Genomic DNA, 55,260 nt, shown 5'->3' with positions numbered 1-55,260 from the left:
CGACGGCGATCAGTCCGGTGCGTCCGACACTCGCCACCTGCCCGGCCAGCAGTGCGAAGCCGGTGCCGACGCGGCCGTAGAGGCTCAGGAACAGCACGCCGAGACCGAGGCCGAAGGCCATGACGGCACCGATCACCGAGTCCCGTTCCCTCGCGCGGCGACCCAGGAGCCCGAACACCGCGGCCGCGAACACCGCGCCGATCACGCCGCCGATGTTCACCCCCACGCCGGCGAGCAGCGCGGCGGCCGCACCGGTGAACGAGAGCTCTGCGGCACCGTGAACGGCGAAACTCATCTGCCGTGCGACGATCATCGGACCCAGCAGGCCGCCGAGCAGCGCGAGCAACGCGATGGCGAGCACCGACTGCTGAACGAAGCCGCGGGAGAGCAGGTCTGCCGTCTGCGAGAAGTTCCAGAAGTTGCCGATGTCGGCGGCGAGCACGGTCGTCGTCGGCGCGATCACAGATCCTCCCCGGCGACCGCGAATCCGGCGTCGGTCCCGAGTACGTCGCCCGGATACTGATGAGCGACGCAGTGGTGATCGTCCTCGCCTCCGATCACCACGAGCCGCCCGCCGATCCGGAGCACCTCCACCGGGCTGCCGTACAGCTCGGTCAGGGTGCGCGTGTTCATCACCTCTTCGACGGCGCCGATGCGGAACGATCCGCCGGCCAGGTAGAGCACGCGGTCGACGAACGGCAGCACCGGATTGAGTTCGTGAGTGACGAACAGGACCGCGGTGTCATCACGCCGCCTCCGGGCGTCGAGCAGATCGACCACCACCCGCTGGCTCGCGAGATCGAGACTGGCGAGCGGCTCGTCGCACAGGAGGATGGCCGGGTCGCGGGTGAGCGCCTGCGCTATCCGGAGCCGTTGCTGCTCACCGCCCGACAGCAGCCCCAGCGGCCGGTTCGCGAAGCCGGTGGCGCCGACCTGTCGGAGTGCCGAGTCGACGGCGGTGCGCCGGCGGGACATACCGCGCAGCCCGATGCCCCAAGCGGAGCCGTCGACGCCGAAACCGACCAGGTCGCGGCCGCGCAGCATCATCGTGTCGGAGTCCTCGGCGTGTTGCTGCGGCACGTATCCGAGACTGCCGTGTGCGGAGATGGTCCCGGTGGTGGGTTCGGTCTGGCCGAGGATCGCGCGCAGCAGTGAGGTCTTGCCCGAACCGTTGGGGCCGAGGACGGCGATGAACTCGCCGGGCGCGATGTCGAGATCGAGGCCGCGCCAGAGGACGCGGTCGCCGAACTGCAGTCCGACGTCGCGAAAGCTGAGTACCGCGTCGGTCATCCGTTCAACGCCTTCGCCAGCGCGTCGATCTGACCGCGCTGCCACGCGATGTAGTCGGTCACGCCCTCGGGCAGGCTCTCGGTGAACTCGACCACCGGGATTCGCGCCTTGCGGGCGGTGTCGAGCACGGCCTGAGTGCTCGGGTCGACGGCCTGGCGGTTGTAGATCAGGACCTTGGCGCGGTGCTGGGTCAACAGGTCGTCGAACTTCGCGCGGTCGGCGGCCGACGGCGACTGTCCCTGCTCGACGGCGTCGACGAAGCCCGGGGGAGCGATGTCGACCAGTCCGGCGTCGGTGAGGACGGCCGCGGCGAGCGGTTCGGTGGACGCCACCTCGGTGCCGTCGTGGTGCGCCTTGATGTCGGCCAGAGCGGCCCGCAGTCCGTTGATCTGGCTGTTGAAGACGCCGGCGCGTTCGCGGTAGTAGGCGGCGTTGGCCGGGGCGATCTCGGCGAGCTCGTTCGCGATCGCGTTCGCGGTGTCGGCGACGGCGGCGAGGTCGTAGAAGACGTGTTCGTTGCCGCGCGTCTTGTCCGATCGCACGTCCGCGGCCACCACCTCGGCACCCTTCGCGTCGGCGGCCGCCTCCTCCATGAAGTGGTCGTAGTGGTCGCCGTTCATGACGATGAGGTTGGCGTCCTGGACGCGAGCGGTATCCGCACTCGACGGCTCGAACTCGTGGGGATCGCCGTCGGGCGAGCTGTACAGGGCGCTGACGTCGGCGTGTTCGCCGCCCACCGCGCTCGCGACGGAGGCCCACACGTCGGTGGACGCGACGACGACGGGTTTGTCGGTGGGCGCGGGACCGTCGTTGCCGCCGCATGCGGCGGTGGCGACGGCGATGAGGAGGGCGAGGGGCGCCAGGAGGGCGCGGCGCGCGGACCCGGTCTTCGTCATCGGGAGGTTCCTTTGGAAGATAATGAAAATCGTTACCGGGAAAGTGTATTACCGGGGTGCCGTTGATGTCGAAGCGATGCTCAAGTGCGCATGAGTCGCCGCCTGCGCATGTGTCGAGCGCGGCCGGCCGCATTAGGCTGGGGTCATGACCGCTGGCTCCGCCCCGAGACGCATCGCTCTGATCTCGGTGCACACCTCCCCGTTGGCGCAGCCGGGCACCGGTGACGCCGGAGGAATGAACGTCTACGTCTGGCAGACGGCCACCAGGCTGGCGCGCCGCGGTGTGGAGGTCGAGATCTTCACGCGTGCCACGTCGTCGGCGGACGCGCCGGTGGTCGCGGCCGCCCCCGGGGTCACCGTGCGCAATGTGGTCGCGGGTCCCTTCGACGGCCTCGACAAGCGTGACCTGCCGAGCCAGTTGTGCGCGTTCTCGGCGAACGTACTGCGGGCGGAGGCCGCCCAGGAGCCCGGCTACTACGACCTGATCCACTCCCACTACTGGCTCTCGGGCCAGGTCGGCTGGCTCGCGCGCGACCGCTGGGGAGTGCCGCTCGTGCACACCGCGCACACGCTCGCCGCGGTCAAGAACGCCTCGCTGGCGGCGGGGGACGCCGCCGAGCCGATGCTGCGTGTGGTCGGTGAGCAGCAGGTGGTCGACGAAGCGGACCGTCTCGTCGCGAACACCGCCACCGAGGTCGGCGAACTGGTCCAGATGTACGGCGCCGATCCCTCCCGCATCGACGTGGTGGTGCCCGGCGCCGATCTGGACCGCTACTCCCCGGGCGACCGAGCGGCCTCCCGCGCCGCGCTCGGGCTGGATCAGAACGATGTGCTCGTCACCTTCGTCGGCCGGATCCAGCCCTTGAAGGCGCCGGACGTCCTGGTCTCGGCGATGGCGCCGCTGATCGCGGGCGACTCCTCCGGGCGTCTGCGCGTGCTGGTGGTGGGCGGACCGTCGGGCAGCGGACTGGCCCAGCCGTCGGCACTCATGGACCTCACTCGGCAACTGGGAATCGCCGACCGCGTCGACTTCCTGCCGCCGCAGCCGCCGGAGCGGCTGGTGCACGTCTACCGGGCGTCCGATCTGGTGGCGGTGCCGAGCTACTCGGAGAGCTTCGGGCTGGTCGCGATCGAGGCGCAGGCGTGCGGAGTGCCGGTGATCGCCGCGCGCGTGGGCGGACTCGGCGTGGCGGTGGACGACTGCCGCACCGGTGTGCTGGTGGACGGTCACGACATCGGCGTCTGGACCGACCGCCTCGCCGAACTCGTCGCCGACCCGGATCGCCGCGCGGGAATGGGGCGGGCGGCAGCTCTGCATGCGCGGCAGTTCTCGTGGGAGCACACCACCGACGCGCTGCTGGAGAGTTACGACCGAGCGATCGCGGCGTTCGGCGGCGACGTTCGACGCGATGCCGGGCGATTCGGCATCCGACGCTGGAGGAACCGATCGAGGGTGATGGTGTGAACGCAGACGAGACGGCCGCGGCCCTGAGCGCAGCTCTGGACGAGACCGGCATCGAGTACGTCCGGAAGTCGTCGGGCGGTGCGAAGTCTGAGCACTTCGTTCTCGAGCTTCCCGGAGAACGGAAGCTCAAGACCACGGTGCTGCTCACCGCCGGCGCGCACGGGGTCCGAGTGGAGGCCTTCGTCTGCCGCCGCGCGGACGAGAACCTCGAGGCCGTCTACCGGTATCTCCTCAAACGCAATCGCCGGCTCTACGGGGTGGCGTACACCCTCGACAACGTCGGCGACATCTACCTGGTGGGGCGGATCTCCGCGGAGGCGCTCTCGCGCACCGAGGTGGACCGGGTGCTCGGCCAGGTCCTCGAGGCCGCCGACGGCGACTTCAATCAGATCCTCGAGATCGGTTTCCTCACCTCGATCCGTCGCGAATGGGCCTGGCGCAAGGCCCGGGGCGAGTCGATGCGGAACCTCGCGGCCTTCGAGCATCTGATCGACGAGGACGACCTGCCGCAGATCGCGCCCCTCGACGATCCCGACGCGGAACCGGTGTGGTCGGTCGGCGACGCCGGAACAGCCCCGTCGTAGTGTCTCGAATGTCGGGTAGCGTGGGGACCTGATCAACACGACAATGCCCATTGTCGAATATCCCGTCATCTCCAGAAGGGTCACCATGAGCTTCGCATCGCCGTATCCCGACGTCGAGATCCCGAACGTCAGCGTCTACGACTACCTGTTCGGTGGACTCGAGGAGAACGACCTCGACCGGGTCGCGCTCATCGACTCGAAGTCGGGTGCGCAGACCACGTACCGGCAGTTGGTCGGACAGATCGACGCCGCGGCGGGTGCGATCGCGGCGCGCGGGCTCGGCGTCGGCGACGTGGTCGCGATCCTGTCGCCCAACATCCCGGCGTTCGCCACGGTGTTCCACGGCGTGCTCCGCTCCGGCGCGACCGCCACCACGCTCAACGCACTGTTCACCGCACCCGAGATCAAGAAGCAGCTCCTCGACTCCGAGGCGAAACTGCTCATCACCATCTCGCTGCTCGCGCCGGCCGCGATCGAGGCGGCCCGCGAGGTGGGACTGGCGGACGACGCCGTGATCGTGCTCGACGGCGAGGGCCAGGCGGCCACCGGGCATCCGAGCGCCGCCGAACTCCTGGGCGGAGGGCATCGCGCACCGGAGGTGAGCTTCGACCCGGCCACCCACATCGCGGTGCTGCCGTACAGCTCGGGCACCACCGGCAACCCCAAGGGCGTGATGCTCAGTCACCGCAACCTGGTCGCCAACGTCGCGCAGATCGAGCCGCTGCAGGGGATGAAGTCCGACGACGTGATCCTCGCCGTCCTCCCGTTCTTCCACATCTACGGCATGACGGTGCTCCTGAACGCCGCACTCAAGGCCCGGGCGAGCCTGTTCGTGATGCCGCGCTTCGACCTCGTCGAGTTCCTCGAGGGCATCCAGAAGCACAAGGTCACCTATGCCTTCATCGCGCCGCCCGTGGCCGTCGCGCTCGCCAAGCATCCGATCGTCGATCAGTACGATCTGTCGTCGCTGCACACCATGCTCTCCGGCGCGGCGCCGCTGGACGAGGAACTGGGTCGAGCTGTGGCCAAGCGTCTCGGCCTGCACATGCTGCAGGGCTTCGGCATGAGCGAGCTCTCGCCGGTGAGCCACCTGATCCCGTTCGACGGCGGTACGGGCACGCGCGGTGTCGAGGCACCGCTGTCGTCGGTCGGCTGGGCCGTACCGAACTCGGAGAACCGGATCGTCGATCCGGCCACCGGGGAGGACATCGACATCCCCGCCGACGGCGTGTCCGAGCCCGGTGAGCTGTGGGTCCGCGGACCCAACGTGATGGTCGGCTACCTCAACAACGAGGCGGCGACCGCCGAGACCATCGTCGAGGGCGGCTGGCTGCGCACCGGCGACATGGCGACGGTCGACTCGACCGGCTGCGTCACGATCGTCGACCGGCTCAAGGAGCTCATCAAGTACAAGGGTTATCAGGTTCCGCCGGCCGAGCTGGAGGCGCTGCTGCTGACGCATCCGAAGATCGCCGACGTCGCGGTGGTCGGCGCGCTCGACGCCGACGGCGAGGAGATCCCGAAGGCCTTCGTCGTGGTCGCCGAGGGCGCGGAGCTGACCGCGGACGAGGTCATGGCGTTCACCGCCGAACGCGTCGCGCCGTACAAGAAGGTCCGGGCCGTCGAGTTCATCTCGGCCGTCCCCAAGTCGGCCTCCGGCAAGATCCTCCGCAAGGATCTGCGGAAGTAGGCGGTCGGGGCGCGTCACTCGGTCGCTCGACCGCCGCGGCCGTATGGGAAACTATGCGGCATGAGCAACGGCACCCTGATCCTGATGCGACACGGCGAGAGCGAATGGAACGCGTCCAACCAGTTCACCGGCTGGGTCGACGTCGCCCTGACCGAAAAGGGACGGGCGGAAGCCGTCCGTGCGGGAGAACTGCTGGTGGAGCACGATCTGCTGCCCGACGTCCTGTACACGTCGCTGCTGCGCCGTGCCATCACCACCGCGCAGATCGCGCTCGACACCGCCGACCGTCACTGGATCCCGGTGGTCCGCGACTGGCGGCTCAACGAGCGTCACTACGGCGCGCTGCAGGGGCTCAACAAGGCGGAGACGAAGGCGAAGTACGGCGACGAGCAGTTCATGCTGTGGCGCCGCAGCTACGACACCCCGCCGCCCGCGATCGCGCCCGACAGCGAGTACAGCCAGGTCGGCGATCCACGATACGCCGGCATCGAGGTGCCCCTCACCGAGTGCCTTCAGGACGTGGTCGAGCGGCTGATCCCGTACTACACCGAGGCCATCGAGGCGGACCTGCGCGCCGGTAAGAACGTTCTGGTCGCCGCCCACGGCAACTCTCTGCGGGCACTGGTGAAGCACCTGGACGGCATCTCGGACGCCGACATCGCCGGGCTGAACATCCCGACCGGCAACCCGCTGCGCTACGACCTCGGCGACGACCTCCGCCCGACCACCGCGGGCGGGGTGTACCTGGATCCCGAGGCCGCGGCCGCGGGTGCGGCAGCCGTTGCGGCGCAGGGCAATAAGTAGCCCGAATCCGCATGGCGCCGCCGGTGTGGCCTGCGCTACATTGGTACGTATGACTGACGGTACTCTAGAGGTCACCCATCTCTCGGTGCAGGAGCGCTACCGCGCCCATCTGACCGACGGAGACGGTGAACCGGTCGAGGTCGGGTACATCGACTACACGCAGGACGGTGATCGGCTCGCGCTGACCCACACCGTCGTCTACGAGCGCTTCGGCGGGCGCGGCTTCGCGGCCCAGTTGGTCAAACACGTTCTCGAGGACGTTCGCGCCAACGGGCAGCGGGTCGTGCCCGTCTGTTCGTATGTTCAGAAGTACGTCGAGAAGCACCCCGAGTACTCGGACATCGTCGTCTCCTGATCGTTAATCTCCCCGCAACCCAGGAGAACCCGGCGTGAACGAGCGCCGAAAACTGTTCGCCCAGGCTGCGAACACCCGTCGATCCGACGTAAGCTTCGGGATGTGTCCGGCGATCGGACACATTCTGTTCGAATGTCGTTGAGGCGAAGCAGGGAGTCGTGCGGCGGAAGACGCGATCACGGTGAGTACCCGATCTGACGAATCCGGTTCGGAGGACACACCACTGGAAGATCTGGTGATCGTCGACGACGGCCGGTCGAGGCCCGACCTCCTCGGACTGATCGTCGCGCACACCACCACCGGGATGGTCGCCGTCGACGAGTTCCACAACGTGGTCCTCTACAACAAGCGCGCCGTCGAACTCGGCATGGTTCGCGACACGATCGCGGACGGAGTGGCCGAGGCCGTCACCGAGGTCTTCGTCACCGGCATCGATCGGCATTTCGATTTCGTTCCGCCGCATTCGTCGCTGGGCTTCCTGTCGACGGGCCGCACCATGCCGCGGCAGGTGGAGAACGTCCGCTGCATCGCACGGCTCGCGTCCCGAGACGGCGAGCGGTACGCCCTGGTGTTCGGCGACGACGACTCCACCAATCAACGGGTGGAGGCCACGCGACGCGACTTCGCCGCCAACGTCTCACACGAGTTGAAGACGCCGCTCGGCGCCATCAGCCTGATGGCCGAGGCGATGCTCGAGTCGCGCGACGACCCCCAGGCGGTGGAGCACTTCGGCCGCCGGGTGCTTAAGGAAGCGACCCGGATGGGCACGCTGGTCAACGAGCTGATCGGGCTGTCGCGCCTGCAGGAAGGCCGGATCCCCGAGTTCCAGGCGGTCGACGTCGACTCGCTGGTGGAGGATGCGGTGGCCGCCGCTGGCGTCTCCGCGGAGGTCGCCGAGATCGAACTCGTCGCTGATGCGGCCAGCGGACTGCAGATCCAGGGCGACCGCACCCTGCTGCTGACCGCACTGTCGAATCTCCTGGTGAACGCCATCAATCACTCGCCCGCGGGCGAGGTGGTCTCGGTGAGCCGCAAGGTGGTGAACCTCGACGACGAGGAGATGGTCGTGATCGCGGTCACCGACCGCGGTATCGGGATCGCACCCGCCGACCAGCAGCGGGTCTTCGAGAGGTTCTTCCGCGTCGACAAGGCGCGGTCGCGCGCGACCGGCGGCACCGGGCTCGGGCTGGCGATCGTCAAGCACGTGGCGGCCAGTCATGGCGGTCACATCGGACTGTGGAGTCGGCCCGGAACCGGATCGACCTTCAGCCTGTACATCCCCATCGACCCGGCTTCACCGAGCGACGACGGGTCGACGAACGCAGAGGAACTCACGAGTTGACGCACGTACTGATTGTCGAAGACGAGGAATCGCTGGCCGATCCGCTGGCCTTCCTGCTCCGTAAGGAGGGGTTCGAGGCCAGCATCGTCAACGACGGTTCGGAGGCGGTCTCGACCTTCGAGCGAGTCAATCCCGACATCGTCCTGCTCGACCTGATGCTGCCGGGTGTCTCCGGCACCGAGATCTGCAAGTCGATCCGGGCCAAGTCGGCGGTGCCGGTCATCATGGTGACCGCGCGTGACAGTGAGATCGACAAGGTCGTCGGACTGGAGCTGGGGGCCGACGACTACGTCACCAAGCCGTACTCGGCACGCGAGCTCATCGCCCGCATCCGCGCGGTCCTGCGGCGCGGGGGAGTGGTGGCCGACGACGAGGACGCCGCCATCGGCGTCGTCGAGGTGGGACCGGTGCGGATGGACGTCCAGCGGCACACGGTGACGGTCTCGGGCGAGGAGGTCACGCTGCCGCTCAAGGAGTTCGACCTCCTGGAGTATCTGCTACGGAACTCCGGCCGGGTGCTCACCCGCAGCCAGCTGATCGACCGGGTGTGGGGCGCCGATTACGTCGGCGACACCAAGACGCTCGACGTGCACGTGAAGCGTCTGCGTTCGAAGGTCGAGCCCGATCCGTCGCAGCCGCGCCATCTCATCACCGTCCGCGGCCTCGGATACAAGTTCGAGCCCTGACAGAGCAGCGGGCCCCGACAGCGCAGCGGGCAGGTGCGGTCACAGCTGTTCGTACTTGATGTCGGTGCTGCGGCGGGAGGTGGCTGCGGCGGTCGCCGGATGCACCGCGACGAGTCCGAGGTCGTTGCGCCGGCGGCAGGCCGCCGCGAGAACCTCGTAGGCCGCCTCGCCGATGAGCTCGATCAATTCGGGCCGGTACGACTCGAAGACCTGCTTGGCGCCCGTGTGCGCCTCGGGTGAGCCGGAGCAGTACCAGTCGAGGTCGTGCCCGCCCTCGCCCCAGCCCCGGCGGTCGAACTCCGTGAGCGTGGTCTTGAGGATCTCACTGCCGTCCGGCCTGGTCACCCAGTCCTGCTCGCGGCGCATCGGCAACTGCCAGCAGACCTCGGGTTTCACCGTCAGCGGCTCGATGCCGCGGCGCAGCGCCATCGAATGCAGCGCACAGCCCTGACCGGCGGGGAATCCCGGGCGGTTGAGGAAGATGCACGCTCCGTCGTGCAGACGGGTCTTGAGCGACGGTTCGCCCTCCAGATCCTCGGCCTCCTCGAGGTAGCCGTCGTCGCCGAGCGGGTCGGGCCCCGAACCGCGGTCGAAGAGCTCCCAGTCGTCGCGCGTCAGGAGCGCCACTCCTGCGGCGAGCTTCTCGCGATCGTCGTCGTCGGTCAGGTAGGCGCCGTGTGTGCAGCAGCCGTCCGACTGCCGGCCGGCGACGATTCCGTGACACGCCGGGGTGCCGAAGACGCAGTTCCACCGCGACAGCAGCCACGTCAGGTCGGCGCTGATCAGGTGCTCGTCGTCGTCGGGGTCGACGAACTCGTACCACTCGCGCGGGAAGTCGAGGGGCACTTCGGGGACGCGGTCATTCCGCCGCTTCTTCCCGGGCTTCTTACTAGAGCCAGACACGGGGTTCCTCCATCGGTACAACGCTCCACGGTAGACCTTCGGCTCGCATCGCCGTCCGCCGCGCAGTAATTTTGGTCAGGTGCGATTAGGAGTGCTCGACGTGGGCAGCAACACCGTTCATCTGCTGGTGGTCGACGCGCATCGGGGCGGTCATCCGACGCCGATGAGTTCGACGAAGGCGGTGCTGCGGCTGGCGGAGGAGATCGACGGCACCGGAAAGATGACCAAGGCCGGTGCGGATTCGCTGACCGCGACAGTCAAGGACTTCACCCGGATCGCCAAGGCCTCGGGCTGCGAGCAGGTGATGGCCTTCGCGACCTCCGCGGTACGCGACGCCACCAACACCGGAGAGGTCCTCGACCAGGTCAAGAAGGCCTCCGGGCTCACCGTCGACGTACTGGAAGGCGTCGACGAGGCGCGGCTGACCTCCCTCGCGGTACGCCGCTGGTACGGCTGGAGCGCGGGCCGGATCCTCACCTTCGACATCGGCGGCGGCAGCCTGGAGATGACCAACGGGGTCGACGAGGAGCCGGATGTCGCGCTGTCGCTGCCGCTCGGCGCCGGGCGGCTGACGCGCGAATGGCTGCCCGGCGACCCGCCGAGCAAACGTCACGTCTCGGTGCTGCGGGACTGGCTCGACGCCGAGCTGAAGCAGCCCGCCAAGGAACTCCGTGCCGCGGGGAAGCCGGATCTGTCGGTGGGTTCGTCGAAGACCTTCCGGTCGCTGGCGCGTCTGACCGGTGCCGCGCCCTCCGGTGCCGGGCCGCGGGTGCGACGGACGCTCACCGTGAGCGGCCTGCGTCAACTGATCGCGTTCATCTCGCGCATGAGGGCCGCCGATCGCGCCGATCTGGAGGGGGTCAGCGCCGATCGCGCGGCGCAGATCGTGGGCGGCGCACTGGTGGCGGAGGCGGCGATGAGGGCCACCGGTGTGGATACACTTGAGATCTGTCCGTGGGCTCTGCGGGAGGGCGTCATTCTCCGTCGTCTGGATGCGGAGCCGGCCGGGGCGATGGTGAGCACCGGCTAGTCGATCGACTTTTTACGGGGGTACCCCAGGTATGGCGAAGGATTCCGAACCACGCGCGAAGCCGATCACGGTCTCGGAACTGATCGCTCGATCCGAGTCGAGCGGTTCCGCGTTTCCCAAGTCCGACGAGGACGACCGCCCGACGCGACCGGTCATCGGGGCATCCGGAATGCCGTCGCACGTTCCCGCCGCACCGAAGCTCCCCGACCCCGTAGACGACGCCGATCCGAATGTGGTGACCGGAATCATCCCCATCGTCGACGACGATGACGAGTCGCCGCTGGCGCCGGTGCCCGGCGACGATCTGGTCGGCGTCGACCTGCCGCCGCTGGAGTACCGGTCGGCCGTCACCGATCCGGGCCTGGAGCCGGACCCCGATCTGGTCGGTACCGCGCAGTTGAGCCCGATCACCGACTCGGCGGCCGAGCCGGTGGCCGGCGACGACGTCGCCGACGATCATCGCCGTGTCGCGTCGGCCGCCGATCTGGAGGCCGCGGAGGCCGAAGAGGCCCAGGCCGAGATGGAAGCCCAGCAGCGTGCCGAACACCTCGCCGAAGAGGAGTCGGAGAAGCGCAGGAAGTCGCACAGTCCCTCCGCACTGATGGGCTGGCTGAGTCTGATCGCCGAGGTGGTGATCGGTCTGGCTGCCGGTGCCGGTCTGTTCTGGGGCTTCACCGAACTGTGGAAGCGCTACATCTACCTGGCGCTGATCCTGGCCGTCGTGGTGATCTTCGCGATCGTCACCTTCGCCCACGTCCTGCGGAAACGAGATCTGCCGACCACATTGTTGGCGCTCGGCGTCGGAATGCTGGTGACCATCGGGCCACTGGTCCTTCTGGCGGCCTGAGTCGGTCCCGGTGTCGCAACTGCGTTTCCCGATCCCGATCGGGCTGTCCACCGCGTCGGTCTACCCGCAGAGCACCGAAGCAGCGTTCGGCTACGCCGCCGATCTGGGCTACGACGGGGTCGAGTTGATGGTGTGGGGAGAGGGCGTGAGCCAAGACATCGCCCACGTCGCCCATCTGTCCGCTCGGTACCAGGTGCCGGTGCTCTCGGTCCACGCGCCGTGCCTGCTGATCTCGCAGCGCGTGTGGGGACGTGACCCGAAGGCCAAGCTGCGGCGATCGGTGCAGGCGGCCGAAGACCTGGGGGCGACGACGGTCGTCGTCCACCCGCCCTTCCGCTGGCAGCGCGACTACGTGCGCGGCTTCGACGATCTCGTCAAAGAACTGGAGGCCTCCTCCGATGTGGCGGTGGCCGTGGAGAACATGTTCCCGATGCGGGCCGACAGGTTGTTCGGCGCCGGTCACAAGGCGGCCAGGCGGATGGCCGAGCGGGGCGGGTCTCCGGGACCGAGCGCGTCGGCCTTCGGTAAGTCCATCGATCCCACGGTGGACGGATACGAGCACTACACCCTCGACCTCTCCCACGCCGCGACGGCAGGCGCCGACGCCCTCGCTCTGCAGACGCGGATGGGAGACGGACTCGAGCATCTGCACCTCACCGACGGCACCGGCGCCGCCCACGACGAGCACCTGATCCCCGGGGACGGCTCGCAGCCGTGCATCGAAGTGTGCAGAAGGCTCGCCGACAGCGACTTCTCCGGCGCCGTGATCCTCGAAGTGCACACCGGATCGGCGCGGACCCGGAGCGAGCGCGCCGCGATGCTCGCGCGGTCTCTGGACTTCGCCCGCACCCATCTTCACCGCGACCCGAAGGACACTCGGCATGACGACTGATCTGGCCTCCCTGACCGACCTGGAACCGATCGGGGTGAGCTCGGACGGCCGTGCGACCTATCGAGCCCGGATCGATCCGGTCTTCACGATCGGGCCCAAGGTGCACGGCGGGAGCGTTCAGATGGTGGTCGCGGCCGCCGCCGAGCGTGCCTACCGCGATCTGGGCGGGCCGGACCCGCAGGCGGCGGTCCTGGCCGTCTCGAGTGATTTCCTCCGGGCTCCGGATCCGGCGGAGGTCGACGTGACGGTGTCGTTGGTGAAGACCGGCGCGACCGTGTCGCTGGTGCGAGTCGATGTGCGCCAGGACGAGCGCGTCTGCGTGACGTCCACGGTGACGCTCGGGCGCCCGGATCACGGAGACGCGCGCTACCGGGGCCACTCGAGCGTCGGTGACCTGCCGGCCGCCCCGCCGGCGGGCTCGGCCGACCTCTACTCCACGCCGGTCGGCGAGGTGGTGCATCTCGGGGCGGCACTCGACGTGGTTCTGGACATGGACCGTTTCCCGGCGCTTCGCGGCGAGACCGGCGACCCGGTGGTCCGCGGCTGGACTCGACCCAAATGCGCCGACCGCCTGCCCGTCGCCGTGAGCGCGGGGTTCCCGATCCTGGTGTGCGACCTGTCTCCTCCGGTGGTGATGAACCTCGGTATGTTCGGCTGGGCTCCCACGGTGCAGCTGACCACCTACCTGACCAGAGTCCCCGCTCCCGGATGGCTGCGATTCGCGGCCGAGAGCCAGGAGGTGGGGCAGCGGATGTTCGCCGAGGACCACATCGTGGTGGACTCGACCGGTGCGACGGTGGCTCGCTCGCGGCAGCTGGCACTGACTCCCGCCGGGCGATGACTCTCCCCGGCGCTGATACGCAAGACTTCGACAAACTGTGAAAGGTAGTGATCGCACATGACCGAGCGGGTCGCGATTATCGGTGGCGGCAAGATCGGCGAGGCACTCCTCGCCGGACTGATCAGTGCGGGGAAACCCGTCAAAGACCTGGTGGTCGCCGAGCGCTCGCCGGAGCGGTCGGCCGAGTTGGTCGCCGACTACGGCGTCCGGGTCTCCGACGACATCCCCGATGCCGTCGAGGGGGCGCGCGTGGTCTTCATCGCGGTGAAGCCGGACGCCGTCGACATGGTGCTGCAGAAGCTGTCCGTCGCCGAGGACAACGGCGAACTGGAGCGGATCACGGTCACCCTCGTCGCAGGTATTCCGACGCCGCGGTACGAGGCGGCGCTGCCCGCCGGCTCTCCTGTCATCCGCGTGATGCCGAATACGCCGATGCTGGTGAACGAGGCCATGTCGGCGGTCAGCCCCGGCCGGTACGCGGAAGACGACCAGGTGGCGCTCACCGTCCGCCTCCTCGAATCGGTGGGCAAGGTGATGGTGGTGCCCGAGAAGTTGATGGACGCCGTCACCGCCATCTCCGGCTCCGGTCCGGCGTACTTCTTCCTGATGGTGGAGGCGATGATCGACGCCGGTGTGGCGCTCGGACTGACCCGTCCGCAGGCGAGCGAACTGGCCGTGCAGACGATCAAGGGAGCCGGGTTGCTCCTGAGCGAGTCGGGACTGTCGCCGGTGGAACTGCGCGCGGCGGTCACCTCGCCCGCCGGTACCACCGCGGCGGCGTTGCGCGCGTTCGAGCGCGAGGGCCTGCGACATGCGGTGAACGAGGCCACGCTGGCTTGCGCGGAGACGAGCGCCAAAACTGCACGTCGAGTGGAAGTTGAGGGTTCGGGCGGAGGCGTCCAGCTGGGCGCCGAGACCGCAAGCGAGCAACAGTAGCGCCTCAGCCTGCGCTTATCCGGGATCTGCCGTCGGCGCGGCGAGTTGCACCCCTGGGATTCCGCCACTCACGTCGCACTTTTCACATTGGTCACGCTAGGCTGCTAGCAGCACGTACGTGTCTGATGTCCGCCGGAGGGGAAGCCGGTGGCCGCGATGCGTGCACTGAAGGTTGGTATTTTCATGGCTGCTGCAGAAAAGCCCGGCGAACGGAATGAATTCACTGATCGCGGAGTCGGCAACTCCTCCGCCACGCAGTTCCTCACCGTCGCCGAAGTCGCATCGCTGATGCGAGTGTCGAAGATGACCGTGTACCGACTCGTCCACAACGGTGAACTGCCGGCTGTGCGCGTCGGCCGGTCGTTCCGCGTTCACGCCAAGGCCGTGCACGAATACTTGGAGACCTCGTACTTCGACGCCGGCTGACCGGTCGAGATCGCCTGCGATCCCCCTCGCGCCCCGCGCCGAGGGGGTTTCGGCGTCTCTCCGGAGGATCCGCCCGAACGGTGGCGTGGGGCTGATTAGCCTCACGTTCGTCCGATCGGTAAGATTATCCGTCAGGTCGCTGTCGCCTGGTTGCAACCCCTGTCGGCGACGGCCCGGCATGAGTCCTCGGGCCAGGCCACATGAGTTCATCAGTACCGATCGTGAGGGAGACCCCATGGGTTCCGTAATCAAGAAGCGCCGCAAGCGCATGTCGAAGAAGAAGCACCGCAAGCTTCTGCGCCGCACGCGAGTCCAGCGCCGCAAGCTCGGCAAGTGAGCCACTCAGAACCCGCCCTCGTGGCGGGTTCTGTGCTTTGCGGGGTCGGCGATAAAGTGGGCCCATGACCGAGGACCGGAGTGGCGAGCAGTCGCCGCGCTCAGTGCTGGTGACCGGGGCGTCCACCTTCCTGGGCGGGTACCTGGTCACCCGATTGGCGGCGAACCCCGACATCGAACGGGTCGTCGCCGTCGACTCCCGAGTGCCGACCAAGGTGCTGATGCGCCGGATGGGACGCGCCGACTTCCTGCGTCTGGACATCCGGCGTCCGGCGATCGCGAAGGCCATCGCGAGCTACGACGTGGACACCGTGGTGCACGCGGCGCCGTCGATCCTCGACAGCGTGGAGCACACCGCCGCGATCAAGGAGCTCAACGTGGTCGGCACCATGCAGGTCTGCGCGGCGTGTCAGCGGAGCCCGTCGGTGCGGCGGCTGGTGCTGCGTTCGAGTGCGATGGTCTACGGTGCGGGGCCCAGCGACCCGGGCTTCTTCTCGGAGGGCACGCCGGCGCGCAAGGAGCCGCGGCGGGGCTACGGTCGCGACCTGATCGACATGGAGGGCTATGCGCGCGGACTCGCGCGGCGCCGACAGGACATCGACGTCTCGATCCTGCGGTTCCAGTCGATCCTCGGCCCGCGGATCCGGACCCGCATGAGCGCGTATCTGTCGCTGCCGGTGGTGCCGACGGCCTTCGGGCGTCAGCCCCGGTTCCAGTTCCTTCACGAGGAGGACGCGCTCGCCGCCCTCGAGCACGCCACCCTGAACCGGCGTCCGGGGACCTTCAACATCGCAGGCGACGGTGTGGTGACGCTGTCGCAGTCGGTGTACCGCGCAGGACATCTGAAACTTCCGGTGCCGGCAGGGTTGATCTCGCCGCTGACGGGCGTGCTGCAGGGCGGCGGCCTGCCGGGCATACGGTCGGAGAACACCTCGTACCTGTCCTACGGGCGGGTTCTCGACACCACGCGGATGCGGACCGAGCTCGGCTTCGTTCCGCGGTATTCGTCGCTGGAGACGCTCGACGATTTCATCGAGCGGGGCGGAAGCGAGCCGGTGATCTCGTCGGAGACGTGGCGGGCGTTGGAGCATCAGGCCGTTGCGGCGGCGACGCGGCTTCAGTAGACCGGTGTCGCGCGCATACGATATGAGCAGGGTTTTCCAGAGCGGGGGTATCGAAGATGGCAGCGGCCGAACGGCCCGGTGATTCGCGTACGGCGAAGGTCATCGCGCTCTACACGGATCCGAACGCGCAACGACGTTCAGCGGGAACCGGGCATCCGAACACCGACGGTTTCGGCCGCCCCGCGGCCGGCGTGACGCCGATCCACGAGGGCATCGAACTCCACGACGAACCATCCGCCCCGGTCGAACCGGTGCGGCATTCGCCGCTGTTCAGTCTCGGTGGGCTGCGCGGGGCGATCGCGGACTCGCTGATCGCCACCAGCGGGTTCATCAGGGAACGGCTCACCGGCGACTACGAGGTGGACGAGTTCGGTTTCGACCCGCACTTCACCGAATCGGTCTTCTTCCCGGCAGTGCGCCAGGTGTACGAGAAGTGGTTCCGCGTCGAGGTGACCGGAGTCGAGAACCTGCCGACCGCAGGAGCCGGCCTGCTGGTGGCGAACCATGCGGGATCGATCCCGATCGACGCGGTGATCACCTCGCTCGCCGTGCGCGACAACCATCCCGAGGGCAGGTACCTCCGACTGCTGGCCGCCGACATGGCGTTCGAGACGCCGGTGGTCGGAGACCTGGCCCGGCGGGTGGGCGCGACCCTGGCGTGCAACGACGACGCCGACGCGCTGCTGCGTCGCGGGGAGCTCACGGCGGTGTGGCCCGAGGGGTACAAGGGCATCGGCAAGCTCTACAAGGACCGCTACAAGCTGCAGCGCTTCGGCCGCGGCGGATTCGTGACCACCGCATTGCGCACCGGTGCGCCGATCATCCCGGTCTCGATCGTCGGATCGGAGGAGATCTACCCGATGATCGCCGACCTGAAACCGCTGGCGCGGGCACTCGGGCTGCCGTACTTCCCGATCACGCCGCTGTTCCCGTGGCTGGGGCCGCTCGGCGTGATCCCCCTTCCGTCCAAGTGGCACATCCACTTCGGCAAGCCCATCCGGACCGACGGTTACGACGAATCGGCCGCCGACGACCCGATGACCGTCTTCGACCTCACCGATCACGTCCGCGAGGAGATTCAGCAGACCCTCTTCCGGATGCTGAGCCGCAGGGGCTCGGTCTACCTCGGCTAGCGGCACCGCCAGCCGGCCACCGCGCACTGGTGATCGGCGTCGCTGCCCGCCGCCAGGACCGTTCCGTCGGCTCGCAGGCCCAGGCTGTGCTCCGCGCCCGCCGCGACGGCGACCACATCCCGCCACGACGACACGGCGCACTGTCCGCGACTGTCGTCGCCCGCGGCCAGCACACGTCCGCGCTCGTCGACTCCCAGCACGTGGTGGCTGCCCGCGGCGATGTCGACGATCCCTCGCCATCGGCCCGTCTCGGCCAGGCCGTCGCCGGTGGTCAGCACCCGGCCGTCGCGGGTGACCGCCACCGTGTGCAGAGAGCCTGCGGCGACAGCGCGGACCCGTCGCCAGTCCGCGACCTCGCACTGGCCGCGACGATCGTTGCCCGTCGCGACCACGGTGCCGTCATGGCGGAGGCCCACTGAGTGCCAGTCTCCGGCCGCAACAGCCACCACGTCTCTCCAGCAGCCCACCGCGCACGCACCTTCCGCGGTGCGTCCGGCGGCCGCCACCGTCCCGTCGGCCAGGACCCCGAGGGTCCGGCGCCAGCCGGCGGCGATGGCGACGACCCCGGTCCAGTCGGAGACCTCGCACTGGCGGTCGCCGTTCCACCCGGTCGCCGTCACCGTCCCGTCGGCGCGCAACCCGACGGTGTGCGAGCGGCCGGTGTTGGCAGCGGCGTGGACGTTGCCCGCCGCCACGGCGACCACCTCACGCCAGTGACTCACGGCGCACTCGGGAGAATTCGGCCTGCCTGCGGCGACCACGCGGCCGTCCCGCCGCACTCCGACGGAGTGGCGGCGCCCGGCCGCGATGACGGGATGCGGATTCACCGCCGGGTCACCTGCGGCGCAGCACCTTCGATGCGACCGCGGCCGCGCCGCCCGCGGCACCGACCACCATGGCGGTCTGCACGCCGTACTTCGCCGCTTTGCGTGCGGTGCGGAAGTCGTACTGCTCCCAGCCCCGCACGCGGGCGATATCGCGCAGGTCGGGGTCCGGGTTGATCGCGACGGCGGTGCCGACCAACGAGAGCATCGGAACGTCGTTGTGCGAGTCGGAGTACGCGGTGCAGCGTTTGAGGTTGAGGCCCTCGCGGACGGCGATCGTGCGGACCGCGTGAGCCTTGCCCGGACCGTGCAGGATGTCGCCGACGAGCCTGCCGGTGAAGACGCCGTCGACGCTCTCGGCCACGGTTCCGAGCGCGCCGGTGAGCCCGAGCCGCTTGGCGATGGTCTGTGCGAGTTCGACCGGAGTGGCGGTGACGAGCCAGACCTGCTGTCCCGCATCCAGATGCCGTTGGGCGAGCGCCGCGGTGCCCGGCCAGATCTTGTCGGCGATGTACTCGTCGTAGATCTCCTCGCCGAGTCGGACGAGTTCGGCGGTCTCACGCCCGGCGATGAACGACAGCGCCTTGTCTCGGCCCTCGGCGACGTCGCCGGCGTTCTCCTTGCCGGTGATCCGGAACTTGGCCTGCTGCCACGCGAATTCCATGATGTCGGTGTAGGAGAAGTAGTTCCGTGCGGCCAGGCCGCGGGCGAACAGCACGATCGACGCACCGTGCACCAGCGTGTTGTCGACGTCGAAGAAGGCGGCTCCGGTCAGGTCGGTGACCTGGCCGCCGTCCGTGTCGGGGGTCCGCGCGCGCAGTGATTCGATCGCGGCCTTCGCGGCGGCCTCGCCGGCGAGCACCTGGCGGAGTTCGCCGGCCGTCTGGCGGAACCGGCCGGCGCGCTGGGAGATCCATTCGCCGACCCGTCGAGCGTCCTCATCCTCCGAGCGCTCCTCCGCGCGGCCGGCCTCGCTCTCGTCCGGACCGTCGAGCAGGCCGCCGTCCCGGTCCTCGCGCGGTTCGTCGTCGTGCGCCACGTCGTACTGCTCCGCCTCCAACTCGGCGGCCTCGTGCCGGTCCGCCTCGAGCTCGGCCGCCTCCTCGGCGGTGAGGTCCTCCGAATCGGGACGGTCCATCGAGTCGCGGCTCACGGGCCACCCTCCTTCTCCTGGGCGGAATCGGTCGGCGTCCAGCCTATCGCGGGACGGGGCCGGTCGCGCCGGGCCCGTGCGGGGTGGACGGCGGTGATCTTTCGTACACTCGCGGTGTGGAAGCAGTCGTCGAATTGATGTCGCGCACCGGATGTTCGGCGTGTGCCCGCGCCGAAGAGGAACTGCGGGGGATCCTGGCCGACTACGGGCTGGCGATGCAGGTGATCGACGTCGATCGACGTGCACGGGAGGGCGACCCGCTGCCGCGCGCCGAGTACGGCGACCGGCTCCCGGTGGTCGTCCTGAACGGCGTCGAGCACAGTTACTGGGAAGTCGACGAGGGCCGTCTGCGTGCCGACCTGGAGGCCCTGCGGTAGCGGCCGCGGTGTGCGTGCGAGCGTGCATTTGCCTGTGCGCTTGATCTAGCCTGAAAACTGTATGTCCACTCGGCCGACCGGGCCGGGGCTGGAAAGAGGAGCGAGCACCGGCGGGTGGTCGGCGGGCATCGAGGTGTCTCCGGCGACGGCGGGTGGGAGGCGTGTCACTGTGAGTGTCTTGTTGTTCGGCGTGTCCCATCGGAGTGCTCCGGTATCGGTCCTCGAACGACTCGCCGTCTCCGACTTCGACCGCCCGAAGCTGGTCGACGCGCTGTTGTCCTCACGCACCGTCTCGGAGGCCATGCTGGTCTCCACCTGCAACCGAGTCGAGATCTACGCCGTCGTGGACGCTTTTCACCCCGCCCTCGAAGCCGTCGGCAGGGTGATCGGAGACCACAGCGGGCTCTCGGTCGCCGAACTCACCGACCACGCCTATGTGCGGTACTCGGAGGCGGCGGTGGAGCATCTGTTCACCGTGGCCGCGGGGCTTGACTCGATGGTGGTCGGCGAACAGCAGATCCTCGGGCAGATCCGGTCCGCGTACTCCGACGCCGATGACAACCAGTCGGCGGGCAGCACGCTGCACGAGCTGGCGCAGAAGGCGCTCCGGGTCGGCAAACGCGTCCACACGGAGACCGGCATCGACCGCGCAGGCGCCTCAGTGGTCTCGGTGGCCATCCATCGCGCCAAAGCCATCCGGGGCGATCAGGCGCCGATCCGCCGAGCCGTCGTTCTCGGTGCCGGCGCCATGGGGTCGCTGGCGACGAGCCGGCTGGCCGGCGACGGCGTCACCGACATCACCGTCGTCAACCGCACCGCGGCGCGCGCGGACGAGGTCGCCGCGACGGTGGCGGAGAAGTACGGGATCACCGCGCGCGGAGCCACTTTCGACGACATCGCGACGGTGATGGCCGACGCCGACATCGTCGTCACCTGTACCGGTTCGGTGGCCGCGGTGGTCCAGGTGGGCGACGTGCACTCCGCGCTGACTCGACGGACCAACGTGGCACCGCTGATGATCTGCGACCTCGGTCTCCCGCGCGACGTGGATCCCGCCGCGGGCCGGCTGCCCGGCGTGCACATCGTCGACATCGAGGGTCTGCGCGGCGACGACCAGACCCGCGCGGCCGAAGCCGATGCGCTCGCGGCCCGCTCCATCGTCGCGGGCGAGCTGGCCGAGTACCTCGCGGTGCAGCGTCAGGCGGAGGTCACCCCCACCGTCGCCGCACTCCGTCAGCGGGCCGCGGACGTGGTGGAGGCGGAGATCCTGCGACTCCAGAGCCGGTTGCCGGACCTCGACAGTGGCCAGCGCGACGAGGTGGCCAAAGCAGTGCGCCGCGTGGCGGACAAACTGCTGCACGCCCCGACCGTTCGGGTCAAGCAGCTCGCGTCGTCCGGTCGCGGTGACCACTACGCGGAGGCACTCCGCGAACTGTTCGAACTCAAGCCCGGGGCGGCCGAGTCCGTCGCGGCTTCCGAGTCGGGCATCGACGAACTGCGCTGACCGCTCCGGTCGGCGCAGGCATCACCACATCCAGCAGAACAGGACGAGTCAATCGTGCAGGATTCCGCCAGCCGGACCATTCGCATCGGGACCCGCGGGTCGCTGTTGGCGACCACGCAGGCGCAGGACATCGCCGACCGGCTCACGGCGGCCGGGCACCCCGCGGAGCTGAAGATCATCAGCACCGCGGGCGATACGTCGACCGCGCCGGTGGCGCAGATCGGCGTCGGCGTCTTCACCACCGCGATCCGGCTGGCGTTGCGCGCCGGCGAATGCGACGTCGCGATCCACTCGTACAAGGATCTGCCCACCGCGCCCGAGGACGATCTCGCCATGGGTGCGGTGCCGACTCGGGTGGATCCCCGAGACGCGCTGGTCAGCCGCGGTGGCATGGTGCTCGGTGAGCTGCCGAGCGGCTCGGTGATCGGCACCTCGTCGCCCCGACGTGCCGCGCAGCTTAGAGCACTGGGTCTCGGTTTGGAAATTCGCCCCCTAAGAGGCAACCTTGATTCTCGGTTGGGCAGAGTCGCGAGCGGTGAGCTGGACGCGATTGTGGTAGCCCGAGCCGGGCTGGTGCGGATCGGCAAGGCCGATGTCGTCACCGAGGCACTTGACCCCTTGGTCATGCTGCCGGCACCGGCACAGGGCGCCCTGGCTGTGGAATGTCGTTCCGACGATGCCGAACTGGTGAGAATTCTCGCCGAGTTGGACGATCCGTCCACCCGCGCAGCGGTCGACGCCGAGCGTGCGGTACTCGCGGCCCTGGAGGCCGGGTGCACCGCGCCGGTCGGTGCGCTTGCCGAGGTGGTCGAATCGATCGACGACGATGGGCGCATCTTCGCCGAACTGTCGCTCCGTGCGGTGGTGGCGGCCGAAGACGGATCCGAAGTGATCCGGGCTTCGGTGGTGGGCCCGGTCGATCGGGCCGCACAACTCGGCAAGGACCTCGCCGCCGAACTGCTCGAGCTCGGTGCCGCCGCACTGGTCCCCAAGGGGGACTAGCCCGCGGCCACGCCGAACCCGCGCAGTAGGAGAACCTTTATCCCGCCGTGGCGGGGTAGGAACGAACTGCAGCCCCGGGGGCGGGGCAGGAGAGTGCGAACGCATGAGCCGTACGAAGAATGCTAATCCCGGCCGGATCCTGTTCGTGGGGTCGGGTCCCGGAAATCCGGATCTGCTTACCGTGCGAGCGCAAAACGTCCTGGTGAACGCGACCTCCGCGTACGTCGATCCCGACGTGCCCGCCGGTGTGCTCGCGGTGATCGGTTCGGCGCACGCCGTGGCCGAGCCCGCGCCGACCAGGGCCGGCCGCAAGGCCGCCGCCGAGCAGGCGTCCGAGGCGCCCGAGGTGACCAAGCCCGCGCTCGGTGATCCCGCGCAGGTCGCCAAGACGCTCGTCGCCGAGGCCAAGACCGGAGTCAACGTCGTTCGCGTGGTCGCGGGCGACCCGATGAGCTCCGACGCCGTTCTCGCCGAGGTCACCGCCGTGGCCCGGACCAGCGTGCCCTTCGAGGTGCTGCCGGGCATTCCGGCGGCCTCCGCCGTCCCGAGCTTCGCCGGCATGCCGCTGGGATCGGGTCACACCGTCGCCGACGTGCGCGGCGACGTCGACTGGGCGGCTCTGGCCGCGGCACCCGGCCCGCTGATCCTGCACGCCACCTCCGGCCACCTCGCCGAACTCGCCAGCGCGCTGACCGAGCACGGTCTCGCGCCGCAGACACCGGTCGCGATCACCGTGAACGGCACCACCTGCGCGCAGCGGACCATCGAGGCGACGCTGGCGACCCTCAACGAGAACGGCAACGCTCTCAACGGCCCCCTGGTGGTCACCGTCGGAAAGATCGTGACCCAGCGGGGCAAGTTCTCGTGGTGGGAGTCGCGGGCGCTGTACGGCTGGACGGTCCTGGTGCCGCGCACCAAGGACCAGGCGGTCGACATGAGCGATCGACTCGTCTCGCACGGAGCCATCCCCAAGGAGGTGCCGACCATCGCGGTGGAGCCGCCGCGCAGCCCGGCGCAGATGGAGCGCGCGGTGAAGGGCCTGGTGGACGGCCGGTACCAGTGGGTCGTGTTCACCTCCACCAACGCTGTTCGCGCCGTCTGGGAGAAGTTCGCCGAGTTCGGTCTGGACGCGCGCGCCTTCTCCGGTGTGAAGATCGCCTGCGTCGGAGAGGGGACCGCGGCGAAGGTCCGCTCGTTCGGTGTGGAGCCGGAACTGCTGCCGACCGGCGAGCAGAGTTCGCTCGGCCTGCTCGAGGTGTTCCCGCCTTACGACGAGGTCTTCGACCCGGTGGACCGCATCCTGCTTCCGCGTGCCGACATCGCCACCGAGACGCTCTCGGAGGGCCTGCGCGATCGCGGTTGGGAGATCGACGACGTGACCGCGTACCGCACCGTGCGCGCCGCACCGCCGCCCGCCGAGACGCGCGAGATGATCAAGACCGGCGGCTTCGACGCGGTCTGCTTCACCTCGAGCTCCACCGTCCGGAACCTGGTCGGCATCGCGGGCAAGCCGCACGCACGGACCATCGTCGCGTGCATCGGTCCCAAGACGGCCGAGACGGCGGTCGAGTTCGGTCTGCGCGTGGACGTGCAGCCCGAGACGGCGTCGATCGTCGATCTGGTCGACGCGCTGGCCGCACACGCCGCACAGCTGCGTGCCGAGGGGGCGCTGCCTCCGCCGCGCAAGAAGTCCCGACGTTCGCGGTCGTGAGGTGAGCTAGCGAGATGACCGGGCCGTTCATCCGCCCGCGCCGGCTGCGGCAGACCCCCGCCATGCGGCGGCTGGTCGCCGAGACCCGGCTGCATCCGTCCCAGCTGGTGCTCCCGATGTTCGTCGCCGACGGCATCGACGAGCCCCGGCCCATCTCCTCGATGCCCGGCGTGGTGCAACACACCGTCGACTCGCTGCGCGCCGCGGCGCACGACGCGGTCGACGCGGGAGTCGGTGGACTCATGCTGTTCGGGGTACCGCGAGCCGAGGACAAGGATGCGACCGGTTCGGCCGGCGACCGCCCCGACGGAGTGCTGAACCGCGGGCTCGAGGCCCTGCGGGCGGACTTCGGCGACGAGACCGTCCTGATGGCCGACACCTGTCTGGACGAGTTCACCGATCACGGACACTGCGGGGTGCTGACCGAGAGCGGTGACGTCGACAACGACGCCACCCTGCGCCGATACGAGTCGCTCGCCGTCGCGCAGGCGCGGGCCGGTGCGCACGTGGTGGGGCCGAGCGGGATGATGGACGGCCAGGTGGCCGCGATCCGCGACGCTCTCGACGCCGAGGGCTTCATCGACATGACCATTCTCGCGTACACAGCCAAGTACGCTTCGGCGTTCTACGGGCCGTTCCGGGAGGCCGTCGATTCATCACTCGTCGGCGACCGCCGCACATATCAGCAGGATCCGGCGAACCGGCTGGAGTCCGCGCGCGAACTGCTCGCCGACCTCGAAGAGGGCGCCGACATGGTGATGGTCAAACCCGCCATGAGCTACCTCGACATCGTCCGGGACGTCGCCGACCGGACCGACGCGCCCGTCGCCGCGTACCAGGTCAGCGGTGAGTACGCGATGATCGCCGCGGCCGCCGAGCGCGGCTGGATCGACTTCGACGCGGCCATCGACGAATCGGTGCTGTCGATCGCCCGCGCCGGTGCGTCGATCGTGCTGACGTACGCCGCGCCCGAGGTGGCGCGTCGACTCGCCCGCCGGTGATTAGGCTGGAGTCATGACCGCTCCTGGACTGCCGACTGCGGACCCGACCGCGCCACCGCGACGACCGGAGACGATCCGGCTGGCGGTGCAGCTGTGGGTGGCTGTGATCGTCTTCCAGATCGTCGCCGTCGCGTCGCGATTCAACGTCCTCAAGGCAAGCTACGAGAAGCAGGCCCGAGAACTCAGCGACCGGATGAACGAGCCGTCGCTGACCGAGAACATGGGCGTGACCGTGCTCGTCGGGATCGTGGTCATCGTGGTACTGCTGACCGCCGTCGCCGCGCTGCTGATGTGGTTCACCTACTCCGGCCGGACCTGGGCCCGACTGCTCCTCGGCTGGGTGAGCGCGTTCCTGACCGTCGAACTGGTCTTCGCGGTGATCGGTCTGTTCGTCGACACCCAGGGCGGTTCGGATCTGCCGGAGGCACCCGCGTGGGGAATGGTTCCGACCATTCTCGGCGGTGTCTGCGCCGTGGGCGCCCTCGCTGCGCTGATGCACCGCGACAGTGCGGCGTTCTGCCGCGAGGTCGCTGCATACCGTTCCCGCAACCGGCAGAATGGCGCCCGATGATTGACATTCCTTCTCGACGGAGGCCGGAGCGGCCCGATCCCAAGGATCGGCCGGCGCTGGTGGTGTGGGCCCTGCGCCTGTGGATGATCTCGGGTGCCCTGCTGATCGCGCTGGGCGTGCTGGGAGTGATCGCCGACGCGATCAAGCTCGGTTTCGATTTCGGGGTCCTGGCGATCGACGTGCTGGTGATGCTGCTCGGCCTCGCCTACTTCCTGCTGGGCGCCAAGACCTATCGGGGAGCGGTGCAGTGGCGGTCGTCGCTGTCGGCTCTGACGTGCGTGGTGGTCGCGATGCTCCTGCCGTTGACCATCGGCTTCCAGAGCGGTGGTCTGGCCCTGGTGCTGGCATCGGCGGTGGTGGGTCTGTTCGGCTCCGTGCTCGCGTACCGCCCGCAGGCCGACCGCTGGTTCAAATGTCGACTCGGTGACTGCCCCGAGCCCGATTCACCCGAGTCCGCTCCCTCCGCGCCCGATTCGCCCGGAGACGGTCGTCCCGGTGAGTGAGGACGCCGCACCGGACCGGAGCGAGGACCACCGGGAGCCGGGCGCCACGCTGCTTCGCGAGCCCGGCGGCAGTTGGTGGGTGGTCGCGATCGGGCCGGTGTTGATCGTCGGGACCCTCGTCATGGAGATCCTGGGCAAGGGACGCATCCACTGGGAGGTGCTCACCATCTTCGGTGTGGTCCTCGTCGGTTTCTCCCTGCTCCAGGTGATCGCGGCGCGACAGCACGTGTCGATGCACCTGACCGAGACCACCCTTCGCGAGGGCACGGAGACCATCGATATCGCCGACATCGTCAAGATCTTCCCGGAGAACAACGGCGTAGAGCCGCAGGACTGGGAGAGCGCGCCGGCGCTCGGCGAACTGCACGCCGTGCCGCGCCGCCGGAAGGGGATCGGCCTGCGGCTGGCAGACGGCCGGCTGGTCCAGGCCTGGGCCCGCGACGTCGACCGTCTGCGAACCGAACTGACCGAGGCTCATCTGGCCGTCAAGATGGGTCTGCCACCGAAGGGGAACCGGTAACTCTTGGCTGTGACACCGACGCTGCGGGGAGCGCTGGTATCGGCATCGGTGGCCGTGGTGGCGCTCGTCGCCATCGTCGCCGGTGCCGTGTGGATGATCGATGCGACGCCCCATGACCATCCCGAGCCGGCAGCGCCTGCGATGCGCCCCGCACTCGTGCATCTGGGCGACAGCTACGCCTCCGGTGCGGGCACGTCGCCGCTGGTGGAGGATTCCCCGCTGATGTGCCAGCGGTCGGCGGTCAACTTCGGCGAGACGGTCGGGCGGATGCGCGGCCTGAAGGTCACCGACGTCTCGTGCGCGGGCGCGACCACCGACGATCTGAGCGCCTCGCAGTACGACGGGGTGGCTCCGCAACTCGACGCACTGGGACCGGACACCGCATACGTGACGGTGATGATCGGAGGCAACGACTCCGCCCTGTTCACCACGCTGGTGGGCGAATGCACCCGGCTGGCCCAGGACGATCCGACCGGAGCACCGTGCCGGAGCGCGCTCGGCAGGCGACCGTTCCGGGAGATCTCGGCCGGGACCGGACCGGCCGTCGCGGCAGGTCTGCGGGAGATCCGCAGCAGGGCGCCCCGGGCGGAGGTCTTCATCGTCGGCTATCCGTGGTTGATGCCGGAGAAGACCACCTGTCGGCCGGCCGTCGGCATCGCCGACGGCGACGCCGAGTACGTCCACCGGGTCGAGGCCGCGCTGAACGGCGCGATCGCCGCAGCCGCGCGGGAGACCGGTGCGACGTACATCGACATGGCCGCCCGTTCGATCGGTCACGAGGCGTGCAGCCCGCGGGGCATGCGATGGATCGAGCCGCAGATCGGCGCCGATTCGCCGATCGTCATGCATCCCAACGAAGCCGGTCAGCGCGCGATCGCGGATGCCGTCGCGCAGCACATCCGCTAGCGCGGCGTGCCTGAGGCCCCCTTTAGCGCACCAACCTGGGAATATGCTCAGAACCGGCACTGCGGTGTGACGGAGTAGGCAGCGATTGGGCCGAGCGGCTCTGATTTGGAACACTGGAGGCCATGGCCGCACCTCTCGACGATCCCGTGCAGAACACCGCCGTCAGCGCACAACTGTTCAAACGGGCGTCGCAGGCGGTTCCCGGAGGAGTGAACTCGCCGGTCCGCGCCTTTTCGTCGGTCGGCGGCGATCCGCGTTTCATCACGCGAGCGCAGGGCTGGAAGCTCACCGACGCCGACGGGAACGACTACGTCGACCTCATCTGCTCGTGGGGACCGATGATCCTGGGTCACGCGCATCCGGCGGTCGTCGAGGCGGTGCGGGAGGCCGCCCAGACGGGTCTGTCGTTCGGCGCGCCGACCGTCGGCGAGATCGAGTTGGCGGAGGAGATCATCGACCGAGTCGATCCGGTCGCGCGCGTCCGGCTGGTCAACTCCGGCACCGAGGCGACGATGTCCGCGGTCCGTCTGGCGCGCGGGTTCACCGGCCGCGCCAAGATCGTCAAATTCGCCGGCTGCTACCACGGGCATGTCGACGCCCTGCTGGCCGACGCCGGCTCGGGCGTCGCCACGCTGGGCCTGCCGACCTCGCCGGGCGTCACCGGAGCCGCCGCGCACGACACGCTCGTCCTGCCGTACAACGATCTCGCCGCCGTGGAACGGGCGTTCGCCGAGCACGGTCCCGACATCGCCGCCGTCATCACCGAGGCCGCCGCGGGCAACATGGGCGCCGTCGCCCCGGTCGCCGGGTTCAACGAAGGCCTGCGGCGCGTGACCGCGGACAACGGCGCGCTGCTCATCATGGACGAGGTGATGACCGGCTTCCGCGTGAGCCCGGCCGGTCACTACGGTCTCGACGGTGTGGCCGCCGACCTCTACACCTTCGGCAAGGTGATGAGCGGAGGGCTGCCCGCTGCCGCGTTCGGCGGTCGGTCGGAGGTGATGGACCACCTGGCTCCCATCGGCCCCGTGTACCAGGCCGGGACATTGTCCGGCAACCCGGTGGCGGTCGCCGCCGGTCTCGCCACCCTGCGCAACGCGACCGCCGATGTGTACGCCGCACTCGACGCCAACGCCGACCGTCTCGCGACGATGATCGGCGACGCCCTCACCGAGGCGGGCGTGGCGCACCGGGTCCAGAAGGCCGGGAACCTGTTCAGCGTCTTCTTCACCGATCCCGACGACCCGGCCGATACGCCGATCGTCGATTACGACGGCGTCAAGGCCACCCAGACCTGGCGCTTCGCACCGTTCTTCCACGCATTGCTCGCGCGCGGCGTCTACCCGCCGCCGAGTGCCTTCGAAGCGTGGTTCGTATCCGCAGCGCTCGACGACGAGGCCTTCTCGATCATCGCCGACGCACTGCCGGCCGCCGCGGCTGCCGCGGCCGCCGCGAGCAATCCCGGGGAGGGAGTCCGATGAAGACGATCGTCCACCTGATGCGCCACGGCGAGGTGCACAATCCCGAGGGCATCCTCTACGGCCGTCTCCCCGGCTACCGGCTGTCGGACACGGGCCGGGCCCAGGCTCAGCTGGTGGCCGATACGCTGGCCGACCATGACATCACCCATGTCTTCGCGTCGCCCCTGCAGCGGGCGCAGGAGACGGCGACGCCGATCGCGAAGGCTCACGGCCTCGAGATCACGACGGTCACCGATCTGATCGAGGCAGACAATCAGTTCGAGGGTCTGAAGGTCTCGGTCGGCGACGGCGCGCTCAGCAAGCCACGGCACTGGCTCAAGCTGCGGGACCCGTTCACCCCGTCGTGGGGTGAGCCGTACATCCAGATCGCCCACCGCATGCTGGCCGCGGCCAGCACGGCGCGTGACGCGGCGCGCGGACACGAGGCGATCTGTGTGAGCCACCAGCTGCCCGTGTACACGCTGCGCCGCTTCCTCGAAGGCCAGCGCCTCTGGCACGACCCGCGGGTGCGGCAGTGCTCCCTGGCCTCGCTGACCACGCTCATCTACGACGACGACGCCCTGGTCGACATCGTCTACTCGGAGCCGGCCGGCGAATCGGACCCCCGGGTCACGGGAGCATGACCGGCGGTCGGGCGAGGCCGGGCCGGCGGACCGCCGCCGCACTGTGCGCGGTCATCGCCGCGGCGGGCCTTCTCGCGGGATGCAGCACCGGCGACGACGCGGTCGCGACGGAGAACGGCAACCAGTTCGTCTCTCCGGGCGGTAAGACCGTCATCGAATACGACCAGGGTTCGCGCCGTGACATCGGCGATGTCAGCGGCGAGGATCTGACGGGCGACGGCACCGTGAAGTTCTCGGACTTCAAGGACAAGGTGATGGTCGTCAACGTCTGGGCGTCCTGGTGCCCGCCGTGCCGTACCGAGTTCCGCGACTTGGAGAAGGTGTACGACGAGACCAAGGACCGCGGTGTTCAGTTCGTCGGCATCAACTTCCGGGACTCACGGTCGAGCGCGCAGGACTTCGTGACCGATCGCAAGGTCCCGTACCCCTCGATCTACGACTACGGCGGCGCCAGCCTGGCCGCGCTCGGCGTCCCGGTGGGAGTGGTGCCGACGACGGTGATCCTGGACCGGCAGCACCGCCCGGCCAAGGTCTACTTGCGTGCGATCACCGAGGACGAACTGCGTGATGCGGTCGTCAAGGTGGCCGAGGAAGGTCCGGCGCCGCAATGACCGAGACTCACCTGGCCGATCTGGGCGCCTCCTTCGCCGGAACGGTCACCAGCGGCCCGCTGCTGCTCGCGCTCGGGGTGTGCATTCTGGTCGGCCTGATCTCGTTCGCCTCTCCGTGCGTGGTGCCGCTGGTCCCCGGATACCTCTCGTACCTCGCCGGGCTGGTCGGCGCCGAGGCACCGGCGGTGAGGGCCGACGAGGACCGCAAGGCCGGACGCTGGCGCGTGGTGGGGGCGGCCGGGCTCTTCGTCCTCGGCTTCACCATCGTGTACGTGCTGGCCACCGCCGCGCTCTTCGGCGTCACCTCGGTGTTCCTGGACACCGACCGGCTGCAGCTGATGCAGCGCATCGGCGGCGTGTTCACCATCGTCATGGGCCTGGTGTTCATCGGCATGATCCCGTTCCTGCAGCGTGACAAGCGGATGACGCCGCGCCGCTACTCCGGCGTCATCGGCGCCCCGATCCTCGGCGCGGTGTTCGCGGTCGGCTGGATCCCGTGCAGCAGTGCGACGCTCGGCGCCGTGATCGGCGTCGCGATGAGCACCGACGGCAACACCCCGGTCCGCGGTGCGCTGATGGTGGCCGCGTACTGCTTCGGACTCGGCATCCCGTTCATCGTTCTGGCCTTCTCCTCGGCCTGGGCGGTCCGCAGCCTCGGCTTCGTCCGCAGGCACGCGCGGACCATCCAGATCATCGGCGGAGTACTGCTGATCGTCGTCGGCGTGATGCTGGTGGGCGGCTGGTGGAACGAGTTCGTGGACTGGATCCGGATGTCCCTGATCACTGACGTGGAGCTGCCCGTATGACCCAGCCCGTCCGACCGTCCGTCCTCTCGCGGTTCGTCGTCGCCCCGCTGCGCAAGACCTGGCGCGGACTGACCTCGATGCGTACCGCGCTCGCGCTGCTGTTCCTGCTGGCGCTGGCCGCGATCCCGGGGGCGCTGCTCCCGCAGCGCGACCTCAACGAGCAGAAGACGCTCAAGTACATCGCCGATCACGGCACGCTCGGCACCTGGATGGACCGCCTGCAGCTGTTCGAGGTGTTCTCCTCGGCCTGGTTCACGGCGATCTACCTGCTGCTGTTCATCTCGCTGGTCGGCTGCCTCACGCCGCGCACCTGGGAGCACTACAAGGCGCTGCGGACCCGGCCGGTCAAGGCCCCGCGGAACCTCGCCCGGATGCCCCGGCACATCACCGAGACCGTCGACGGCGAGCCCGCCGAGGTGGCCGATCGGATCACCTCGAATCTGCGCGGCTGGCGGACCGAGGTCCGCACCGTCGAGCCGTCGGCGCGGTACCCGAAGGGTGCGGTGGAGGTCTCCGCGGAGAAGGGCTACCTGCGCGAGTTCGGCAACCTGGTGTTCCATTTCGCGCTGTTGGCGCTGCTGGTCACGATCGCCGTCGGCAAGCTCTTCGGGTACGAGGGCAGCCGAACGCTGGTCGCCGACGGCGACCAGGTGCTCTGCAACACCTCGACCGCCGTATACGACTCGTTCCGGTCCGGATCGATGGTCGACGGGACCGGGCTCAAGCCCTTCTGCATCCGCATCGACCACTTCGAGGCCAAGTTCCTGCCCAGCGGGCAGCCCGACATGTACGACGCCACGATGGCGTACACGACCGATGTGACGGCTCCGCCGAACACTTGGCCGACGACGTCCGTCCAGGTCAACAAGCCGCTAAGGATCGCAGGCGACCGCGTGTACGTGCTCGGCAACGGATTCGCTCCGACGTTCACCGTCACCTTCCCGAACGGCCAGACCAGGACCGAGACCACGCCGTTCATCCCGCAGTCGACGCAGACCATGCTGTCGGAGGGCGCGGTGCGGTTCGACACCCCGGCGGGCCTGTATCCCGACGAGGACGAGCGCCGCAAGCACCAGGTCGCGATCGAGGGGCTGTTCGCCCCCGACGCGGTGTTCCCGCACGCGAACCTGCTCGACTCGGTCTCGCCGGTTCCGAACAAGCCCGCGGTCGCCATTCGCGTGTACCAGGGTGACACCGGACTGGACACCGGCCGTCCGCAGAACGTTTACTCGCTGGACCAGACCCTGATCGATCAGGGCCGGCTCAAGCAGAAGGCGTCGGTGAACCTGTCGCAGGGGGCGGACACCGTTCTCCCCGACGGCACTCGGGTGCGGTTCGACGGCTACCAGCGCTGGGTGTCGGTTCAGGTCTCGCACAATCCGGCGCAGACCGGCGTGCTGATCTCCGCGATCGTGATGGTCGCGGGCCTGGTGGTCTCGCTCATGATCCGGCGCAGGCGTATCTGGGCTCGGATCGTGCCTGGTGCCGACGGCGATGAACGACGTACTGTAGTAGAAGTGGCCGGCCTGGCCAGGACCGACCAGGCGGGTTGGGGCGACGGATTCGAAGAGCAGGCTCGCGGACTGCTCAAGACGGATGCGCCGAAGAACCGGGCCAAGCTCTGATGGCTCCGGTGTGGGATGAGATGAGGAAGCGTTCATGAACGACGACGCCGGCTACGTCAACGAGACACTGGCCCGTTACTCGGACTGGCTCTACGCCACCAGCATCACCGTGTACGTGATCGCCATGCTGATGTTCCTCGGAGCGCTGGCGGCGGCACGGTACGCGAAACTGGACGAACGCCGTGAGGAACTCGTCGGTGCGAGCGTCGGGGGATCCTCGTCCGACGACCGGATGCCCGGACGTGTCGCCGGACCCGCGCCGCGGCGGTCGCTCGGCGATCGGCTCGCCGCCATGGCCTACCCCGTGGTGTGGGTCGGGTTCCTGGCGCACCTCGGATCGATCGTGCTGCGCGGCATGGCGACCGATCGTGCGCCCTGGGGCAACATGTACGAGTTCATCTCGTTGACCTGCGTCGCCTGTGTCGGTGCCGGTCTGGTGGTGCTCCGCCGGAAGGAGTCGCGGCCGCTGCTGAGCTTCGTCCTCATCCCGGTGGTCCTGCTGATGTTCATCGCGGGCCGCTATCTGTACACGCAGGCCGCGCCCGTGGTGCCCGCGCTCAAGTCGTACTGGCTGGCGATCCACGTCTCGATCATCTCGATCTCCTCGGGCGTGCTGCTGGTGGCCGGTGTGGCCAGCATCCTGTACCTGGTGAAGAACCGATGGCCCGCAGTCGGGAGCGAGGCGGACGAGCTCGCCACCGGTGTCGGCGCGTCGCTGCGCCGGCTGCTCGATCATCTGCCGAGCGCCGACGCGCTCGACCGCACCGCGTACAAGTGCACCGTGATCGGATTCCCGCTCTTCGGTCTCGGCATCATCTTCGGTGCCATCTGGGCCGAGGCCTCGTGGGGCCGCTTCTGGGGCTGGGACCCGAAGGAGACGGTGTCGTTCATCGCGTGGGTGATCTACGCGGCCTACCTGCACGCTCGCGCGACGGCCGGATGGCGCAACGCCTCCGCGTGGATCAACGTCGCCGGCTTCGTGGCCCTGCTGTTCAACTTGTTCGCGATCAACCTGGTCGTGTCCGGACTGCACTCCTACGCCGGACTGTAGGAATACTCCGGACTGTAGGAACAGCGCCCGTCAGGATCAGCGTTCGTCGAGCCTGCGCAGGAAGTCCGGGTCGTCGTCCGGTCCGCGGGGGACGCTGGACCGGTCGGAACGACCGGTCTGGTCCTGCATCCGGGACTCGACCAGCCGCCACGACAGGTAGGCGGCGACGATCACGACCAGGACTACGAACAAATACGGCACGACCGCACTACCTCCTGACGCACGACCACTGCGCGCACGCGCGTGGAATCGCTGTCAGCCAGGCTACCGGAGAAAGAGCGATGCCCGGTCCGGGCATCGGCCCGAACCGGGCATCCCGAAGGACGTTCCGGCCTCGCGAGGTCAGGAGCGGTTCAGGAGCTCCACGACGTCGGCCTCGCGGAAACGACGGTGACCGCCCGGGGTGCGAATCGACTTGAGCACGCCGGACGAGGCCCAGCGGGCCACCGTCTTCGGGTTCACGTTGAACATCGCGGCGACCTGACCGGGCGTCAGGTTGTGCTGCGTCGCGAGAGCGGGGGTGATCATCCCGGTGTCGGCGGAGTTGTCGGCGAGTGCAGTCATCAGGTTCTCCTAGTCCTAGCTGGGCTTCGGTCACTGCGTTTCGGTAACACGGGCGCGTACGCCGCTAGACACCACAAGTACACGCATTTGTGCTGGTTGCTCGAACAGTCAGGCGTTGGTAAAGAGTCCGTAATGTCTGATGGGCCTCGATTCTTCGCCTTGCCCACGCTGCCCGATCGTGTCGTACGAACGGTGTATTCGCAGGTAGGCGCGCGACGCCAGTACCCTGGCTGTATGACAGATGAACGAGAAGACTCCGGCACCGCCGGGTCGAAGCCCCCTGCGACCATGACGACGTTGGCCGGAGCGGTGGCGCTGTACACGATCGCCCGGCTCGCACTCGTCGTCGTCATCGCGCTGGTGATCATCTTCGGCGCCAAGATCGTCGGAGTCGAGGTGCCGGTACTCGTCGCGGCGGTCTTCGCGGTGCTGATCGCGCTGCCCCTGGGCATGGTCGTCTTCAAGTCGCTTCGCCTCCGGGTGAACGATCAGATCGCTCGAGTCGATGAGCAGCGGGCGGCGCAGCGCACCGACCTGCAGGCTCGGCTGCGCGGCGAGGACTGACGGTACGACGTGGCGACTCGGGTTGTGGAGCGGACGTACGACCGCAGTTGGACCAGCCGGGCGGTACGGACCATCGAAGCGGATGCGCGGCGCAGCGCGGACACACATCTGCTGAAGGTGGACCTGCCGGACTGGGCGGCGCGCGGCGACGGCATCGACCTCTATCTGAAGGACGAGTCCACGCATCCGACCGGATCGCTCAAGCACCGGCTGGCGCGGTCACTGTTCCTCTACGCCCTCTGCAACGGCTGGATTCACGAGGGCACCACCGTCATCGAGGCATCCTCGGGTTCCACCGCGGTGTCGGAGGCGTACTTCGCGAAGCTGATCGGCGTCCCGTTCATCGCGGTGATGGTGAGCGGCACCTCGCCCGCGAAGACGCGGCTCATCGAGGCCGAGGGCGGGATCTGTCACTTCGTCGACTCGCCCTCGGAGATCTACAGCGTCGCCCAGCGACTCGAGCGCGAACTCGGCGGCCACTTCATCGACCAGTTCACGATGGCCGAGCGGGCCACCGACTGGCGGGGCAACAACAACATCGCCGAATCGGTGTTCGCACAGATGGAGGCCGAACGCCATCGGATTCCGGAGTGGATCGTCGTCGGCGCGGGCACGGGCGGCACGTCGGCGACCTTCGGCCGGTACCTGCGCTACCGGCAGCACCCCACGCGGCTGTGCGTGGTGGACGTGGAGAACTCCGTCTTCCTGCCCGCATACGAGACCGGCGACGGAACCCTCACCTCACCGGGGGCCTCGCGGATCGAGGGCATCGGCCGCCCGCGAGTCGAGCCGTCGTTCGTCTCGCAGGTGATCGACCGGATGATCGCCGTTCCCGACGCGGCCTCGATCGCGGCGATGCGCTTCCTCAGCGACCGTCTCGGCCGCCGGGTCGGCGGATCCACCGGCACCAACTTCTGGGGTGTCTGCTCGCTCATCGGTGAGATGACCGGAAAGGGCCGCTCCGGCAGCGTCGTGTCGCTGCTGTGCGACAGCGGCGACCGCTACGATCACACCTACTTCAACGACGACTGGGTGGCCGAGCAGCGGCTCGACCTCGGCCCGCCGACGGCGGCTCTCGAGCGGTTCTTCGAGACCGGAGTGTGGTCGGCCGGCTGACGTCGCGGAGTCCTGCGGAGGGAGGCGATCGTGGCCGTCGTCGAGGCGTCGGGACTGGTTCGCGAGTACCGGATGGGCACGGAGGTGGTCCGCGCCCTCGACGGGGCGTCGCTGACCCTGGACGGCGGGCAGTTCGTCTCGGTGGTCGGCCCCTCGGGAGCGGGCAAGTCCACGCTCCTGCACATCATCGGCGCGCTCGACACCCCGACCTCCGGCACCATCCGCGTGGACGGTACCGATCTGGCGGCGCTCGGCGACGACGAGGCCTCCGAGTTCCGGCGACGGCGGGTCGGGTTCATCTTCCAGTTCTTCAACCTCGTCCCCACGCTGACCGCGTGGGAGAACGTGGCACTCCCGATGCTCCTCGACTCGAAGTCGTTGCGGAAGGCGCGTCCGCGTGCCGAGGAACTGCTCGGCCGAGTGGGTCTGGGCGGGCGAGTGAACCACCGTCCGTCGGAGCTCTCGGGCGGCCAGATGCAACGGGTGGCGATCGCACGGTCGCTCATGATGGGTCCCAAGATCCTGCTGGCCGACGAACCGACCGGCAACCTCGATTCGCGCACCGGCGCCGAGGTGCTCGATCTGCTCGCGTCCGTGGCGCACGACGAACCCGACCGCCTGGTGTTGATGGTGACCCACGACGAGAACGCCGCCGCGGTCTCCGATCGGATCGTCACCGTCCGCGACGGCAGGATAGACGGGCGGCCCGCCTGACATGGGCGGGCTCGCCGCGGGACTGACGCGTGTCCGGATCCTCAATCTCCGGGAACTGGCCGGGCACAAGCTGCGGGTGGCGACGTCCCTGGCCGTGGTGCTGATCTCCTCGGCGCTGTTGGTGGCCGTCCTCGGCACGTACGGATCGATGTCGGAGTCGGTGCGGGAGTTCAGCGCCGCGGTGGCCGGCGACGCGACCGTGGAGGTGGCCGCGATCGCCGACAGCGGGGTGGACGCCGCGATCGCGGGCGAACTGCGCCGCGACGTGCCGGACGCCCGAGCCGTGGTACCCCTGGTGCGCGACACCGTGCTGCTCGACGGGCGCCCGACGGTGCTGCTGGGGTCGGATCTGAACGCGCTATCGCTGTCGAGCGGGCTGCGCGCGGCCGTCGGCGCCTCCGGCGGCGGAATCGACGCCGACCGCCTCGACGACGGGATCGTCGTCGGCGCGGCGACCGGTCTGCGCCAGGGGCAGCGACTGACCGTGTCGGGGATCCCGGTGACCGTGGTCCGAGTGGTCGACGACCAGGCCGCGACCGCGTTGAACGGCGGACGGTTCGTATTCGCCTATCTCGGTCTCGCGGAGCGTCTCGCCGGACTGAACGGTGCGGTCGACTCGATCCTCGTCGTCCCCGGCCCCGGCGTCCCGGAGGCCCGGTTGCGCGCGCAGGTCGCGCGGGTGGTCGACGGCCGCGCGAGCGTGGTGGATCCGGATTTCCGGGTCGCGCAGGTCGAGACGGCCAACTCGGTGACGCACGATTCCACCCTGCTCGTCTCGCTGGTCTCCCTGATCATCGCGGCCTTCCTGGTGTTCAACATGATGAACATGGCGGTCGCCTCTCGCAGGCAGTCGCTGGCGATGGTGCGGGCGCTCGGGGCGCGGCGCAGGCACCTCGTCGGCGATCTCCTGGCCGAGTCGGCGGTCCTGGGCCTCGTCGGCGGTGCGGCGGGGGTCCCGGTCGGGGTGCTCGCGGGACGGTGGATCGTCGGGCGGTTGCCGGACACGTCCGAGACCGTCGGGGTGGCCGTCGGGTATCACCTGCCGGCGTACGCACCGGTGGTCGCGGTGGCCGCCTGTGTGGTCGCATGCGTCGGCGCGACCGTCCTGGCGGCCAGATCGGTGTTCGCGGTGGCACCGGTGGAGGCGATGGTTCCGGGTGAGGCGGCAGACGCCCGGCCGCCGGCCGCGGGACTGCTGATCGCGAGCGGAGTCGCGGGGGCGGGGACGATCGCGGTGGCCTGGGTCGTCGCCGAGACGGTGCCGGGACGTGCCGCGATCGTCGCCGGCGCCGTCTACTCGGCCGGCGGGCTCCTTCTGTGCTTCGCGCTGATGCCGTTGCTGGTCCGGGCGGTGGTCGGTGCGTCGAACCGCCTGCGCGGACCCGGCCGGCTCGCCGCGGTCAACAGCGAACGCGCACCGCGCCGCGTGTGGGCCACCGTGATGACGGTGGCGGTGGCGATCGCCGTCGGCGTGGGTATCTCCGGTTCGCTGAACAACCTGATCGGGTCGATCTCCAGTTCGCTCACCGGGCTGTCGGACCCCGACTTCTACGTCTCCTCGCGCGACGCGGACTCGATGCCGCTCGGGCCCGCGCTCGACCCGGCCATCGCACAGGAGGTCCGTGCCGTTCCCGGCGTCACCGATGTGGTGGGCGGACAGTGGGCGACGGTCAACATCGCCGACGCGCGCGTCCTGCTCCAGGGCCTCGAACCGGGTGCCGCGGCGCCGTTCGTCCGCAAGTCCTCGCAGGATGCGGTCCGCGAGACCCTCGCCGGGCGGGGCATCCTGCTCTCCGAGGTCCTCGCACGATCACTCGGGGTGCGGGTGGGCGATACCGTTCGACTCGCGACCCCGTCCGGTTACCGCGAACTGGTGGTACGCGACATCGTCGACTACGTGGCCATCGACTCGGGGGTGGGCGCGGTGGCGAACCGGCTCCTGAACGAGTGGTTCCGGCGCGACGGCGATACCTACCTGCAGGTCACGGTGGCGCCGGGCGCCGATCACGAGCAGGTGCGCGAGCGGCTGACCGCGATCGCGGCGCGGCATCCGGGCCGCGGAGACTGGCCGGTCCATGTGTACACCGGGCAGGAGGCGCTCGTCGCTACCGAGCGGAGCGCCCAGCAGGCCGGTGCCTTCACCGTCGCGATCCAGTGGATCGTCGCCGGGGCCGCGGCCGTCGCGCTCCTGAACACGCTGCTGCTCTCGGTTCTGGAACGACGCCGGGAACTCGCTGTGCTGCGGGCGATGGGTGCCTCGCGTCGCTTCGTGTCGCGGATGGTGCTCAGCGAGGCCGCGTCGATCGCGCTGGTCGGCGCGGTGACCGGGCTGATACTCGGCAGCGGACTGCATGTGCTGGCCGACGTGATCCTCACACAGACCACGTCGATCGACATCCGGTACGCGCCGCAGTGGAGCGCCTTCGGTTACGTGGCGATCCCGGTGCTGCTCTGTCTGCTCGGCGCCGGGGTGCCCGCGATGCGGGCCTCGCGGATGAACATCTCGACTTCGCTTGTGGACGACTGAAGAATTGTCAATTTTTCTTGACAGGGCAATTCCGTCAAGATAAATTGACATCATGCACACAGACGAAAGCGTGAACAACCCCGATCCGATGGTTCGGTCGGCGGCCAGCGCCGACCCGGCGACGGGATTGAGTGTGGTTCGGGCGTTGCGGACTCTCGCCGACCGGCTCGAAGACGTCCATGTGGCTTCGGCGAGGTCGCAGGGATGGAGTTGGCAGGCGATCGCCGATGTCCTGCAGATCAGTCGTCAAGCGGTGCATCAGAAGCACTCGTATCGAGAGGCCGCGGAAGCGGCCGGAAAGGACGGCAACGATGTTTGACCGTTTCAACTCAGACGCACGCGCGAGCTTCATGTTCGCGGTGCAGGAGGCCAAAGACCTCGGAAGCCGGCAGATCGGCACCGACCACCTGATCCTCGGAATGCTGTGCAATGCTCGCAGTCCGCTGTTCACCGTGCTCACCGACCAGGGTCTGACTCTGGCGGAGGCACGGAAGGTGGTGCGAAACGACGACGACGGTCCCGTCGAGGACGTTCGCGACCGCTACGAAGAGGACCGGGAGGCCCTGCGCAGCATCGGCATCGACCTCGACAAGGTGCGCGAGGCGGTCGGCGACCGCTTCGGAGAGGACCTGTCGGAGGGCTGGGGGCAGCGCCCCGAGCGCGGCCGCGGCCGCGGCGGGCGGCCCCATCACGGACGTCCGCATGGGGGACCGGCATCGTTCGACGGCCCCGGTTTCCAGGCCCAGTTCGGTCCGGACGGAATCTGGTTCGGCGCCTGGGAGGGCGGCCGTGGACGCCGGGGTCCGCGTGGCCGCGGTCGCGGCGGCCGAATGTCGGAGGCGGCCCGCGAGGCGCTCCGCAGGGCCGCGATGACGGCCCGGGCCGAGAACGAGCGGGAACTCACCGTGGAACGAGTCCTCTTGGCGATCCTCGACGGCGCCGACCCGGCGGCGACCGCCGTGGTGGAGTCGGCCACGACCGTCGACGACCTGCGTGCCGCGGTGACGGCGCTGCTGCCCGAGGGCACCACCGCCGGCTGACGCCAGCCCATCGGGCTCGTCCTATGTCAGGGCGAGCCCGATCGCCGTCGCCACGGACCACACGAGCATCGCGATGCCGGTCAGCGCGAGCACCGGGATCAGGTCGCGTCCCTGGGCGCCGCCCAGGACCAGTCGCACCGGTTTGACGAGGGGGACGATCACCAGCAGGCCGGCAGCGGCGGCGGGGGCGACGACTGCGACGGCGACGCTGACGATCACCGGGATCACGCAGAGGAGCAGGTAGAACGTCCGGGTCCGGCGGTCGCCGAGCCGGACAGCGAGAGTGATCTTGCCCGATTCGGTGTCGCTCGGGATGTCGCGCAAGTTGTTCGCGACGAGGACTCCGCTCGAGAGGCTGCCGACGGCCACAGCGCAGCCGGCGCCGATCCAGTCCACGGAGCCCGCGGCGACGAACTGCGTACCGAGCACCGCGACGAGACCGAAGAACACGAACACGGCTATCTCACCGAAGCCGAGGTAGCCGTAGGGTCGCTTGCCTCCGGTGTAGAACCACGCGCCGGCGATGCAGACCGCTCCGACGAGCACCAGCCACCAGGCCGTCGCCACGGCGAGGACGAGTCCGCAGACCGCGCCGATGCCGAGTGAGATGAGCGCCGCGGTCTTGACCGCTCGCGGGCTCGCCAGGCGGGAACCCACCAGGCGCAGCGGACCGACGCGGTCGTCATCTGTGCCACGAATTCCGTCGGAGTAGTCATTGGCGAAGTTGACGCCTACGATCAGCGCCAGTGCGACGACCAGTGCGAGACCGGCCTTCCACCAGGTGACGTCACCGAGGTGGACGGCCGCGCCGGTCCCGGCGACCACCGGGGCGATCGCGTTCGGCAGGGTGCGCGGTCGTGCGCCTTCGATCCACTGAGTCACTGTTGCCACAGGCCACATCATCTCATCCCGGTGTCCCCAGGTCTGGTGTCGGTCACTCGACCGTCACTCTTCCAGGGACTGTCCGCGCAGGTCACGGCATGTTCTCATAGAATGCTGTCAGGTGCGTCCGAGGCTCGGTGCCGCGGACGCACAGTTCTGCGTCGGGGGAGAGAATCATGAAGCGCACACTTGCCACGTCGACGGCGATCTGCGGAATCTGTCTCGGACTGGCCGCGCCCGCCGCGGTCGCCGCGACACCCACTCCGGTCTTCCTGCCGTCGGTCGCCACTGCCGGTCCGGCGGTCACCGAGTACACCGATGTGCTCGGTGACTGGGTCCAGGGGGCGGACGACGACGCGCACGTCGTCGTCGTTCCCGGGACGGATGACGTCCGCTATCCGCGGATCAACGGAATCGTCGGGGGCCGTGAGTCGACGATCGTGACCTACCCCGAATCGTTCGGCCCGATCATCTCCGGGAAGTCGGGTCGGCTGCTGCCCTTCTTCGCGCCGACCTACGACCAGTCGCGCGACGTCGGCACCGCGAACACCCTCAGCGTGATGCGGGCGTTCCAGGACGCCGATCGGGTGGTGGTCTACACCGGTTACTCGCAGGGTTCCGACGCACTGGGCAACGCCGTGGAGCAGGCGGCAGAGGAGGGGCTGCTCGGATCCGACAGCACCATCCTGCTCGTCTCCGATCCGCGCGGGCCCTGGGGACTGAAATCGCGGCTGAGCCGAACCCCGTTCGCGACGCCGCTGATGGGCTTGTTCGGAGTCGACAACGACGGTGCCCGCAACCCCGCCGACTCCGCCGAGGTGAAGGTCGTTCAGGTCATCGTGCAGGGCGATCCCGTCGCCCACACACAGTGGATCTGGTACCGCCCCGTGGCTTCGGTCCTGGTCAACGCGGCGGGCTTCCTCGCGATCCACTCCGATCCGGGCGAGTACACCTATGCGCACATCGAGAACCTCGAGCACGTCAAGACCTTGCAGAGTGTCGAGGGGAACACCACCTACGAGATCTACGACACGTACCACCCGCTCGCGCTGCTGACCGCGATGGTCTATCGGGCGGTCGGGATCCAGGTGTCCCAGGAGCGGCTGGAGAAGTGGGACCGGGCAGCGGAGTCCTTCTATCCGACTCATGAGATCACCGCCGGCGATGCGGATCCGAAGGCTCCGGTGGTCGACGTCCCGCTCTCCTCCGGCGGAGCGCACCGGCTGCTCGACGCGAACGGCGAATGGGCCGAGCCGCAGCAGCGGGACGGTGCGACGTCGGACGGGCCGCGCCATGCGGCTCCCGAGACGGCCAGCGCACCCGAGACGAGCACGGTGGAGACCGCCCCCGAGGCGATTGCACCTGAGAGCAGTGCGCCCGCGACGACTGCGCCCGAGACCGGTGTCGTCCTCCCGTCGTCGCAGTCCGACGACGCGGCCGAAACCGGTGCCGCGGAGGCGGACTCCGCGAACGCGGCGGACCCCGCCGAGGAGCCGACCGACGTTCCCGCGGCGGCGTGATGCGTCAGGCGAACCGTTCGCGCAACGCCCGGCGATTCACCTTGCCGGGCCCGCGCAGCGGCAGTTCTCCGACGGTGAACACCGCGCGGGGGGCCGCGTAGCGGTCGAGGCGGTCGGAGACGAACTCGCGGACGTCGTCGAGTCCGGGGCGCCGGGCTCCGGCGACGGGGACGATCACCGCGATCACCTTCTCGCCGAGCCGCTCGTCGGGGACGCCCAGGACCGCGCAGTCGGCGACGCCGGGCATCTCGCCCAGGACCGTCTCGACCACCTGCGGGACCACGGTGAGGCCGCCGGTGGTGATCGACTCGTCCGCCCGGCCGACGATGCGCAGAACACCGTCGTCGAGGACGCCGAGGTCGTCGGTGCGGAACCATCCGGGTTCGGCGAACGCCGGGTGCTCGGGCATGTTGCGGTAGCCACGGGCCAGCGTCGCGCCGCCGAGGACCACCCGGCCGGGTTCGGCGCCGCCGGATCCGTCGATCCGGACCGTCGCGCCCGGCAGGGGCACGCCGTCGTACACGCAACCGCCGGCGGTCTCGCTCATCCCGTAGGTGCGGACGATCGGCAGGCCGGCGTCGAGTGCGCGGGCCAGGAGTGCCGGCGGGGTGGCCGCGCCGCCGACGAGAACGGCGTCCAACCGGCCCAGCGCCGCGACCGCGGCAGGCACGTCGAGAGCCTTGCGCAGTTGAGTCGGGACCAGCGAGGTGTATCGGCGGTCACCGGGCATGGCGGCGACGAGTCCGGGCAGTGCGGACGGGTCGAATCCGGCCGCGAGATCGAGTACGACGGGATCGTGACCGGCGGCGAGGGACCGCAGCATCACCTGCAGTCCCGCGATGTGGTGCGGCGGAAGCGCGAGCAGCCAGCTGCCCGGGCCGCCGAGCACGTCGGCCGTCGCCGTCGCGGAGGCGCGCAGGGAAGCGGCCGTGTGCACCGCGCCCTTCGGAGTGCCGGTGGTCCCCGAGGTGGACACGACGAGCGCGGCGTCGTCGTCGATGGGCTCGCCGAGCGCCAGGGCGTGCGAGAGCCTCTGCGTCTCGGCGTCGTCGCCGGCGGGAAGCGGGAGATAGGCGGCGTCGCCGTCCAGGAGTGCCAGCAGGTCGCGGCGGGCCTCGAGGACGGCCGGTCCCGCCGGCAGTTCGAGCGGTTGCAGGACTCTCAGGACGGTTCCTCCGGGTTCTCGGGCCGATCGGGCGGCGCGAGCGGCTCGTCGTCGAAGGGCCACTCCGCTGCCTTCAGAGTCTGCCGTACCCGGTCGACGTCCTCCTGGCGGGGGAGTTCCTGAGTGACCTTGGAGATCTCGACGCCCACATCGATCCGGTTGATCGGCTCCGGAGCACGCGTGTCGACGAGCTCGAGGGCGACCTGCCTGATCTCGTCCTCGGTGAGCTGTCGGCGCAACAGCGCCAAGAGCGGCTGATAGTCGCGGCTCGGCACCCCCTCGGGATAGCCGGCGCGCAGCCAGCGGACCACTCCGCTCAGGAAGGAGGGGCGATCCATACTCCTCCGTTCAGTCCGATACCGGGACGCGATCGGTGAGCGGCCAGCCGGCGGCCGCGAGTCGTGCGGCGACCTGCCGCGTCTCCTCCTCGGACGGCGCCTGCTCGGTGACGGCGTGGATCGCGTCGCGGATCCGCTCGGGAGTCGCGGGAGTCTCGGTGCCGTGCTCCAGCGCGAGGCTCAGGATCACATCGGTGATCTCGCTCTCCGACAGAACCGGTCGGAGCAGTGCGAGCAGCGGCGGAAACTCGGTGGCGGGGACGCCTTCGGGGTACCCGGCGCGGATCCACTTGATGACGTTCTCAAACAGCGATGGGGGCATGGTGTCTCCTCGTGTCTTAGCGGTCGCGCAGCGGTCAGCTCTTGTAGGCGAAGTCCGGGAAGATCCTGAGATCGAAGTAGTAGTTCAGGGTCTGCCGGCAGATCCAGAGGATGCCGACGACGATGACGGCCGCGGTGAGGGCGAACATCAGGTATCCGATGATGCGGAGGACGGGGTTCGCGGGCTTGCCGAGATCGCCGTGCCCGGCTGCCTCCAGACGCATACCGACGGCGAACAGTGCGGGCAGACCGGCGCCGAACAGCAGCCCGACGGCGAGAACCTTGGTGATGGCGGAGACGATGTCCATGGAGGTGCCTTTCGCGGAAGCTGGGTTCAGGACTGTTCGGTGGCTGCGGGAACCGGCGAGTTCGTCGTCTCGTCCCAGTCGGCGTTGACGTTGTCGGCGTCCACCTTCTGCTGCTGAGCCCGGTAGTACATGTAGCCGGAGAGCCCGGCGAGGATCAGGAAGATGACGATCGCGCCCGGTGCGCCGCCGATCAGGCTGGCGAGCCAGTAGCAGAGGGCGCCGACCGCGGCGGCGGCCGGAAGTGTGGTGATCCAGGCGACGGCCATGCGGCCGGCGACGCCCCAGCGGACCTCCGCGCCCTTCTTGCCCAGTCCGCTGCCCAGGATCGACCCGGTCGCCACCTGGGTGGTCGAGAGCGCCATGCCGGCAGCGGAGGAGGTGAGGATGATCGCGGCCGACGAGGCCTCCGCGGCCATGCCCTGTGGAGCCTGGATCTCGACCAGTCCCTTGCCGAGCGTGCGGATGATGCGCCAACCGCCGATCCAGGTGCCCAGTGCGATCGCCCCGGCACACGAGAGGACCACCCAGAACGGCAGACCGTGAGCCACGCTGCCCGAATCCAGATGACCGGTGGCGATCAGGGCGAGGGCGATGACACCCATCGTCTTCTGCGCGTCGCCGGTGCCGTGTGCGAGGGAGACCAGCGAGGCCGAGGCGATCTGACCGTTGCGGAAACCGCGTTCGCGCTTGCTCTCCGAGATGCCGTTGGAGATGGCGTAGATGATGAGTGTGCCGACCGAGGCCACGATGCATGCGATCACCGGAGCGAAGAGCGCGGGGACGATCACCTTCGCGAGGATCCCGTGCCAGTTGATGCCCGAGGTTCCGATCGCCGCCAGACCCGAGCCGATCAGGCCGCCGAACAGCGCGTGCGACGAACTGGACGGCAGACCGAAGAGCCACGTGAACAGATTCCAGAGAATCGCGCCGATCAGACCGGCGAAGATGATGATCAGCGCCTTGTTCGCGTCGAGACCGGCGACGAGTTCACCCTTGGCGTCACCGGACGTCTGCTGAATGTTCAGCACGTCCTTGGTGATGGTGGCGGCGACCTCGACCGAGAGGAACGCGCCGACCAGGTTGAGGATCGCGGAGAGACCGACCGCGACCTTCGGCTTCAGAGCGCCGGTCGCGATGGACGTCGCCATCGCGTTGCCGGTGTCGTGGAACCCGTTCGTGAAGTCGAAGCCGAGGGCTGTGACGATCAACAGCACGAGGATGAGCATCTCTGCGGTCATGCGACCACTATGACCGGCGAACCGTGGGTCGAGTCAACTCGCCCAAGGTCCGACTTTTGTGCTCTGACCTGCTACTTTCTGTTCTCCGGAGGTGCGTTAACGGAAAGTTCATCTGTCGGTGGGCTTCGCGCCACCGGGAGTTGCCGGTTGTTTCCGACGTCCCGGTGGAACAGAGGTGACCGGCAGGTGAACGCGGCCTCCGATCAGGTGGCGGCCGGACGCGGGCGGTCTCGCCGATCGCCGGTGAAAAACGTATGCCAGAATCAGCCCATGACGCCGATGACGCTGGGCATGCCCATCAATTACGCGGGCGACTTCCGCGAGACCATCGATAATCTCCGGGACTTCGAGGGGGTCGGCGTCAGCCGGGTCACCGTACCCGAGGCCTACAGTTTCGACGCGGTCAGTCAGCTCGGGTACATCGCCGCGCGCACCGAGACGATGGAACTGCAGACCGGCATCCTGCCGATGTACTCGCGCACGCCAACCAATCTCGCCATGACGGCGGCCGGCCTCGACTACATCAGCGGCGGTCGTGCGGTTCTCGGCATCGGTGCCTCCGGTCCGCAGGTGATCGAGGGCTTCCACGGCGTCAAGTACGACTTCCCGCTCGGCCGGGCGCGCGAGAACGCCGAGATCTGCCGGAAGGTGTGGCGCCGCGAGCGCGTCGAGTACCGCGGGAAGCACTACCAGCTGCCACTGACGAAGGAGGACGGCGGCAGCGGGCTCGGCAAGGCGCTGAAGATCATCAACCACCCCGTCCGTGACCGCATCCCGATGCTGCTCGCGGCGATCGGGCCCAAGAACGTCGAACTGGCCGCCGAGATGTTCGAAGAACTGCAGCCCTTCCTGTACCACCCCGACTACGTCGAGGCCGCCTTCGGTGAATCGCTGGCGGCAGGCAGGGCCAAGCGCGACCCGGATCTGCCGGAACTGCGCATCGTCATTCAGGCCAGTGCGCTGATCACCGAGGACGCCGACGAGATCGCGGCGGCGGAGAACGCGGTGCGGCACCACTCGGCGCTGTACATCGGCGGAATGGGAGCCCGCGGAAAGAACTTCTACAACTCGCTGGTCCAGCGGTACGGCTACGTCGACGAGGCCGCGCTGATCCAGGATCTGTATCTGGACGGCCGCAAGGACGAGGCCGCCGCGGCGATTCCCCAGGATCTGATCGACGCGATCAGCCTCATCGGTCCGCGGTCGAAGGTCGCCGAGCAGGTCGAGCGGTTCCGTGCCAGCGGTGTCGGCGTGCTGCTGGCCTCGCCGGCCGCCGCGTCCCACAACCGCCGGGTGGAGGACATGCGGGTGTTGAAGGAACTCATCGGCTGAGCCCGGCCCGTCAGGTCCGCGCGGGTGCGGCGGCGGCGCGGCGCAGTCGTGCCGCGCCGAGGAAGCCCAACGCGAGGAATGCGACGGCGACCACCATCGACCATCGGGTGGCGTCGGCGAATCCCTCCGAGAGTGCGCCGACCGCGGCGTCGGTCCGGTCGCCGAGCGGGCTGTGGACCCCCTCGGCGCGCAGCATCGTGATGGTGGTGCCCGCTGACTCGCGGGTGGCGGCGGCCACCTGGTCCGCGGCGGGACCGCTGAATCCGGCGTGGTCGAGTGCGGTCGGCAGGGTCGTCGCGAGTGCCACCGACAGCGCCGCGCCGGCGAAGGCCGTGCCCAGTGCCGATCCGACCTGCCGGACCGTGCTCTGGGTGGCCGACGCCTGACCGGAGTCGTCCACCGGAACGTCGCGGAGGACGGTCCCGGTGAGTTGAGCCGAAGCCAGCCCCAGACCGAGGCCGTAGAGGATCAACGGCTGCGCGATGATCCAGCCGGAGGTCGAGCTCCCGATCACCACGACGAGGATCAGGACCCCCGCGACTTCGAGACCGAGGCCGAGCAGCACCACGGCGGGGGCACCGAGCCTGGCCGCGAGGTGTCGTGCCATGGCGCCGGAGACGAAGGCTCCGATCGCCATGGCCGCCAGGACCAGGCCGGCCTGCATCACGTCGAGGCCGAGCGCGTTCATGAGGTACAGCGGCAGCGCGAAGATGATGCCGAACTCTCCGACCGCCACTGCGGCGGCGGTGACATTGCCCCACGAGAACGTGGGCAGGCCGAACAGCCGGAGGTCGAGGATCGCCGACCGCCCGTTGTTCCGGCGATGACGCTCCCAGACGACGAACAGGACCAGAGCCGACGCCGCCACCGCGAAGGCCACCGGGACGATCGAGATCGGCGCCTGCTCGGGCCACCTCCATCCGAACACCTTCAGCTCGCCCTTCGGCGTCCACCAACCCAGGTCGGGCCCTTCGATCACGGCGAACACCAGTGCGCCGAAACCGATCATGCTGAGCATCGCGCCGTCGACATCGGCGCCGGGCCGATCGTCGCCGCCCTTCGATTCGGACACCGTGAAGATCGCGGCGATCGCCACGACGAGACCGAGCGGCAGATTGACGAGGAAGATCCAGTGCCACGACGCCCATTGGGTCAGGGCGCCGCCCGCGAGCGGTCCCACCGCCGCCGCGCCGGAGATCACCGCACCCCAGACACCGAAGGCTGCGGCCCGGTAGCGACCGCGGAAGACGGCGTTCACCGTGGAGAGGGTCGAGGGCATGATGAACGCCGCGCCGACCGCCTGGACCGCACGGGCCGCAATCAGCGTGCCCGCCGACCCGGAGGCGGCGGCGAGCAGACTGCCGGCGACGAAGACGGTGAGTCCGAACAGGAACATCCGTTTGCGGCCCCAGCGGTCGGCGAGTCGGCCCGTCGAGAGCAGCAGTGCCGCCAACACCACCGCGTACAGACTGTTGACCCATTGGGCGTCGGTGAGGTCGAGACTCAGGTCGCTGATGATCGCCGGCAGCGCGACGCCGACGATCGTTCCGTCGAGCACGATCAGGCCCAGCCCGACCGACAGGACGGCGAGGCCGATCCAGTCCCGGCGGGTGGGCGCTGAGGTGTTCGCGGGCAGGGTGGAACCGGGGGGAGCACCTGTCATGCGTCGATCTCACCAGATCGACCGGCTGCGCGGACCGTGTCTTGGTGTTAGGCCAAGATCAATCAGAAGGTGGATGCGCGGGCGCGGGCGGTCTCAATACTGGCAGGTCTAGTAGTAGTACGGGAACGAGTCCCAGTTCGGTTCACGCTTCTCCAGGAAGGCGTCCCGGCCCTCGACCGCCTCGTCGGTCATGTAGGCCAGACGCGTGGCCTCGCCGGCGAAGACCTGCTGACCCATCAGCCCGTCGTCGGTCAGGTTGAACGCGAACTTCAGCATCCGCTGCGCGGTGGGCGACTTGGAGTTGATCTTCCGTGCCCATTCGACGGCCGTTTTCTCGAGTTCTGCATGATCGACGACGCGGTTCACGGCGCCCATCTGATGCATGGTCTCGGCGTCGTAGGCTTCGCCCAGGAAGAAGATCTCGCGGGCGAACTTCTGGCCGACCTGCTTGGCGAGGTAGGCGCTGCCGTAACCGGCGTCGAAGCTGCCCACGTCGGCGTCGGTCTGCTTGAACCGTGCGTGTTCCCGGGAGGCGAGGGTCAGATCGGCGACCGCATGCAGCGAATGGCCGCCGCCCGCGGCCCAGCCGTTGACGACCGCGATGACGACCTTCGGCATGGTGCGGATCAACCGCTGGACTTCGAGGATGTGCAGTCGTCCGCCCTCGGCCTTGACCCGTGCCTCGTCCACTCCGTCGACGGTCGCCGCGGTGACATCGGAATCGTGGCTGGTGGCGTACTGGTAACCGCTGCGGCCGCGGATGCGCTGGTCGCCGCCGCTGCAGAAGGCCCAGCCGCCGTCCTTGGGTGACGGGCCGTTGCCGGTCAGAAGCACTGTGCCCACGTCCGGGGTCCGGCGCGCGTGGTCGAAGGCTCGATAGAGCTCGTCGACGGTGTGCGGTCGGAAGGCGTTGCGGACCTCGGGCCGGTCGAACGCGATGCGGACGATGCCGTTGGCGCGGCCTTCACCGGTGTGCCGGTGGTAGGTGATGTCGGTGAGGTCCTCGAAGCCGGGGACGGTGCGCCATGCGGACGGGTCGAAGGGGCTGGAGTCGGTCGTCATGTCTTCCGAGCCTAGTTGGAGCCCGGTCGGCGCGAGTCGGCGTGGGCGGCGACGGTGACGGGGTGGTCTGCCGGCACCGATGCAGTGGCGCTCAAGTCCGTCGTTGGGAGTGCGACCTCCATCTTCTATTACCGATGTTCAGATGCTAGGTTCCAAACTGAGTGTCACTCCGATTTCTCGCGGAGGACGTGTCGATCAAGAAGCAGGAGGCTCGATGAACCAGCCCGTCGTGGTGTCGCAGGAAGGCGGCGTCGGCCGGTTGATCCTCAACCGCCCGAAGGCCATCAACGCCCTGAACGACGAGATGGTGGATCTGATGTCGGCCGCGCTGCGGAAGTGGCGCGAGGACGAGGCGGTGAAGGCGGTGGTGCTCTCCGGCGCCGGCGAGCGCGGACTGTGCGCCGGTGGCGACATCGTGTCGATTCACCGCGACGCCAAGGCACTCGTCGAGGCCGGCGCCGGCGACGCAGAGGCTACGGCCTGCCCGTCTGCGGTGTTCTGGCGCGAGGAGTACCAGCTCAATTCCGAGATCGCGAAGTTCCCCAAGCCGTACGTCGCGCTGATGGACGGGATCGTCATGGGCGGCGGTGTCGGCGTCTCCGCACACGCCAACACCCGCGTGGTCACCGACCGCACCCGGCTCGCGATGCCGGAGACCGGTATCGGCTTCGTCCCCGACGTCGGAGGCACGCACCTTCTCTCGCAGATTCCGGACCGACTCGGCGTGTACCTGGGCCTCACGGCGGCCTCGATCAACGGCGCCGATGCCATCGCCCTCGGCATCGCGGACCATTACGTCCCCGCCGCAGATCTCGACGCCTTCGTCAAGGCCGTCTCCGCGACCACCGTCGACGAGGCGCTGGCCACCTACGCCCAGAAGCCGCCCGCGTCCGATCTGTACGCCCAGCGCGACTGGATCAACGAGGCCTTCGCCGCCGACAGCGTCGCCGAGATCGTCCGCCGCTGCGAGTCCGTCGGCACCGAAGCGGCGGAGAAGGCGGCCGCGACGCTCCGGGCCAAGAGCCCGACGACCCTCGCGGTGACGCTGCGGGCGCTCCGCAACCCGCTGCCGACTCTCGACGAGGCGCTCGCCCGCGAATACCGGGTGTCGGTGCGATGCGTCCGCAGCCACGACATGGCCGAGGGGATCCGGGCGCAGGTGATCGACAAGGACCGCAATCCGTCGTGGAGTCCCGCGGAGATCGGCGACGTCACCGAGGCCGACGTGGACGCCTTCTTCGCGCCGCTGCCCGAGGGGCTCGAACTCACCATTGTGAACCCGTGAACCTCATGCCCGACCGCACCCGACAGCCATTGGAGAACCGCAGATGACCGAGTACCAGACCATCCTCACCGAGACCGACGGCCGCGTCGCCGTCATCACCCTGAACCGTCCCAAGGCCCTCAACGCGCTGAACACCGAACTGATGGGCGAAGTGGTTGCGGCCGTGCGCGGCTTCGACGCGGACCCGGAGATCGGCGCCATCGTCATCACCGGCTCGGAGAAGGCCTTCGCCGCAGGCGCCGATATCAAGGAGATGCAGTCGAAGAGCTTCAGCGAGGTGGTCGGCCAGCAGTTCTTCGGCGCGTGGGACGAACTGTCGCGCACCCGCACTCCGATCATCGCGGCGGTTGCGGGCTACGCGCTCGGCGGCGGCTGCGAGTTGGCCATGCTCTGCGACATCATCATCGCCGGCGAGAACGCCAGGTTCGGTCAGCCCGAGATCAACCTCGGCGTGATCCCCGGGATCGGCGGATCGCAGCGACTCACCCGAGCAGTCGGCAAGGCCAAGGCGATGGACCTGGTCCTCACCGGGCGGCAGATGAAGGTTGACGAGGCGGAGCGGGCGGGTCTGGTGTCGCGCGTGGTTCCGACCGACGAGGTGGTCAGCACCGCTCGCGAGGTCGCGGCGACCATCGCGAGCAAGTCGTTCATCGCGGCGTCGTACGGCAAGGAAGCGGTGAACCGCGCGTTCGAGTCGAGCCTCACCGAAGGCGTCCGCGCCGAGCGGAGCCTGTTCTACTCGCTGTTCGCCACCGCCGATCAGACCGAGGGCATGGCGGCCTTCGTGGAGAAGCGGGAACCGGAATTCAAGCACCGCTGATGCGCGAGACGGGACCGGCGTCGTGACGGCGGCGCGGGGGCAGGCCGGATCGAAGAGCGACCGCACGCGCAGCGCCGTGCGTGCGGCCGCCGCGGAGTGCTTCGCGGAGTCGGGCTTTCAGGCGGCTACCACCGCCGAGATCGCCCGGCGTGCGGGAGTGTCGGAGGGCACCGTCTTCCTGCACTACTCCAGCAAACTCGGCCTGCTCACCGCCGTCACCCGGGAGTTCTACGAGGGGCTGCAGGGCCAGGCCGAGGCGGTTCTGGCGCAGGACGGCGCGACGCCGTCGGAACTGCTGCGCCGACTGGTCCACGATTGGTGTGCGGTGATGGCGACGCAGTGGGACCTGGTGCAGGTGTACATCCACACCGCCCAGGCGTTTCCCGGCACGGAGCTGGCGTCGGTCGTCATCGATTCCAACCGCCGCTACACGAGGCTGTACACCTCGGTCATCGACGACATGAAGCGGTGCGGAGAAGTGGACGCCTCGCTTCCGTCGGCGCTGGCGCGCGACATGATCTTCGGGACGCTGGAGCACAGCGCGCGCGGCCAGCGATACGCCGGGCGTCCGGTGCACACGGCAGATGTGGGACGGCAGATCGTCGATCTGCTGATCGGCGCCGGCCACGCCGACGCCCGGCGGTCGTCCGACGACGAGAGGCTCGCTCGTATCGAGACCAAGATCGACAGGCTGCTGTCGCAGGGGGAAGTCTGAGCCGACCACAGGAGGCGGTCGCGCGGAAGATACGGTGAAACGATGACGGGCGCAACCGAACAGCAGTCGAGCACAGAGGCGTCGGAGACGTCACCGCACCAGGGCGGGTTCCGCGCCGACTTCGAGGTCACGACCGAACGCGGGGGACCGAGCTACGGCGAGATGGTCGAGCAGGTCCGCACGTTCATGGACAAGGTGCGGTACGCGTCGCCGACCCCCGAGTTGGCCGACGAGGTGATCGAGGACCTCAAGAAGCTCAACGCCAAGCTCGACACGACCCTCGTCGACGAGTGGACGTCACCGTCGGGGACCCGGATCGACCTGCCGTCGCGGGGCAACATCACCCTGCCGCCGTACGAGGTGCGCAACGGTGGGCCGGAGGGGGTGGACGCGGAGGTGATCTTCCGGCGGTTCCATCTCGGAGGCAACGGTGTGGCGCACGGAGGGCACGTCGCGGTCGCCTTCGACGACCTCGGTGGCATGGCTGCGGCTCTGCGAGCCGGCCGGCCGGCGCGGACCGCCTATCTGACGGTGAACTACCGGTCACTGACTCCGTTGGAGACGCCCCTCGTGCTGCGCACCTGGGTGCACGAACACGACGGTCGCAAGAACTTCGTCCGCGGCACGCTGCATGACGGCGACCGCCTGTGCGCGGAGATGGACGCACTCTTCATCGAGCTGAGGCCCGGTCAGGCGTAGCCGCGACGGGTCGGGCTCACGCCTTCAGTTCGTGCGCCTCGACGACGAAACCCGCCGCCTGCAAGCGATCGATCAACACATCGCCCATCGCCACCGCGGGGGTCAGGACGCCGGCGCGGTCGGGGAGCCGATCACGATCCAGAGCGAGAGCCAGCGATGCCTCGCCGAGCATCACGGCGGTCGCCTTGTATCCGGGGTCGCCGTGCGCGCGCATCTGTGAGCGATACCGGCGTCCGGTGGTCGTGGTGGTGAAGGTCTGGGTGACGAAGTTGCCCGTCTCGCGGGACTTCTCTCCGGGGCCGCTGCCGGGCTTGGGGAGCACCATGTCGAGGACCTTGCGGGTGGGCGCGAAGCTCATCGCGCCGAGGAATGCTCCGGTTCCGACGGTGACGATCCCGGCCAGTGCGGCCGACAGGCCGGGCACGCCGCCGACCGACATCGTCTCCTGGTAGCGGAACGCGTCACCGTACGCACCGTCGAGAAGGTAGTTCGAACGACGCACCACGCGGGTGTTGTAAGACGACATGAAGAACGGTGCGAGCGTGCCCCGCAGGCTCGGGTCGACCTTCTTCGCGTCGACCGGCGTCATATCGCTGGGCTCGGAGTTGAGGCCCGCGCGCGGAGTCTCACCCGACCCGCCGGAGAGTGCCTGCGGGTTCATGATCAGGCTTCTGGTCTCCGCGTCTTTCGCCATCTCTGCGATCACCCGGACCGAGTCGACCGTTCCGCCGGAGACGCCGCCGCGCAGCGACGTCACCACCATGGTGGTGTCGGTCATCTCGCCCGCGCCGTCTTCGGCGATCGTTCGGTGCAGCAGATACGCGCCGAGGTCGGACGGGACCGAATCGAATCCGCAGGAATGCACGATCCGCGCGCCGGACGCGGTGGCCAGTTCGTCGGCCTTGTCGATGGAGTGCCGGACGAACGGGACCTCGCCGGTGAGGTCGACGTAGTCGGTGCCTGCGGTCGCAGCAGCGATCACGAGATTCTCGCCGTAGCGCAGGTACGGACCCACCGTGGTGCAGACCACCTGCGTACGTGCGCACATCGCATCTAGCGACGACGGCGAGTCCGAGTCGGCCACGATCAGCGGCCAGTCGCGCGCGCGCTCGCCGAGGCGTCGTCGCACCGCGGCGAGTTTGGTCTCCGACCTCCCGGCGAGAGCGATGCGAGTGCTCGCCGGTGCATGGTCGGCGAGGTACTGGGCGGTGAGCTCACCGACGAAACCGGTGGCTCCAAACACGACGACGTCGAATTCGCGACTCATGGGGTCGACCCTACTGGCATCCCGACCGCCGACACGGTATCTACACCGCCGGCACGAACCATCCGCTTGCCTGTTCGATTCATCGATCCGTTGTGTCATACCCGATTGGTAGTGTTCTGGTAGGTCAAGAAAATATGGTGTGAGCAGCTGAAACACTCGGGGGAGGTGGCAGTGATGAGCGGTCCGATCACCGATTCGATCGCGACTGTCGTTGCCACCGGTGCGCTGCCGGAGCGGCCCGCCGAACTACTCGCACTGATCGATGCCGCGG

General features: G+C 68.9%; 60 protein-coding genes (1 of these 60 only partly in view). 43 read left to right on the top strand and 17 right to left on the bottom strand.

Translation table 11 applies throughout. The features are described from left to right. The 3 genes in view from ABFX36_RS15790 to ABFX36_RS15780 are tightly spaced (each overlapping or abutting the next) and all read right to left on the bottom strand, a layout consistent with a single transcriptional unit that may run on beyond the window. On the bottom strand, positions 1 to 463 hold the 5' portion of the coding sequence (locus tag ABFX36_RS15790; protein ID WP_045536867.1) for a metal ABC transporter permease. Its footprint begins 401 nt before the window's first position; the window shows 463 of its 864 coding nt (coding positions 1-463); the start codon lies at positions 461 to 463; its stop codon lies beyond the left edge, outside the window. Continuing rightward, a complete protein-coding gene (locus ABFX36_RS15785; RefSeq protein WP_045536869.1) occupies positions 460 to 1,290 on the bottom strand; it encodes a metal ABC transporter ATP-binding protein in 831 nt (276 codons plus the stop codon). The genes ABFX36_RS15790 and ABFX36_RS15785 overlap by 4 nt, the downstream gene beginning before the upstream one ends. Next, positions 1,287 to 2,186, bottom strand: a complete 900-nt coding sequence (locus tag ABFX36_RS15780; protein WP_346077294.1) for a metal ABC transporter solute-binding protein, Zn/Mn family — start codon at positions 2,184 to 2,186, stop codon at positions 1,287 to 1,289. The genes ABFX36_RS15785 and ABFX36_RS15780 overlap by 4 nt, the downstream gene beginning before the upstream one ends. 145 nt (positions 2,187 to 2,331) lie before the next feature. Between ABFX36_RS15780 and mshA the strand changes: the two genes are divergently transcribed. From mshA to ABFX36_RS15745, 7 genes are all read left to right on the top strand, one after another. Then, on the top strand, positions 2,332 to 3,651 hold the full coding sequence (mshA, locus tag ABFX36_RS15775; protein ID WP_346077292.1) for a D-inositol-3-phosphate glycosyltransferase: 1,320 nt from the start codon (positions 2,332 to 2,334) through the stop codon (positions 3,649 to 3,651). Further along, positions 3,648 to 4,235: a type III secretion system chaperone family protein gene (locus tag ABFX36_RS15770; RefSeq protein WP_006894284.1), complete on the top strand. Its 588-nt coding sequence runs from the start codon at positions 3,648 to 3,650 to the stop codon at positions 4,233 to 4,235. The genes mshA and ABFX36_RS15770 overlap by 4 nt, the downstream gene beginning before the upstream one ends. Positions 4,236 to 4,320: 85 nt before the next feature. Continuing rightward, on the top strand, positions 4,321 to 5,925 hold the full coding sequence (locus ABFX36_RS15765) for an AMP-binding protein (protein ID WP_346077289.1): 1,605 nt from the start codon (positions 4,321 to 4,323) through the stop codon (positions 5,923 to 5,925). A 60-nt stretch (positions 5,926 to 5,985) separates the two neighbouring features. Continuing rightward, positions 5,986 to 6,729, top strand: a complete 744-nt coding sequence (locus ABFX36_RS15760) for a phosphoglyceromutase (protein ID WP_346077287.1) — start codon at positions 5,986 to 5,988, stop codon at positions 6,727 to 6,729. Positions 6,730 to 6,778: 49 nt separating this feature from the next. After that, on the top strand, positions 6,779 to 7,084 hold the full coding sequence (locus ABFX36_RS15755) for a GNAT family N-acetyltransferase (RefSeq protein WP_006894288.1): 306 nt from the start codon (positions 6,779 to 6,781) through the stop codon (positions 7,082 to 7,084). Positions 7,085 to 7,265: 181 nt separating this feature from the next. Then, the gene (locus tag ABFX36_RS15750) at positions 7,266 to 8,426 is read left to right on the top strand and encodes a sensor histidine kinase (RefSeq protein ID WP_006894289.1); all 1,161 of its coding nucleotides are present in this window, start codon (positions 7,266 to 7,268) and stop codon (positions 8,424 to 8,426) included. Further along, a complete protein-coding gene (locus tag ABFX36_RS15745; protein WP_006894290.1) occupies positions 8,423 to 9,112 on the top strand; it encodes a response regulator transcription factor in 690 nt (229 codons plus the stop codon). Before ABFX36_RS15750 ends, ABFX36_RS15745 begins: the two co-directional genes overlap by 4 nt. A gap of 39 nt (positions 9,113 to 9,151) precedes the next feature. Here ABFX36_RS15745 and ABFX36_RS15740 read toward each other — a convergent pair whose 3' ends face one another. Next, positions 9,152 to 10,015 carry a DUF3109 family protein gene (locus ABFX36_RS15740; RefSeq protein WP_006894291.1) on the bottom strand — a complete coding sequence of 288 codons (864 nt, stop codon included), beginning with the start codon at positions 10,013 to 10,015 and terminating at the stop codon, positions 9,152 to 9,154. 79 nt (positions 10,016 to 10,094) lie between these two features. On the opposite strand from ABFX36_RS15740, the gene ABFX36_RS15735 reads away from it, so the two are divergent. From ABFX36_RS15735 to ABFX36_RS15695, 9 genes are all read left to right on the top strand, one after another. After that, positions 10,095 to 11,045 (top strand): Ppx/GppA family phosphatase, encoded by a 951-nt coding sequence (locus ABFX36_RS15735; RefSeq protein WP_346077284.1) that lies wholly within the window; start codon positions 10,095 to 10,097, stop codon positions 11,043 to 11,045. Between the two features lie 31 nt (positions 11,046 to 11,076). After that, a complete protein-coding gene (locus ABFX36_RS15730; RefSeq protein WP_045536873.1) occupies positions 11,077 to 11,892 on the top strand; it encodes a hypothetical protein in 816 nt (271 codons plus the stop codon). A 10-nt stretch (positions 11,893 to 11,902) separates the two neighbouring features. Continuing rightward, complete coding sequence (locus ABFX36_RS15725) at positions 11,903 to 12,784, top strand: sugar phosphate isomerase/epimerase family protein (protein WP_082083863.1); 882 nt, start codon at positions 11,903 to 11,905, stop codon at positions 12,782 to 12,784. After that, positions 12,774 to 13,625 carry a thioesterase family protein gene (locus ABFX36_RS15720; protein ID WP_045536875.1) on the top strand — a complete coding sequence of 284 codons (852 nt, stop codon included), beginning with the start codon at positions 12,774 to 12,776 and terminating at the stop codon, positions 13,623 to 13,625. The genes ABFX36_RS15725 and ABFX36_RS15720 overlap by 11 nt, the downstream gene beginning before the upstream one ends. 57 nt (positions 13,626 to 13,682) lie before the next feature. Further along, entirely contained in the window at positions 13,683 to 14,561 is an 879-nt protein-coding gene (proC, locus tag ABFX36_RS15715; protein WP_006894296.1) for a pyrroline-5-carboxylate reductase, read from the top strand. A 183-nt stretch (positions 14,562 to 14,744) separates the two neighbouring features. After that, the gene (locus ABFX36_RS15710; protein ID WP_039866574.1) at positions 14,745 to 14,987 is read left to right on the top strand and encodes a helix-turn-helix domain-containing protein; all 243 of its coding nucleotides are present in this window, start codon (positions 14,745 to 14,747) and stop codon (positions 14,985 to 14,987) included. 235 nt (positions 14,988 to 15,222) lie between these two features. Beyond that, entirely contained in the window at positions 15,223 to 15,324 is a 102-nt protein-coding gene (locus ABFX36_RS15705) for a 30S ribosomal protein bS22 (RefSeq protein ID WP_003402602.1), read from the top strand. Positions 15,325 to 15,388: 64 nt separating this feature from the next. Beyond that, positions 15,389 to 16,447 carry an NAD-dependent epimerase/dehydratase family protein gene (locus ABFX36_RS15700; RefSeq protein WP_045536878.1) on the top strand — a complete coding sequence of 353 codons (1,059 nt, stop codon included), beginning with the start codon at positions 15,389 to 15,391 and terminating at the stop codon, positions 16,445 to 16,447. Positions 16,448 to 16,503: 56 nt separating this feature from the next. Next, entirely contained in the window at positions 16,504 to 17,580 is a 1,077-nt protein-coding gene (locus tag ABFX36_RS15695) for a lysophospholipid acyltransferase family protein (protein ID WP_006894299.1), read from the top strand. On the opposite strand, the gene ABFX36_RS15690 is transcribed toward ABFX36_RS15695, so the two are convergent. Both ABFX36_RS15690 and ABFX36_RS15685 read right to left on the bottom strand, forming a co-directional pair. Further along, positions 17,577 to 18,407, bottom strand: a complete 831-nt coding sequence (locus tag ABFX36_RS15690) for an RCC1 domain-containing protein (protein WP_045536880.1) — start codon at positions 18,405 to 18,407, stop codon at positions 17,577 to 17,579. The two genes, ABFX36_RS15695 and ABFX36_RS15690, sit on opposite strands and share 4 nt — an antisense overlap. Positions 18,408 to 18,414: 7 nt before the next feature. Beyond that, a complete protein-coding gene (locus ABFX36_RS15685) occupies positions 18,415 to 19,557 on the bottom strand; it encodes an HAD family hydrolase (protein ID WP_346077125.1) in 1,143 nt (380 codons plus the stop codon). Positions 19,558 to 19,694: 137 nt separating this feature from the next. Here ABFX36_RS15685 and ABFX36_RS15680 point away from each other — a divergent pair, with 137 nt between their 5' ends. The 15 genes from ABFX36_RS15680 (at position 19,695) to ccsB (ending at position 33,849) form a co-directional block, all read left to right on the top strand. Then, entirely contained in the window at positions 19,695 to 19,934 is a 240-nt protein-coding gene (locus ABFX36_RS15680) for a glutaredoxin family protein (RefSeq protein WP_006894302.1), read from the top strand. Positions 19,935 to 20,103: 169 nt separating this feature from the next. After that, on the top strand, positions 20,104 to 21,438 hold the full coding sequence (locus ABFX36_RS15675) for a glutamyl-tRNA reductase (RefSeq protein ID WP_006894303.1): 1,335 nt from the start codon (positions 20,104 to 20,106) through the stop codon (positions 21,436 to 21,438). Positions 21,439 to 21,492: 54 nt separating this feature from the next. Beyond that, positions 21,493 to 22,440, top strand: coding sequence for a hydroxymethylbilane synthase (gene hemC / locus ABFX36_RS15670; protein ID WP_006894304.1), 948 nt, complete (start codon positions 21,493 to 21,495; stop codon positions 22,438 to 22,440). Between the two features lie 103 nt (positions 22,441 to 22,543). Then, complete coding sequence (locus tag ABFX36_RS15665) at positions 22,544 to 24,151, top strand: bifunctional uroporphyrinogen-III C-methyltransferase/uroporphyrinogen-III synthase (RefSeq protein ID WP_006894305.1); 1,608 nt, start codon at positions 22,544 to 22,546, stop codon at positions 24,149 to 24,151. Between the two features lie 14 nt (positions 24,152 to 24,165). Continuing rightward, positions 24,166 to 25,152, top strand: a complete 987-nt coding sequence (hemB, locus tag ABFX36_RS15660; RefSeq protein WP_346077122.1) for a porphobilinogen synthase — start codon at positions 24,166 to 24,168, stop codon at positions 25,150 to 25,152. Between the two features lie 13 nt (positions 25,153 to 25,165). Then, on the top strand, positions 25,166 to 25,723 hold the full coding sequence (locus tag ABFX36_RS15655) for a hypothetical protein (RefSeq protein ID WP_006894307.1): 558 nt from the start codon (positions 25,166 to 25,168) through the stop codon (positions 25,721 to 25,723). Continuing rightward, complete coding sequence (locus ABFX36_RS15650) at positions 25,720 to 26,226, top strand: hypothetical protein (RefSeq protein WP_006894308.1); 507 nt, start codon at positions 25,720 to 25,722, stop codon at positions 26,224 to 26,226. Before ABFX36_RS15655 ends, ABFX36_RS15650 begins: the two co-directional genes overlap by 4 nt. After that, complete coding sequence (locus tag ABFX36_RS15645) at positions 26,219 to 26,746, top strand: hypothetical protein (protein WP_045539283.1); 528 nt, start codon at positions 26,219 to 26,221, stop codon at positions 26,744 to 26,746. The genes ABFX36_RS15650 and ABFX36_RS15645 overlap by 8 nt, the downstream gene beginning before the upstream one ends. A 9-nt stretch (positions 26,747 to 26,755) precedes the next feature. Next, positions 26,756 to 27,652 carry an SGNH/GDSL hydrolase family protein gene (locus ABFX36_RS15640; RefSeq protein WP_231650277.1) on the top strand — a complete coding sequence of 299 codons (897 nt, stop codon included), beginning with the start codon at positions 26,756 to 26,758 and terminating at the stop codon, positions 27,650 to 27,652. 122 nt (positions 27,653 to 27,774) lie between these two features. Further along, the gene (hemL, locus tag ABFX36_RS15635; RefSeq protein WP_346077120.1) at positions 27,775 to 29,133 is read left to right on the top strand and encodes a glutamate-1-semialdehyde 2,1-aminomutase; all 1,359 of its coding nucleotides are present in this window, start codon (positions 27,775 to 27,777) and stop codon (positions 29,131 to 29,133) included. Then, positions 29,130 to 29,756, top strand: a complete 627-nt coding sequence (locus ABFX36_RS15630; protein WP_006894312.1) for a histidine phosphatase family protein — start codon at positions 29,130 to 29,132, stop codon at positions 29,754 to 29,756. The genes hemL and ABFX36_RS15630 overlap by 4 nt, the downstream gene beginning before the upstream one ends. After that, positions 29,753 to 30,367 carry a TlpA family protein disulfide reductase gene (locus tag ABFX36_RS15625; protein ID WP_006894313.1) on the top strand — a complete coding sequence of 205 codons (615 nt, stop codon included), beginning with the start codon at positions 29,753 to 29,755 and terminating at the stop codon, positions 30,365 to 30,367. Before ABFX36_RS15630 ends, ABFX36_RS15625 begins: the two co-directional genes overlap by 4 nt. After that, positions 30,364 to 31,173 (top strand): cytochrome c biogenesis CcdA family protein, encoded by an 810-nt coding sequence (locus ABFX36_RS15620; protein WP_006894314.1) that lies wholly within the window; start codon positions 30,364 to 30,366, stop codon positions 31,171 to 31,173. The genes ABFX36_RS15625 and ABFX36_RS15620 overlap by 4 nt, the downstream gene beginning before the upstream one ends. After that, entirely contained in the window at positions 31,170 to 32,798 is a 1,629-nt protein-coding gene (gene resB / locus ABFX36_RS15615; protein WP_062366318.1) for a cytochrome c biogenesis protein ResB, read from the top strand. Before ABFX36_RS15620 ends, resB begins: the two co-directional genes overlap by 4 nt. A 34-nt stretch (positions 32,799 to 32,832) precedes the next feature. Beyond that, positions 32,833 to 33,849, top strand: coding sequence for a c-type cytochrome biogenesis protein CcsB (gene ccsB / locus ABFX36_RS15610; RefSeq protein WP_006894316.1), 1,017 nt, complete (start codon positions 32,833 to 32,835; stop codon positions 33,847 to 33,849). Positions 33,850 to 33,885: 36 nt separating this feature from the next. On the opposite strand, the gene ABFX36_RS15605 is transcribed toward ccsB, so the two are convergent. Continuing rightward, entirely contained in the window at positions 33,886 to 34,050 is a 165-nt protein-coding gene (locus ABFX36_RS15605) for a hypothetical protein (protein ID WP_006894317.1), read from the bottom strand. Positions 34,051 to 34,191: 141 nt separating this feature from the next. Then, a complete protein-coding gene (locus ABFX36_RS15600; protein WP_006894318.1) occupies positions 34,192 to 34,413 on the bottom strand; it encodes a BldC family transcriptional regulator in 222 nt (73 codons plus the stop codon). A 234-nt stretch (positions 34,414 to 34,647) separates the two neighbouring features. Between ABFX36_RS15600 and ABFX36_RS15595 the strand changes: the two genes are divergently transcribed. From ABFX36_RS15595 to ABFX36_RS15570, 6 genes are read left to right on the top strand one after another with little or no spacing between them, the layout of a single operon-like run. Beyond that, positions 34,648 to 34,977, top strand: coding sequence for a DUF4229 domain-containing protein (locus ABFX36_RS15595; protein ID WP_039866578.1), 330 nt, complete (start codon positions 34,648 to 34,650; stop codon positions 34,975 to 34,977). Between the two features lie 9 nt (positions 34,978 to 34,986). Then, positions 34,987 to 36,093, top strand: coding sequence for an L-cysteine desulfhydrase Cds1 (gene cds1, locus ABFX36_RS15590; RefSeq protein ID WP_006894320.1), 1,107 nt, complete (start codon positions 34,987 to 34,989; stop codon positions 36,091 to 36,093). Between the two features lie 30 nt (positions 36,094 to 36,123). Further along, entirely contained in the window at positions 36,124 to 36,807 is a 684-nt protein-coding gene (locus tag ABFX36_RS15585) for an ABC transporter ATP-binding protein (RefSeq protein WP_006894322.1), read from the top strand. A 1-nt stretch (position 36,808) separates the two neighbouring features. Then, positions 36,809 to 39,334 carry an FtsX-like permease family protein gene (locus ABFX36_RS15580; RefSeq protein ID WP_346077115.1) on the top strand — a complete coding sequence of 842 codons (2,526 nt, stop codon included), beginning with the start codon at positions 36,809 to 36,811 and terminating at the stop codon, positions 39,332 to 39,334. Positions 39,335 to 39,386: 52 nt separating this feature from the next. After that, the gene (locus tag ABFX36_RS15575) at positions 39,387 to 39,653 is read left to right on the top strand and encodes a hypothetical protein (protein WP_006894326.1); all 267 of its coding nucleotides are present in this window, start codon (positions 39,387 to 39,389) and stop codon (positions 39,651 to 39,653) included. Then, positions 39,646 to 40,374, top strand: coding sequence for a Clp protease N-terminal domain-containing protein (locus tag ABFX36_RS15570; RefSeq protein WP_006894327.1), 729 nt, complete (start codon positions 39,646 to 39,648; stop codon positions 40,372 to 40,374). The genes ABFX36_RS15575 and ABFX36_RS15570 overlap by 8 nt, the downstream gene beginning before the upstream one ends. Before the next feature lie 21 nt (positions 40,375 to 40,395). Here the strand turns inward: ABFX36_RS15570 and ABFX36_RS15565 are convergent, their stop codons facing one another. Next, entirely contained in the window at positions 40,396 to 41,265 is an 870-nt protein-coding gene (locus tag ABFX36_RS15565; protein WP_006894328.1) for a 1,4-dihydroxy-2-naphthoate polyprenyltransferase, read from the bottom strand. Positions 41,266 to 41,432: 167 nt separating this feature from the next. On the opposite strand from ABFX36_RS15565, the gene ABFX36_RS15560 reads away from it, so the two are divergent. Further along, the gene (locus tag ABFX36_RS15560; RefSeq protein WP_081598039.1) at positions 41,433 to 42,776 is read left to right on the top strand and encodes a PE-PPE domain-containing protein; all 1,344 of its coding nucleotides are present in this window, start codon (positions 41,433 to 41,435) and stop codon (positions 42,774 to 42,776) included. Between the two features lie 4 nt (positions 42,777 to 42,780). Here ABFX36_RS15560 and menE read toward each other — a convergent pair whose 3' ends face one another. From menE to ABFX36_RS15535, 5 genes are read right to left on the bottom strand one after another with little or no spacing between them, the layout of a single operon-like run. Beyond that, positions 42,781 to 43,941 (bottom strand): o-succinylbenzoate--CoA ligase, encoded by a 1,161-nt coding sequence (gene menE, locus ABFX36_RS15555; protein WP_346077321.1) that lies wholly within the window; start codon positions 43,939 to 43,941, stop codon positions 42,781 to 42,783. Then, a complete protein-coding gene (locus tag ABFX36_RS15550) occupies positions 43,938 to 44,279 on the bottom strand; it encodes a DUF3349 domain-containing protein (RefSeq protein ID WP_006894337.1) in 342 nt (113 codons plus the stop codon). The genes menE and ABFX36_RS15550 overlap by 4 nt, the downstream gene beginning before the upstream one ends. A 10-nt stretch (positions 44,280 to 44,289) precedes the next feature. Next, the gene (locus tag ABFX36_RS15545; protein WP_006894341.1) at positions 44,290 to 44,601 is read right to left on the bottom strand and encodes a DUF3349 domain-containing protein; all 312 of its coding nucleotides are present in this window, start codon (positions 44,599 to 44,601) and stop codon (positions 44,290 to 44,292) included. A gap of 34 nt (positions 44,602 to 44,635) precedes the next feature. Beyond that, complete coding sequence (locus ABFX36_RS15540; protein WP_006894343.1) at positions 44,636 to 44,908, bottom strand: hypothetical protein; 273 nt, start codon at positions 44,906 to 44,908, stop codon at positions 44,636 to 44,638. Between the two features lie 26 nt (positions 44,909 to 44,934). Next, the gene (locus ABFX36_RS15535; protein WP_006894345.1) at positions 44,935 to 46,146 is read right to left on the bottom strand and encodes an inorganic phosphate transporter; all 1,212 of its coding nucleotides are present in this window, start codon (positions 46,144 to 46,146) and stop codon (positions 44,935 to 44,937) included. Between the two features lie 270 nt (positions 46,147 to 46,416). Here ABFX36_RS15535 and ABFX36_RS15530 point away from each other — a divergent pair, with 270 nt between their 5' ends. After that, positions 46,417 to 47,478 carry an LLM class F420-dependent oxidoreductase gene (locus tag ABFX36_RS15530; RefSeq protein WP_045538038.1) on the top strand — a complete coding sequence of 354 codons (1,062 nt, stop codon included), beginning with the start codon at positions 46,417 to 46,419 and terminating at the stop codon, positions 47,476 to 47,478. A 10-nt stretch (positions 47,479 to 47,488) separates the two neighbouring features. On the opposite strand, the gene ABFX36_RS15525 is transcribed toward ABFX36_RS15530, so the two are convergent. Continuing rightward, positions 47,489 to 49,141: an MFS transporter gene (locus ABFX36_RS15525; RefSeq protein WP_346077110.1), complete on the bottom strand. Its 1,653-nt coding sequence runs from the start codon at positions 49,139 to 49,141 to the stop codon at positions 47,489 to 47,491. Between the two features lie 108 nt (positions 49,142 to 49,249). Then, a complete protein-coding gene (locus ABFX36_RS15520) occupies positions 49,250 to 50,203 on the bottom strand; it encodes a 1,4-dihydroxy-2-naphthoyl-CoA synthase (RefSeq protein ID WP_346077109.1) in 954 nt (317 codons plus the stop codon). 214 nt (positions 50,204 to 50,417) lie between these two features. On the opposite strand from ABFX36_RS15520, the gene ABFX36_RS15515 reads away from it, so the two are divergent. From ABFX36_RS15515 to ABFX36_RS15500, 4 genes are read left to right on the top strand one after another with little or no spacing between them, the layout of a single operon-like run. After that, a complete protein-coding gene (locus ABFX36_RS15515; RefSeq protein WP_346077107.1) occupies positions 50,418 to 51,488 on the top strand; it encodes an enoyl-CoA hydratase/isomerase family protein in 1,071 nt (356 codons plus the stop codon). Between the two features lie 43 nt (positions 51,489 to 51,531). Beyond that, positions 51,532 to 52,308: an enoyl-CoA hydratase gene (locus ABFX36_RS15510; protein WP_006894353.1), complete on the top strand. Its 777-nt coding sequence runs from the start codon at positions 51,532 to 51,534 to the stop codon at positions 52,306 to 52,308. Between the two features lie 22 nt (positions 52,309 to 52,330). Further along, entirely contained in the window at positions 52,331 to 53,023 is a 693-nt protein-coding gene (locus tag ABFX36_RS15505; protein WP_222110962.1) for a TetR/AcrR family transcriptional regulator, read from the top strand. Positions 53,024 to 53,065: 42 nt separating this feature from the next. Further along, positions 53,066 to 53,722 (top strand): PaaI family thioesterase, encoded by a 657-nt coding sequence (locus tag ABFX36_RS15500; RefSeq protein ID WP_006894355.1) that lies wholly within the window; start codon positions 53,066 to 53,068, stop codon positions 53,720 to 53,722. Positions 53,723 to 53,738: 16 nt separating this feature from the next. Here the strand turns inward: ABFX36_RS15500 and ABFX36_RS15495 are convergent, their stop codons facing one another. Further along, a complete protein-coding gene (locus ABFX36_RS15495) occupies positions 53,739 to 54,989 on the bottom strand; it encodes a saccharopine dehydrogenase family protein (RefSeq protein WP_006894357.1) in 1,251 nt (416 codons plus the stop codon). Positions 54,990 to 55,260 lie beyond the last annotated feature (271 nt).

Source organism: Gordonia cholesterolivorans, from assembly GCF_039531975.1.
Classification (GTDB): domain Bacteria; phylum Actinomycetota; class Actinomycetes; order Mycobacteriales; family Mycobacteriaceae; genus Gordonia; species Gordonia sihwensis.
The sequence above is the reverse complement of the archived record's forward strand: the minus strand, read 5'-3'. Positions and strand labels throughout refer to the sequence as shown.

Excerpts from the sequence above, each read along its gene's own strand:
- ABFX36_RS15525 (WP_346077110.1), bottom strand. The coding sequence starts at position 49,141 with ATGACAGGTGCTCCCCCCGGTTCCACCCTGCCCGCGAACACCTCAGCG.
- ABFX36_RS15695 (WP_006894299.1), top strand. The coding sequence starts at position 16,504 with ATGGCAGCGGCCGAACGGCCCGGTGATTCGCGTACGGCGAAGGTCATC.
- ABFX36_RS15710 (WP_039866574.1), top strand. The coding sequence starts at position 14,745 with ATGGCTGCTGCAGAAAAGCCCGGCGAACGGAATGAATTCACTGATCGC.
- ABFX36_RS15560 (WP_081598039.1), top strand. The coding sequence starts at position 41,433 with ATGAAGCGCACACTTGCCACGTCGACGGCGATCTGCGGAATCTGTCTC.
- ABFX36_RS15495 (WP_006894357.1), bottom strand. The coding sequence starts at position 54,989 with ATGAGTCGCGAATTCGACGTCGTCGTGTTTGGAGCCACCGGTTTCGTC.
- ABFX36_RS15650 (WP_006894308.1), top strand. The coding sequence starts at position 25,720 with ATGATTGACATTCCTTCTCGACGGAGGCCGGAGCGGCCCGATCCCAAG.
- ABFX36_RS15510 (WP_006894353.1), top strand. The coding sequence starts at position 51,532 with ATGACCGAGTACCAGACCATCCTCACCGAGACCGACGGCCGCGTCGCC.
- ABFX36_RS15575 (WP_006894326.1), top strand. The coding sequence starts at position 39,387 with ATGCACACAGACGAAAGCGTGAACAACCCCGATCCGATGGTTCGGTCG.
- ABFX36_RS15570 (WP_006894327.1), top strand. The coding sequence starts at position 39,646 with ATGTTTGACCGTTTCAACTCAGACGCACGCGCGAGCTTCATGTTCGCG.
- ABFX36_RS15730 (WP_045536873.1), top strand. The coding sequence starts at position 11,077 with ATGGCGAAGGATTCCGAACCACGCGCGAAGCCGATCACGGTCTCGGAA.
- ABFX36_RS15705 (WP_003402602.1), top strand. The coding sequence starts at position 15,223 with ATGGGTTCCGTAATCAAGAAGCGCCGCAAGCGCATGTCGAAGAAGAAG.
- resB (WP_062366318.1), top strand. The coding sequence starts at position 31,170 with ATGACCCAGCCCGTCCGACCGTCCGTCCTCTCGCGGTTCGTCGTCGCC.
- ABFX36_RS15785 (WP_045536869.1), bottom strand. The coding sequence starts at position 1,290 with ATGACCGACGCGGTACTCAGCTTTCGCGACGTCGGACTGCAGTTCGGC.
- ABFX36_RS15595 (WP_039866578.1), top strand. The coding sequence starts at position 34,648 with ATGACAGATGAACGAGAAGACTCCGGCACCGCCGGGTCGAAGCCCCCT.
- ABFX36_RS15600 (WP_006894318.1), bottom strand. The coding sequence starts at position 34,413 with ATGACTGCACTCGCCGACAACTCCGCCGACACCGGGATGATCACCCCC.
- ABFX36_RS15755 (WP_006894288.1), top strand. The coding sequence starts at position 6,779 with ATGACTGACGGTACTCTAGAGGTCACCCATCTCTCGGTGCAGGAGCGC.
- ABFX36_RS15720 (WP_045536875.1), top strand. The coding sequence starts at position 12,774 with ATGACGACTGATCTGGCCTCCCTGACCGACCTGGAACCGATCGGGGTG.
- hemB (WP_346077122.1), top strand. The coding sequence starts at position 24,166 with ATGACCGGGCCGTTCATCCGCCCGCGCCGGCTGCGGCAGACCCCCGCC.
- ABFX36_RS15700 (WP_045536878.1), top strand. The coding sequence starts at position 15,389 with ATGACCGAGGACCGGAGTGGCGAGCAGTCGCCGCGCTCAGTGCTGGTG.
- ABFX36_RS15630 (WP_006894312.1), top strand. The coding sequence starts at position 29,130 with ATGAAGACGATCGTCCACCTGATGCGCCACGGCGAGGTGCACAATCCC.
- ccsB (WP_006894316.1), top strand. The coding sequence starts at position 32,833 with ATGAACGACGACGCCGGCTACGTCAACGAGACACTGGCCCGTTACTCG.
- ABFX36_RS15765 (WP_346077289.1), top strand. The coding sequence starts at position 4,321 with ATGAGCTTCGCATCGCCGTATCCCGACGTCGAGATCCCGAACGTCAGC.
- ABFX36_RS15550 (WP_006894337.1), bottom strand. The coding sequence starts at position 44,279 with ATGGATCGCCCCTCCTTCCTGAGCGGAGTGGTCCGCTGGCTGCGCGCC.
- ABFX36_RS15580 (WP_346077115.1), top strand. The coding sequence starts at position 36,809 with ATGGGCGGGCTCGCCGCGGGACTGACGCGTGTCCGGATCCTCAATCTC.
- ABFX36_RS15500 (WP_006894355.1), top strand. The coding sequence starts at position 53,066 with ATGACGGGCGCAACCGAACAGCAGTCGAGCACAGAGGCGTCGGAGACG.
- ABFX36_RS15760 (WP_346077287.1), top strand. The coding sequence starts at position 5,986 with ATGAGCAACGGCACCCTGATCCTGATGCGACACGGCGAGAGCGAATGG.
- mshA (WP_346077292.1), top strand. The coding sequence starts at position 2,332 with ATGACCGCTGGCTCCGCCCCGAGACGCATCGCTCTGATCTCGGTGCAC.
- ABFX36_RS15665 (WP_006894305.1), top strand. The coding sequence starts at position 22,544 with ATGAGCCGTACGAAGAATGCTAATCCCGGCCGGATCCTGTTCGTGGGG.
- ABFX36_RS15655 (WP_006894307.1), top strand. The coding sequence starts at position 25,166 with ATGACCGCTCCTGGACTGCCGACTGCGGACCCGACCGCGCCACCGCGA.
- ABFX36_RS15545 (WP_006894341.1), bottom strand. The coding sequence starts at position 44,601 with ATGCCCCCATCGCTGTTTGAGAACGTCATCAAGTGGATCCGCGCCGGG.
- ABFX36_RS15520 (WP_346077109.1), bottom strand. The coding sequence starts at position 50,203 with ATGACGACCGACTCCAGCCCCTTCGACCCGTCCGCATGGCGCACCGTC.
- ABFX36_RS15530 (WP_045538038.1), top strand. The coding sequence starts at position 46,417 with ATGACGCCGATGACGCTGGGCATGCCCATCAATTACGCGGGCGACTTC.
- ABFX36_RS15620 (WP_006894314.1), top strand. The coding sequence starts at position 30,364 with ATGACCGAGACTCACCTGGCCGATCTGGGCGCCTCCTTCGCCGGAACG.
- ABFX36_RS15780 (WP_346077294.1), bottom strand. The coding sequence starts at position 2,186 with ATGACGAAGACCGGGTCCGCGCGCCGCGCCCTCCTGGCGCCCCTCGCC.
- ABFX36_RS15625 (WP_006894313.1), top strand. The coding sequence starts at position 29,753 with ATGACCGGCGGTCGGGCGAGGCCGGGCCGGCGGACCGCCGCCGCACTG.
- ABFX36_RS15515 (WP_346077107.1), top strand. The coding sequence starts at position 50,418 with ATGAACCAGCCCGTCGTGGTGTCGCAGGAAGGCGGCGTCGGCCGGTTG.
- ABFX36_RS15535 (WP_006894345.1), bottom strand. The coding sequence starts at position 46,146 with ATGACCGCAGAGATGCTCATCCTCGTGCTGTTGATCGTCACAGCCCTC.
- hemL (WP_346077120.1), top strand. The coding sequence starts at position 27,775 with ATGGCCGCACCTCTCGACGATCCCGTGCAGAACACCGCCGTCAGCGCA.
- ABFX36_RS15540 (WP_006894343.1), bottom strand. The coding sequence starts at position 44,908 with ATGGACATCGTCTCCGCCATCACCAAGGTTCTCGCCGTCGGGCTGCTG.
- proC (WP_006894296.1), top strand. The coding sequence starts at position 13,683 with ATGACCGAGCGGGTCGCGATTATCGGTGGCGGCAAGATCGGCGAGGCA.
- ABFX36_RS15680 (WP_006894302.1), top strand. The coding sequence starts at position 19,695 with ATGTCGCGCACCGGATGTTCGGCGTGTGCCCGCGCCGAAGAGGAACTG.